This is a genomic window from Pseudoroseomonas cervicalis, from assembly GCF_030818485.1.
Lineage (GTDB): Bacteria > Pseudomonadota > Alphaproteobacteria > Acetobacterales > Acetobacteraceae > Pseudoroseomonas > Pseudoroseomonas cervicalis_A.
Genome location: NZ_JAUTAJ010000004.1, coordinates 2,746,631 through 2,800,542 on the forward strand (window position 1 = coordinate 2,746,631; position 53,912 = coordinate 2,800,542).

Annotated in this window: 53 protein-coding genes, 2 tRNA genes and 1 pseudogene (2 of these 56 running past the window's edge); 30 read left to right on the top strand and 26 right to left on the bottom strand. The window is 71.7% G+C overall.

The window, feature by feature from the left end; all coding sequences use genetic code 11:
• Positions 1–496: the 5' portion of a DUF6505 family protein gene (locus QE401_RS16695; RefSeq protein ID WP_307139270.1), read on the bottom strand. It extends 59 nt beyond the left edge of the window; only the first 496 of its 555 coding nucleotides appear in the window; the start codon lies at positions 494–496; its stop codon lies beyond the left edge, outside the window.
• Positions 493–1,188, bottom strand: a complete 696-nt coding sequence (locus tag QE401_RS16700; protein WP_307139271.1) for a biotin/lipoate--protein ligase family protein — start codon at positions 1,186–1,188, stop codon at positions 493–495. Before QE401_RS16700 ends, QE401_RS16695 begins: the two co-directional genes overlap by 4 nt.
• Positions 1,189–1,269: 81 nt before the next feature.
• Here QE401_RS16700 and QE401_RS16705 point away from each other — a divergent pair, with 81 nt between their 5' ends.
• Both QE401_RS16705 and QE401_RS16710 read left to right on the top strand, forming a co-directional pair.
• The gene (locus QE401_RS16705) at positions 1,270–3,270 is read left to right on the top strand and encodes a 4Fe-4S binding protein (RefSeq protein WP_307139272.1); all 2,001 of its coding nucleotides are present in this window, start codon (positions 1,270–1,272) and stop codon (positions 3,268–3,270) included.
• 115 nt (positions 3,271–3,385) lie between these two features.
• A complete protein-coding gene (locus QE401_RS16710) occupies positions 3,386–4,384 on the top strand; it encodes an NADP-dependent oxidoreductase (protein ID WP_307139273.1) in 999 nt (332 codons plus the stop codon).
• Positions 4,385–4,493: 109 nt separating this feature from the next.
• On the opposite strand, the gene guaD is transcribed toward QE401_RS16710, so the two are convergent.
• Positions 4,494–5,807 (bottom strand): guanine deaminase, encoded by a 1,314-nt coding sequence (gene guaD / locus QE401_RS16715; RefSeq protein WP_307139274.1) that lies wholly within the window; start codon positions 5,805–5,807, stop codon positions 4,494–4,496.
• A gap of 238 nt (positions 5,808–6,045) precedes the next feature.
• On the opposite strand from guaD, the gene QE401_RS16720 reads away from it, so the two are divergent.
• Complete coding sequence (locus tag QE401_RS16720) at positions 6,046–8,706, top strand: cation:proton antiporter (RefSeq protein ID WP_307139275.1); 2,661 nt, start codon at positions 6,046–6,048, stop codon at positions 8,704–8,706.
• 46 nt (positions 8,707–8,752) lie between these two features.
• On the opposite strand, the gene QE401_RS16725 is transcribed toward QE401_RS16720, so the two are convergent.
• Positions 8,753–9,892, bottom strand: coding sequence for an epoxide hydrolase family protein (locus tag QE401_RS16725; RefSeq protein WP_307139276.1), 1,140 nt, complete (start codon positions 9,890–9,892; stop codon positions 8,753–8,755).
• A 102-nt stretch (positions 9,893–9,994) separates the two neighbouring features.
• Between QE401_RS16725 and QE401_RS16730 the strand changes: the two are divergent.
• Together QE401_RS16730 and QE401_RS16735 are read left to right on the top strand one after the other, a co-directional pair.
• Positions 9,995–10,114: pseudogene (locus QE401_RS16730) on the top strand (IS630 family transposase); the annotation flags it as partial.
• Positions 10,115–10,163: 49 nt separating this feature from the next.
• The gene (locus QE401_RS16735) at positions 10,164–10,436 is read left to right on the top strand and encodes a hypothetical protein (RefSeq protein ID WP_307139277.1); all 273 of its coding nucleotides are present in this window, start codon (positions 10,164–10,166) and stop codon (positions 10,434–10,436) included.
• Positions 10,437–10,501: 65 nt separating this feature from the next.
• Here QE401_RS16735 and QE401_RS16740 read toward each other — a convergent pair whose 3' ends face one another.
• Together QE401_RS16740 and QE401_RS16745 are read right to left on the bottom strand one after the other, a co-directional pair.
• Positions 10,502–11,671, bottom strand: coding sequence for a zinc-dependent alcohol dehydrogenase (locus QE401_RS16740; protein WP_307139278.1), 1,170 nt, complete (start codon positions 11,669–11,671; stop codon positions 10,502–10,504).
• A 67-nt stretch (positions 11,672–11,738) separates the two neighbouring features.
• Positions 11,739–12,476: a pirin family protein gene (locus tag QE401_RS16745; RefSeq protein WP_307139279.1), complete on the bottom strand. Its 738-nt coding sequence runs from the start codon at positions 12,474–12,476 to the stop codon at positions 11,739–11,741.
• A 231-nt stretch (positions 12,477–12,707) separates the two neighbouring features.
• Here QE401_RS16745 and QE401_RS16750 point away from each other — a divergent pair.
• The 7 genes from QE401_RS16750 (at position 12,708) to hpf (ending at position 18,621) form a co-directional block, all read left to right on the top strand.
• Positions 12,708–12,791: transfer RNA gene (locus tag QE401_RS16750), tRNA-Leu, on the top strand.
• 73 nt (positions 12,792–12,864) lie between these two features.
• Positions 12,865–13,518, top strand: a complete 654-nt coding sequence (locus QE401_RS16755; RefSeq protein ID WP_307139280.1) for a ribonuclease D — start codon at positions 12,865–12,867, stop codon at positions 13,516–13,518.
• Between the two features lie 223 nt (positions 13,519–13,741).
• Positions 13,742–14,440, top strand: coding sequence for an LPS export ABC transporter periplasmic protein LptC (gene lptC, locus QE401_RS16760; protein ID WP_307139281.1), 699 nt, complete (start codon positions 13,742–13,744; stop codon positions 14,438–14,440).
• The gene (locus tag QE401_RS16765) at positions 14,440–15,477 is read left to right on the top strand and encodes an LptA/OstA family protein (RefSeq protein ID WP_307139282.1); all 1,038 of its coding nucleotides are present in this window, start codon (positions 14,440–14,442) and stop codon (positions 15,475–15,477) included. Before lptC ends, QE401_RS16765 begins: the two co-directional genes overlap by 1 nt.
• Positions 15,474–16,253: an LPS export ABC transporter ATP-binding protein gene (gene lptB / locus QE401_RS16770; protein ID WP_475638090.1), complete on the top strand. Its 780-nt coding sequence runs from the start codon at positions 15,474–15,476 to the stop codon at positions 16,251–16,253. The genes QE401_RS16765 and lptB overlap by 4 nt, the downstream gene beginning before the upstream one ends.
• A 60-nt stretch (positions 16,254–16,313) precedes the next feature.
• Complete coding sequence (locus tag QE401_RS16775) at positions 16,314–17,867, top strand: RNA polymerase factor sigma-54 (RefSeq protein WP_307139283.1); 1,554 nt, start codon at positions 16,314–16,316, stop codon at positions 17,865–17,867.
• An 82-nt stretch (positions 17,868–17,949) separates the two neighbouring features.
• Positions 17,950–18,621: a ribosome hibernation-promoting factor, HPF/YfiA family gene (gene hpf / locus QE401_RS16780; RefSeq protein ID WP_307139284.1), complete on the top strand. Its 672-nt coding sequence runs from the start codon at positions 17,950–17,952 to the stop codon at positions 18,619–18,621.
• 231 nt (positions 18,622–18,852) lie between these two features.
• Here hpf and QE401_RS16785 read toward each other — a convergent pair whose 3' ends face one another.
• The 3 genes from QE401_RS16785 to pdxH form a co-directional block, all read right to left on the bottom strand.
• Complete coding sequence (locus tag QE401_RS16785) at positions 18,853–19,728, bottom strand: universal stress protein (protein ID WP_307139285.1); 876 nt, start codon at positions 19,726–19,728, stop codon at positions 18,853–18,855.
• 230 nt (positions 19,729–19,958) lie between these two features.
• Positions 19,959–21,407 carry a bifunctional aminoglycoside phosphotransferase/ATP-binding protein gene (locus QE401_RS16790; RefSeq protein WP_307139286.1) on the bottom strand — a complete coding sequence of 483 codons (1,449 nt, stop codon included), beginning with the start codon at positions 21,405–21,407 and terminating at the stop codon, positions 19,959–19,961.
• On the bottom strand, positions 21,404–21,997 hold the full coding sequence (gene pdxH / locus QE401_RS16795; RefSeq protein WP_307139287.1) for a pyridoxamine 5'-phosphate oxidase: 594 nt from the start codon (positions 21,995–21,997) through the stop codon (positions 21,404–21,406). The genes QE401_RS16790 and pdxH overlap by 4 nt, the downstream gene beginning before the upstream one ends.
• A 107-nt stretch (positions 21,998–22,104) precedes the next feature.
• Between pdxH and fabI the strand changes: the two genes are divergently transcribed.
• From fabI to QE401_RS16825, 6 genes are all read left to right on the top strand, one after another.
• Positions 22,105–22,941 (top strand): enoyl-ACP reductase FabI, encoded by an 837-nt coding sequence (gene fabI / locus QE401_RS16800; protein WP_307139288.1) that lies wholly within the window; start codon positions 22,105–22,107, stop codon positions 22,939–22,941.
• Between the two features lie 86 nt (positions 22,942–23,027).
• Positions 23,028–23,237: a hypothetical protein gene (locus QE401_RS16805; RefSeq protein WP_307139289.1), complete on the top strand. Its 210-nt coding sequence runs from the start codon at positions 23,028–23,030 to the stop codon at positions 23,235–23,237.
• Between the two features lie 3 nt (positions 23,238–23,240).
• On the top strand, positions 23,241–23,429 hold the full coding sequence (locus QE401_RS16810) for a hypothetical protein (protein WP_307139290.1): 189 nt from the start codon (positions 23,241–23,243) through the stop codon (positions 23,427–23,429).
• Between the two features lie 146 nt (positions 23,430–23,575).
• Positions 23,576–24,682, top strand: coding sequence for a chorismate synthase (gene aroC / locus QE401_RS16815; protein WP_307139291.1), 1,107 nt, complete (start codon positions 23,576–23,578; stop codon positions 24,680–24,682).
• Positions 24,683–24,867: 185 nt separating this feature from the next.
• Positions 24,868–26,079: a hypothetical protein gene (locus QE401_RS16820; protein WP_307139292.1), complete on the top strand. Its 1,212-nt coding sequence runs from the start codon at positions 24,868–24,870 to the stop codon at positions 26,077–26,079.
• A 159-nt stretch (positions 26,080–26,238) separates the two neighbouring features.
• Positions 26,239–26,388 carry a peptide chain release factor 1 gene (locus tag QE401_RS16825; protein WP_271136772.1) on the top strand — a complete coding sequence of 50 codons (150 nt, stop codon included), beginning with the start codon at positions 26,239–26,241 and terminating at the stop codon, positions 26,386–26,388.
• A gap of 81 nt (positions 26,389–26,469) precedes the next feature.
• Here the strand turns inward: QE401_RS16825 and QE401_RS16830 are convergent, their stop codons facing one another.
• From QE401_RS16830 to QE401_RS16860, 7 genes are all read right to left on the bottom strand, one after another.
• Complete coding sequence (locus QE401_RS16830; protein ID WP_307139293.1) at positions 26,470–27,210, bottom strand: TlyA family RNA methyltransferase; 741 nt, start codon at positions 27,208–27,210, stop codon at positions 26,470–26,472.
• Positions 27,211–27,320: 110 nt separating this feature from the next.
• Positions 27,321–29,297 (bottom strand): 1-deoxy-D-xylulose-5-phosphate synthase, encoded by a 1,977-nt coding sequence (gene dxs / locus QE401_RS16835; RefSeq protein WP_307139294.1) that lies wholly within the window; start codon positions 29,295–29,297, stop codon positions 27,321–27,323.
• Complete coding sequence (locus QE401_RS16840) at positions 29,297–30,199, bottom strand: polyprenyl synthetase family protein (protein WP_307139295.1); 903 nt, start codon at positions 30,197–30,199, stop codon at positions 29,297–29,299. Before QE401_RS16840 ends, dxs begins: the two co-directional genes overlap by 1 nt.
• A gap of 5 nt (positions 30,200–30,204) precedes the next feature.
• Entirely contained in the window at positions 30,205–30,450 is a 246-nt protein-coding gene (locus tag QE401_RS16845; protein ID WP_007004944.1) for an exodeoxyribonuclease VII small subunit, read from the bottom strand.
• A gap of 41 nt (positions 30,451–30,491) precedes the next feature.
• Positions 30,492–31,421 carry a histone deacetylase family protein gene (locus tag QE401_RS16850; RefSeq protein ID WP_307139296.1) on the bottom strand — a complete coding sequence of 310 codons (930 nt, stop codon included), beginning with the start codon at positions 31,419–31,421 and terminating at the stop codon, positions 30,492–30,494.
• A complete protein-coding gene (locus QE401_RS16855; protein ID WP_307139297.1) occupies positions 31,418–31,678 on the bottom strand; it encodes a sulfurtransferase TusA family protein in 261 nt (86 codons plus the stop codon). Before QE401_RS16855 ends, QE401_RS16850 begins: the two co-directional genes overlap by 4 nt.
• A 52-nt stretch (positions 31,679–31,730) precedes the next feature.
• A complete protein-coding gene (locus tag QE401_RS16860; RefSeq protein WP_307139298.1) occupies positions 31,731–32,063 on the bottom strand; it encodes a DHCW motif cupin fold protein in 333 nt (110 codons plus the stop codon).
• Positions 32,064–32,158: 95 nt separating this feature from the next.
• Here QE401_RS16860 and QE401_RS16865 point away from each other — a divergent pair, with 95 nt between their 5' ends.
• Positions 32,159–33,073, top strand: a complete 915-nt coding sequence (locus tag QE401_RS16865; RefSeq protein WP_307139299.1) for an ROK family protein — start codon at positions 32,159–32,161, stop codon at positions 33,071–33,073.
• 41 nt (positions 33,074–33,114) lie between these two features.
• Positions 33,115–34,380 (top strand): DNA polymerase IV, encoded by a 1,266-nt coding sequence (locus tag QE401_RS16870; protein WP_307139300.1) that lies wholly within the window; start codon positions 33,115–33,117, stop codon positions 34,378–34,380.
• Position 34,381: 1 nt separating this feature from the next.
• On the opposite strand, the gene QE401_RS16875 is transcribed toward QE401_RS16870, so the two are convergent.
• Positions 34,382–35,038 (bottom strand): hypothetical protein, encoded by a 657-nt coding sequence (locus QE401_RS16875; protein WP_307139301.1) that lies wholly within the window; start codon positions 35,036–35,038, stop codon positions 34,382–34,384.
• A 325-nt stretch (positions 35,039–35,363) separates the two neighbouring features.
• On the opposite strand from QE401_RS16875, the gene kdgD reads away from it, so the two are divergent.
• Positions 35,364–36,296: a 5-dehydro-4-deoxyglucarate dehydratase gene (gene kdgD, locus QE401_RS16880; protein WP_307139302.1), complete on the top strand. Its 933-nt coding sequence runs from the start codon at positions 35,364–35,366 to the stop codon at positions 36,294–36,296.
• A 77-nt stretch (positions 36,297–36,373) separates the two neighbouring features.
• Here kdgD and QE401_RS16885 read toward each other — a convergent pair whose 3' ends face one another.
• Positions 36,374–37,132: an HpcH/HpaI aldolase family protein gene (locus QE401_RS16885; RefSeq protein WP_271136763.1), complete on the bottom strand. Its 759-nt coding sequence runs from the start codon at positions 37,130–37,132 to the stop codon at positions 36,374–36,376.
• 148 nt (positions 37,133–37,280) lie between these two features.
• On the opposite strand from QE401_RS16885, the gene QE401_RS16890 reads away from it, so the two are divergent.
• From QE401_RS16890 to QE401_RS16910, 5 genes are all read left to right on the top strand, one after another.
• Positions 37,281–38,198: a dimethylarginine dimethylaminohydrolase family protein gene (locus QE401_RS16890; RefSeq protein WP_307139303.1), complete on the top strand. Its 918-nt coding sequence runs from the start codon at positions 37,281–37,283 to the stop codon at positions 38,196–38,198.
• A complete protein-coding gene (locus QE401_RS16895) occupies positions 38,195–39,583 on the top strand; it encodes an FAD-binding oxidoreductase (RefSeq protein ID WP_307139304.1) in 1,389 nt (462 codons plus the stop codon). The genes QE401_RS16890 and QE401_RS16895 overlap by 4 nt, the downstream gene beginning before the upstream one ends.
• Positions 39,584–39,747: 164 nt before the next feature.
• Positions 39,748–40,875 carry a TRAP transporter substrate-binding protein gene (locus QE401_RS16900; RefSeq protein ID WP_307139305.1) on the top strand — a complete coding sequence of 376 codons (1,128 nt, stop codon included), beginning with the start codon at positions 39,748–39,750 and terminating at the stop codon, positions 40,873–40,875.
• 308 nt (positions 40,876–41,183) lie between these two features.
• Entirely contained in the window at positions 41,184–41,732 is a 549-nt protein-coding gene (locus tag QE401_RS16905; protein WP_307139306.1) for a TRAP transporter small permease subunit, read from the top strand.
• 31 nt (positions 41,733–41,763) lie between these two features.
• The gene (locus QE401_RS16910) at positions 41,764–43,176 is read left to right on the top strand and encodes a TRAP transporter large permease (RefSeq protein WP_307139307.1); all 1,413 of its coding nucleotides are present in this window, start codon (positions 41,764–41,766) and stop codon (positions 43,174–43,176) included.
• A 109-nt stretch (positions 43,177–43,285) separates the two neighbouring features.
• Here the strand turns inward: QE401_RS16910 and QE401_RS16915 are convergent, their stop codons facing one another.
• Positions 43,286–44,341 (bottom strand): TerC family protein, encoded by a 1,056-nt coding sequence (locus tag QE401_RS16915; protein WP_373461453.1) that lies wholly within the window; start codon positions 44,339–44,341, stop codon positions 43,286–43,288.
• A 255-nt stretch (positions 44,342–44,596) separates the two neighbouring features.
• Here QE401_RS16915 and QE401_RS16920 point away from each other — a divergent pair, with 255 nt between their 5' ends.
• Positions 44,597–45,895, top strand: coding sequence for an esterase-like activity of phytase family protein (locus QE401_RS16920; protein WP_307139308.1), 1,299 nt, complete (start codon positions 44,597–44,599; stop codon positions 45,893–45,895).
• Between the two features lie 6 nt (positions 45,896–45,901).
• Here the strand turns inward: QE401_RS16920 and QE401_RS16925 are convergent, their stop codons facing one another.
• Positions 45,902–46,960, bottom strand: a complete 1,059-nt coding sequence (locus QE401_RS16925; RefSeq protein ID WP_307139309.1) for an FAD-dependent oxidoreductase — start codon at positions 46,958–46,960, stop codon at positions 45,902–45,904.
• On the opposite strand from QE401_RS16925, the gene QE401_RS16930 reads away from it, so the two are divergent.
• Entirely contained in the window at positions 46,959–47,156 is a 198-nt protein-coding gene (locus QE401_RS16930) for a hypothetical protein (protein WP_307139310.1), read from the top strand. The two genes, QE401_RS16925 and QE401_RS16930, sit on opposite strands and share 2 nt — an antisense overlap.
• Here QE401_RS16930 and QE401_RS16935 read toward each other — a convergent pair.
• The 5 genes from QE401_RS16935 to QE401_RS16955 all read right to left on the bottom strand — a co-directional run bounded on the left by QE401_RS16935 (position 47,150) and on the right by QE401_RS16955 (position 51,845).
• Complete coding sequence (locus QE401_RS16935) at positions 47,150–47,995, bottom strand: aldose 1-epimerase (RefSeq protein WP_307139311.1); 846 nt, start codon at positions 47,993–47,995, stop codon at positions 47,150–47,152. The genes QE401_RS16930 and QE401_RS16935 overlap by 7 nt on opposite strands.
• Positions 47,996–47,997: 2 nt before the next feature.
• Entirely contained in the window at positions 47,998–48,840 is an 843-nt protein-coding gene (locus QE401_RS16940; RefSeq protein WP_307139312.1) for an NAD-dependent epimerase/dehydratase family protein, read from the bottom strand.
• 154 nt (positions 48,841–48,994) lie between these two features.
• Positions 48,995–50,275, bottom strand: a complete 1,281-nt coding sequence (locus QE401_RS16945; RefSeq protein ID WP_307139313.1) for a TRAP transporter large permease — start codon at positions 50,273–50,275, stop codon at positions 48,995–48,997.
• A 10-nt stretch (positions 50,276–50,285) separates the two neighbouring features.
• On the bottom strand, positions 50,286–50,849 hold the full coding sequence (locus QE401_RS16950) for a TRAP transporter small permease (protein ID WP_307139314.1): 564 nt from the start codon (positions 50,847–50,849) through the stop codon (positions 50,286–50,288).
• Positions 50,850–51,845, bottom strand: a complete 996-nt coding sequence (locus QE401_RS16955) for a TRAP transporter substrate-binding protein (protein ID WP_307139315.1) — start codon at positions 51,843–51,845, stop codon at positions 50,850–50,852.
• A 263-nt stretch (positions 51,846–52,108) separates the two neighbouring features.
• Between QE401_RS16955 and QE401_RS16960 the strand changes: the two genes are divergently transcribed.
• Together QE401_RS16960 and QE401_RS16965 are read left to right on the top strand one after the other, a co-directional pair.
• On the top strand, positions 52,109–53,464 hold the full coding sequence (locus QE401_RS16960) for an amidase (RefSeq protein WP_307139316.1): 1,356 nt from the start codon (positions 52,109–52,111) through the stop codon (positions 53,462–53,464).
• Positions 53,465–53,558: 94 nt separating this feature from the next.
• Positions 53,559–53,635: transfer RNA gene (locus tag QE401_RS16965), tRNA-Arg, on the top strand.
• A gap of 40 nt (positions 53,636–53,675) precedes the next feature.
• Here the strand turns inward: QE401_RS16965 and QE401_RS16970 are convergent.
• Positions 53,676–53,912: the 3' end of a nuclear transport factor 2 family protein gene (locus QE401_RS16970; RefSeq protein WP_307139317.1), read on the bottom strand. It continues 327 nt past the right edge of the window; 237 of the gene's 564 nt are visible here — the last part of the coding sequence; its start codon lies beyond the right edge, outside the window; it ends in the stop codon at positions 53,676–53,678.

Consider the following 53,912-nt stretch of genomic DNA (forward strand, 5'->3'; position numbering starts at 1 on the left):
CCCCCTCCACCGCGACGATGCCGAAGACCGGCAGGCTGCCGAAATCGCTGTGCGGGGTTTCGCGCCGGTGCAGGGTGCGGAAGCGTTCGCGCACCTGGCCGTCCTCGATGCTGCGGGCCAGGGCCAGGACGGTGCCGGGCGGATGGTCACAGAGGGATTCCGCGAAGCCGATTTCTTCGAGGGCGGCGGCGCGGGCGGCGGCCTCGTCCGGCGCGCCATAGGCGGCGCGGATATGGGCGGCCAGGGCCGCCACCGCGGCCTCGCGCTCGGCCGGGCTGGCCTCGGCCACCTCGACCAGAGTGGAGAAGCCGAAGCTCGACAGGCCGAGGAAGCCCGCGCGGAATTCCTGGCGGCGCTTGCCGGAGAGGCTGGCCGGGTCCTCGTCCCAGAAATCGAAGCCGCCGGGCACGGCCCATTCGCCGGGCGCCGCGGCGCGGGAGAAGACCACGGCGTCGGAGGGGTCGAGCCGCAGGGTGCGGGGCAGGCGGTGGGTCATGCGTCGGGCCCCGCGGGCAGGGGGTGGTGGGTGTCGGCGCCGTCGCGGCGCAGCACCAGGGCGCCGCTCTGCGGGTCCAGGCCGCGCTTGGCGCCTTCCATCCAGGGTTCGACCTCGAGGCGCGCCAGCACGCGGTCGGCCATGGCGCGGAAGCCGCGCGCCTGCCATTCCGACAGCCCGGCCATCAGATGCCGTGCCCAGGCGGCGACGATTTCTTCCGGTGGCACTTCCAGGAAGCCTTCCTCGGCCAGCACGGTGCGGCCGGGGGTGCTGCCGGGCTCGTGCCCGGGCGGATGGCGCCAGTCGAGGGAGAGCGCCACCACCAGCCAGTCCGGCACAGCATCTTCTGCCGTGCCGGGCGGCGCGCCGAGGGCGAGGTGGCCCACCGCCGCACCATTCAGCACCAGCGTGGCGGGCCAGCGCAGCGTCACCGGGATCTCGGGCGGGCCGAGCACCACCAGCGCGTCGGCCGCGGCGCTGGCGGCGGCCAGCAGGCCGGCGCGGGCCGCGCGCAGGCTTTCCTCCGGTTCCAGCACCAGGGCGGCCTGCAGCCGGGTCTCGGTCGCGTTCCAGGCCAGCAGGCCGCCGCCATGTTCCGGGGCCAGGGCGATGGCGTGGCGCCGCGCATCCTCGCCCGGCGGCAGGGCCAGGGGGGTGAACAGGCTGGGCAAAGGGGGCAGGCCGCCGCGCATATTTCGTGCGTTTCCCTCGTCATCACGCATTCGCGTGGATATATGCGCTAGGCCCCGCCGGCGCAGCGGGCCGGAGGAAACATGACCGAACCCCGCCGCACGATTTTTGCCTGCAGTTGCGAAGACAGCATGGTGCTGGACGAGGGCGCGCTGAAACGGGGCTGCGGCGGGCGGCTGGCGACGGCCGAACAGCTCTGCCGCGGGCAGCTGGACCGCTTCCTGGCGGCGCTCGGCCCCGGCGATGTCACGGTGGGCTGCACCCAGGAGGCCCCGCTGTTCCGCCAGGAGGCGGAGGCGGCCGGCCATCAGGGCCAGCTGCATTTCGCCAATGTGCGGGAACAGGCCGGCTGGTCGGATGAGGGCGCCGCCGCCGGGCCGAAAATGGCCGCGCTGCTGGCCGCCGCCGCCCTGCCGATGCCCGCCACCCCCCTGGTGCCGCTGGAAAGCCAGGGGGTGACGCTGATCCTGGGCCGCGACGAGGCGGCGCTGGAGCTGGCCGAGCTGCTGAAGGACCGGCTGGACCTCACCGTGCTGCTGACCGGGGAGGAGGACATCCCCCCCCGCCCGCAGGCGGAATATCCGGTGCTGCGCGGCCGCGCCCGCGGCGCCACCGGCTGGCTGGGCAACTTCAACGTGGTGGTGGATGGCTATGCCGCCGCCTCGCCCTCCTCCCGCGCCACCTATCGCTGGGGCACGCCGCGCGACGGCGCCGCCAGCCAGTGCGACATCCTGATCGACCTGACCGGGCGCGCGCCGCTCTTCCCGACGCATGAGGTGCGGCAGGGCTATTTCCGCGCCGATCCGGGCGATGCGGCGGCGCTCGCCCGCATCGCGCGCGAGGCGGGCGAGCTGGTCGGCCAGTTCGACAAGCCGCGCTTCATCCGCTTCGAGGCCGGGCTCTGCGCCCATGCCCGCAACAAGCGCACCGGCTGCACGCGCTGCCTGGATCTCTGCCCGACCGGCGCCATCACGCCGGGCAAGGAGAGCGTGCAGATCAGCGCCGAGATCTGCGCCGGCTGCGGCGCCTGCGCGGCGGTCTGCCCGACCGGCGCGGCGCAATATGATCTGCCGCCGACCGACGCGATGCTGCGCCGCATCCGCGCCCTGCTGCTGGCCTATCACTCCGCCGGCGGCCAGGCCCCCACCCTGCTGCTGCATGGCGAGGGCGGCGAGGCGATGCTCGACGCCCTCTCCCGCCACGGGCCCGGCCTGCCGGCGCATGTGCTGCCGGTGCGGCTGGGCGAGGTGACGGCGGCGGACCTCGCCATGCTGGTGGCGCCCTTCGCCTGGGGGGCGTCGGATGTGCAGCTGCTGCTGCCCGCCCGCCGCCCGCATGGCGCCGAGGGCGTGCTGCGCAACATCGATTATGCCGAGGCGATGCTGGCCGGGCTCGGCCTGCCGCACGCGCCGGGGGTGATCGAGACCGACGACCCCTTCACCCTGGGCGAGATGCTGCGCGCCGCCCCGCGCCCGGCGCCGGCGACCCGCGCCGAATTCCTGCCGCTGGGCGCGCCGCGCGAGATCCTGAAGACAGCACTCGCCGCGCTGCGCGACGCCGCAGCGCCCGCCACCGCCGTGATCCCGCTGCCGGCCGCCGCGCCCTTCGGCGAGGCCAGCGTGGCGGTCGATGGCTGCACCCTCTGCCTGGCCTGCACCATGGTCTGCCCGACCGGCGCCTTCGCCGCCAATCCGGACCGGCCGGAGCTGTCCTTCCTGGAGGATGCCTGCGTGCAGTGCGGCCTCTGCGCCACCACCTGCCCGGAGAAGGTCATCAGCCTGACACCACAGCTGAACCTGGCGCCCGAGGCCGCCACCCGCCGCGTGGTGAAGCAGGAGCAGCCGGCGATCTGCCCCTCCTGCGCCAAGGCCTTCGGCACCCGCGCCTCGATCGACCGGGTGAAGACGCGGCTGCGCGCCAGCGGGCACTGGATGTTCAGCGACGCGTCGAAGCTGGCGCTGCTCGACCTGTGCGAGGATTGCCGCGTCTCCGCCGCCACCAACGCTCAGGTCGACCCCTATGCGGGGCCGGCCCGGCCGCGGCCGATGACGACGGAGGACTACTTCCGGAAGCGGGAAGAGTAAGGCCGGGGTGGCAGGGCCACCCCGGACCCCGCCTTCCGTTGCAGCGCGCCCGGGCTTGGCATCCTCCCCCGGCGGACCAACACTCCTGCTGAGTCACAGGAGAGAGGACACCGCCATGGCCGAGAGCAATCGCCAGATCCTGCTGAAGGCCCGCCCCAGCGGCCGCCCCGGGCCCGAGCATTTCGAGCTGGTCGAGCGCCCCCTGCCCGAGCCCGGCCGGGGCGAGGTGCTGCTGCGCCACCGCGTGCTCTCCCTCGACCCCTATATGCGCGGGCGGATGGACGACACCCCCTCCTACGCCAAGCCGGTCGAGCTGGGCGGGGTGATGGAGGGCGAATGCGTGGCCGAGGTGCTGGCCAGCCACCACCCCGACTTCGCCCCCGGCGACTGGGTGCGCGGCGCCCGCGGCTGGCAGACCCATTCCGCCGCGCATGGCAGCACGCTGGTCAAGCTGCCCAGCACCGGCGGCGTGCCGCCCAGCGCCTATCTCGGCGTGCTCGGCATGCCTGGCACCACCGCCTGGGTCGGCGTCACCGAGATCGGCCGGCCCAAGCCGGGCGAGGTCTTTGTCGTCTCCGCCGCCTCGGGCGCTGTCGGCAGCGTCGCCGGGCAGATCGCCAAGAAGCTCGGCTGCCGCGTCATCGGCATCGCCGGCGGCGCCGAGAAATGCCGCTACGTGACCGAGGAGCTGGGCTTCGACGCCTGCCTCGACCATCGCGGCGATCTGGGCGCGGCGCTGGATGCGGCCTGCCCCGAGGGCATCGACGTCTATTTCGAGAATGTCGGCGGCGCGGTGCAGGAAGCCGTCTTCCCGCGCATGCGCACCTTCGGCCGCATCGCCTTCTGCGGCACGGTCGCCACCTACAATGTCCGGCCGCTGCCGCCCGGCCCCAATCTCGGCGCGCTGGTGAGGAAGAAGCTGCGCCTGCAGGGCTTCATCGTCAGTGACCACCCGCAGGCCTGGGTGGAGTGGCAGCGCATCGGCGGCGCCTGGGTGGCCGAGGGCAGCCTGCGCTGGCGCGAGGACCGCGCGAAGGGGCTGGAGAACGCGCCGGAGGCGTTCATCGGGCTTCTGGAAGGCAAGAATTTCGGAAAGCTGGTGGTGGAGATTTAAGAATCTTCTTTTTCTGAAGAAAAAGAAGCAAAAAGACTTTGCCAGTCTGGCGTCCCGCCTATGGCCATAAGCGGGACGCCAACTGACAAAAGTTTTTTGGTTCTTTTTTTCAAAAAAGAACCTCTTCCTCTCTGTCATACACTTTCCTGCCCGCGACATAGGTCGCGCGCACGCAGCGCTCATCCCCGAGCGTCATCAGCACGAAGAGCCGCTCCAGCAGATCCGCGCAGAGCCCCATGCGGAAGCCGAGCAGCGGCGTCGCCGCCAGATCCAGCACCACCAGATCGGCCTCCTGGCCCGGCTCCAGGCTGCCGATGCGCTTCTCCAGCGCCAGCGCCTCCGCCCCGCCGCGCGTGGCCATCCAGAAGGCCTGGGCGGCGGTGATCGGCTCGCCCGCCAGGCGGGACACCTTGTAGGCATCGCCCATGTTGCGCAGCGCGCAGAGGCTGGTCCCCGCCCCGATATCGGAGCCGAGGCCGAGCGCCACCTCCCGCGCCGCGCGCCGCGCCTGGCGGGCGCGGAACAGGCCGGAGCCGAGGAAGAGGTTGGAGCCGGGGCAATGCGCGATGGCGCTACCGCTGGCGTGGCAATGGCACAGCTCGCCCTCGGAGAGGTGGATGCCATGGCCGAAGATGGCGCGCCGCCCGGTCAGCCCGGCGCGGCGATAGACGTCGAGATAGTCCGACGCCTCGGGGAAAAGCTGCCGCACCCAATCCAGCTCCGCCGGGCTTTCGGAGAGATGCGTCTGCACATAGGTGCCAGGATGCTCGGCCCAGAGCCGGCCGGCGGCGGCGAGCTGCTCCGGGCTGGAAGTGGGCGCGAAGCGCGGGGTGATGGCGTAGAGCTGCCGCCCCGTTCCGTGCCAGCGGCGGATCAGCGCGGCGCTCTCCGCGATGCCGCCGCCGGGCGGGTCCAGCAGACCGGCCGGCGCGTTGCGGTCCATCAGCAGCTTGCCGGCGATCATGCGGGTGTTCAGCCGCGCCGATTCGGCGAAGAAGGCCTCGGCCGAGGCCGCGTGCACGGTGCCATAGACGGCGGCGCTGGTGGTGCCGGCGGCGAGCAGCTCGCGCAGGAACAGCCGCGCCACGCGGGCGGCGTGGTCGGCATCGGCGAAGGCGGCCTCGGCCGGGAAGGTGTAGCGGGCGAGCCAGCCCAGCAGCTCCTCGCCGGGGGCTGCGACCATCGGCAGCTGCGGGTAGTGCACATGCGCGTCGATGAAGCCGGGGCAGAGCAGCGCCTCCGGCCAGTGCTCGACTGCGAGGCCCGCGGGGGCCGCGCCGGGCCAGGGGGCGATGGAGGCGATCTCGCCCTCCTCGATCACCAGCAGCGCGTCCGGCCAGTGCTGCAGCGCCTGCTCCGCCGGCACGCGGAACGGGTCCGCCCGGAAGCTGATCGCCGCGCCGCGCAGCGCCCGTGCCGCCATGCCCGCCCCTCCTGTCCTCATCCTGCATCCTGCAACGCAGCTTAAATCTATGAAACAGCGGCAGCGTCGCCGGGCGGCTGCCCTATATCCGCCTTGAAGCCGCCGGATACCGGCGGTCCCCCGCCGGCGTTCCAGCAGGAGCCCCCGCCGCGGCGGGGAGGCGCCGCCGCCCGTCCTGGCCGGCGGCGCGCTGGTCTGCCCTGACGCCTCCCGGCGCCGCGGCCGTGGAAGTGAGCCGATGCTGCATTCCCTGCCCAACACCCTCCTGGCGCTGTCGGCGCTGCTGATCGTGGTCAGCGCCATCCAACCCCTGGCGCGACGGCTGATGCTGTCCAGCACCGTGCTGCTGGCGGTGGTGGGCGTGCTGCTCGGCGCCGGCGCCACCTTCGTGCTGAACAATGCCAGCCGGAACACCCCGCTGGACGAGGTGGCCAGCAGCCTGGTCCGCCTGCCGGTGAATGCCGAGGTGTTCCTCTTCCTGTTCCTGCCGCTGCTGGTGTTCCACGGCTCGCTGTCGATCGATGTGCGGCGCCTGGCGCGGGACTGGGCGCCGGTGCTGGTGATGGCGGTGGTCGCCGTGCTGGTCACCACCGCCGCCATCGGCTTCGCGCTGGCCCCGATCGCCGGCGTGTCGCTGACGGCCTGCCTGATGCTGGGCGCCATCGTGGCGACCACCGACCCCTCCGCCGTGGTCGGCATCTTCCGCGAGATCGGCGCCAACAGCCGGCTGACCCGGCTGGTGGAGGGCGAGAGCCTGCTGAACGATGCCGCCGCCATCTCGATCTTCACCATCTTCCTGGCGCAGCTGACCGGCGACCATCCGGCGGCGCCGCTGGAGGCGGCGGTGACCTTCCTCACCTCCTTCGCCGGCGGCATGGCGGTGGGCTTCGTGCTGGCGCGGCTGATGCTGGCCGGGCTGCCCTGGCTGGGCGGCAACCGCACGGCGGAGGTGACGCTGACGCTGGCGCTGCCCTATCTCGCCTACATCCTGTGCGACGAGGTGTTCGAATTCTCCGGCGTGGTCGCCGCCGCCGCGGCGGGGCTGACGGTCAGCGCCATCGGCCCCTCCACCTTCCGGCCGCGCTCCTGGCAGTTCCTGCAGGATATCTGGGACCAGCTCTCCTTCTGGGCGAGCTCGATGGTGTTCATCCTGGCCTCGATGCTGGTGCCGCGGCTGCTGCTGGGCATGGAGCAGCACGATCTGCTGCTGATCGGCGTGGTGATCCTGGCCGCCATGGTGGCGCGCGCGGCGGTGCTGTTCGGCGTCATGCCGCTGCTGCTGCTGGCGCGGCTGTCGCAGCGCGTGCCGGTGCCCTTCAAGGTGACCATCCTGTGGGGCGGGCTGCGCGGCGCCATCACCCTGGCCCTCGCCCTTGCGGTGACCGAGAACCGCGCCGTCCCGCGCGAGGTGCAGCAATTCGTGGCCATCGTGGCGACGGGCTATGTGCTCTCCACCCTGCTGGTGAACGGCACCACGCTGCGCTTCCTGGTCAGCGCGCTGAAGCTCGACCTTCTGTCCCCGGCCGACCAGGCGCTGCGCAACCAGGTGGTGGCGATCGGCCTCGGCGAGGTGCGCGACAAGCTGCGCAGCACGGCGCGCGATTACGGCTTCTCCGCCGCCACCACGGCGCATGTGGTCGAGCTCTACGACCACCGCGTGAAGGTGGAGACGGCGGCGAACACCTTCGACACCGCCATCTCCGACCGCGAGCGGGTGACGCTCGGCCTGATCACCTTCGCCAGCCAGGAGCGCTCGGTGCTGCTGGAGCTGTTCCAGGAGCAGGGCCTGCCGCGGCGGGTGATGGAGAACCTGCTGTGGAACGCCGAGAGCATGATCGACGGCGCCCGCACCGAAGGGCGGCTCGGCTACATCCAGGCGGCGCGGCGGCGGCTGCAGCCGGGGCTGCGCTTCCACATCGCGCAATGGCTGCACCGGCAGTTCCGCATCGACACGCCGCTGATGCATTGCATGGCCGAGCGCTTCGAGATGCTGCTGCTGACGCATCTGGTTTCCGTCGCCATGGCGCGCTTCGTGCGCCGGCGCATGGAGCCGGTGCTGGGCACGCGGGTGACCGAGGTGGTGGCCGATATCGTCGCCCGGCGGGAGGACCTGCTGGAGGACGCGATGGACACGCTGCGGCTGCAATATCCGGGCTATGCCGAGGCGCTGGAGACGCGGCTGCTGCGCCAGCTCGGCCTGCGGCTGGAGGCCGAGGAATACGCCACGCTGCGCCAGGAATCCCTGGTGGGCGAGGAGCTGCATGAGGAGCTGATGCGCGGGCTGGAGACGCTGCGCCGCCAGGTGACGCGGCCCTTGCAGTTCAACATCCAGTCGGGGCTGGACCAGCGCATCGCCGAATTCCCGCTGTTTGCCGGGCTGCAGGAGGCGCTGCGCCACGATCTGGCGATGAGCGTGACCAGCCGCTTCGTCGTGCCGGGCGAGACCATCCACCGCCCGCGCCGCCGCGCCCGCTCCGTCTACCTGATCAGCCGCGGCGAGGTGACGCTGACCCAGGATGGCCATGACACGCTGCTGAGCCATGGCGACATTTTCGGCGACCAGGAGGCGCTGAAGAATGGCCGCTATCGCGGCCGCGCCAAGGCCAACAGCTTCTGCCACCTGCTGGAGCTGAGCGCCGCCGATTTCCAGCGCCTGCTGGCCGAGGCGCCGGTGCTGGCCGGGCGGCTGCAGCGCCTGGCCGAGCGCCGGCAGGAATGGCTGGACAAGCCCGCCGCCCCCGACCGCGCCCCGCCGCCGATGCTCACCCTGGAGCCTGTCGGCGACCGGTCAGGGCCGGGACAGGGGCCGCGGGAGGCGCGGCCGGGCGCTCCGGCCCAGGGAGCAGCTGAGGGGGAGGGCCGCAAGGGGGAGGACGGCCCGACGGCCTCGGTCCCCTAGACCAGTTCCGCCACGCCAATTCCGCGGTCGCCGGGATTGCCGGACGTCACGCGCTTCTGCCGAGGACCAGGGCGACGAATGCCCGCAGGTCGCCCAGCATCAAATCCGGCTCCTCCCAGGCGGCGAAGTGGCCGCCCGACGGCATGTCGCTCCAATGCACGATGTCGTAGGTCTTCTGTGCGAAGGAGCGCGGCGGCGGGATGAAGACGGGGTCGGGGAAGGCGGCGACGCCGGTCGGCACCTTGATGCGCGCTCCAGCGGGAAACCTGTTCGATTTTTCGAGGCGCCGGCCCTGATAGATCCAGGTCGCGGTGACGACCGAGGAGGTCGCGACGTAGAGCATGATGTTGGTGAGCAGCTCTTCCTCGCGGAACCTGCTCCAGATGTCCGGGCTGCCATCGGGCGCCACCGGGAGATCGGCCCATTTGCCGATCTTCTCCAGCATCCAGCCGGCCGCGCCGACGGGGCTGTCGGCCAATGCCGCGCCGAGCGTCTGCGGGCGCGTCCCCTGCTGGTGACTGTAGCCGCCCTCCAGCTCCAGGAGTTCGTCCCGTCTGGCGACGAATGCCTTTTCCGCGTCGCTGGTCGGCGCGGCATCCTCCGCGTGGAGGTTGACCATGTTGAGGTGGAGGCCGAGCAGCGCGTCGGGCCGGTCATGCGCCATCCAGGCGGCGATGGCGTTGCCCCAATCCCCGCCCTGGACGATGAAGCGCTGGGCACCGTAAAGCTCGCCCATCAGCTCGTGCATCAGCGCCGCGGCCCGCCGCGGCCCGATCAGGCCGGTGATCGGCTTCGAGAAAGCGAAGCCGGGCAGCGAGGGGACGACGACGTCGTGACCGTCCGCCACCAGCGGCTGCAGCAGCGGCTCGAATTCGAGATACGAGCCTGGCCAGCCATGCAGGAGCAGAAGCGGCGGCTTCGAGCCGTCGCCCTTCACATGCAGGAAATGCAGGTGCTCGCCGTCGATCTGCGTCATGAAATTCGGCAGCCGATTGAGGCGCCGCTCGACGGCACGCCAGTCATAGACATCCCGCCAATAGGTGACGAGCCGCCGGAGGTCGGCGACCCCGACGCCCGATCGCCACCCTCCCGCGTCGGGAAGCTCGCTCCAGTCATAGGCGGTGACCTTGCGCGCGATGGTCGCCAGCCGGTCGTCGGAAATCTCGATCCTGTAGGGCGCCGCCATCGCCGTCTCCTCGCTCCGCAGCCGCAGCATCCGAATGCTTGCGGCCGCGTCGTCTCGCGTGACGCAAAGTCAACTCGTTTCACTACAGTGGAAAGGCGGCTGTTGAAAGCGTCGCTTCGGACCGTGGCAGCCTGCACCGAGCCAGATCCGCACGCCGCCATCCGGCAGGCCTTCACCCGCTTCACCTCTGACGGGTGCCGCAACCATCTCGCCGCCGCAGGCTGCGACGCCCATGACCCGACTGGATCGGAAACGGCTCTAGCTGGCGGACATGCCGGTGACATGGGCGCAGCTGAGCGCCACCCGCGCCTCTGGGCGGGGTGGTGGCGGTGTCCAGCACCAGGCCGGCCGCACCGCGCGGCTCGAAGCTGTGCCCGGCCACGCATTCCCCGCTCGGCATCGCATGGCCGGCGATGTCGGCGAGGCGGCTTTCCACCCGGCGCCGGTGTTCGACGAAATCCGAGCAGACCAGATGGATCTCGGCCAGCTGCGCGCCACCGCGATCGGGGAGGCCACACCCGCCCACCGGCCGCGCAGCCGGTGAGCCCCGCGTCCCGCCTCCCCACCCGACGGCGGCAGCCCGAAAGAAAAGCAGCCCGAAAGAAAAAATCAGGGGGAGAGGACGACCTTGATGCAGCCATCCTGCTTGTCGCGGAAGGTCTTGTAGGCTTCGGGACCGTCCTCCAGCGGGAGCCGGTGGGTGATGACGAAGGAGGGGTCGATCTGGCCTTCCTCGACCCGGCGCAGCAGATCCTCGATATAGCGGTTCACATGGGTCTGGCCCATGCGGAAGGTCAGGCCCTTCTGCATCGCGGCGCCCATCGGCACCTTGTCCAGCAGCCCGCCATAGACGCCGGGGATGGAGACGATGCCGCCCGGGCGGCAGGCCATGATCGCCTCGCGCAGCACATGCGGGCGGTCGGTCTCCAGCATCAGCGCCGCCTTGGCCTTGTCCATCATGGCGTCGAAACTGGCGGTGGCGTGCGATTCCATGCCGACCGCGTCGATGCATTTGTCCGGCCCGCGCCCGGCGGTCTTCTGCATCAGCTGGTCGATCACGCCGCCCTCGGCGAAGTCGATGGTCTCGGCGCCGCCGGCGCGCGCCATGGCGAGGCGCTCCGGCACGGTGTCGATGGCGATCACCTGTTTGGCGCCCAGCATCAGCGCGCTGCGGATGGTGAACTGGCCGACCGGGCCGCAGCCCCAGATGGCGACGCGATCCTCCGGCTGGATGTCGCAATGCACCGCCGCCTGCCAGCCCGTCGGGAAGATGTCCGTCAGGAACAGCAGCTGGTCGTCGCTGATGCCGCCCGGCACCTTCACCGGCGCCACATCGGCAAAGGGCACGCGCACATATTCCGCCTGCCCGCCCCAATAGCCGCCGGTCAGGTGCGAATAGCCGAACAGCCCGGCGGTCGGGTAGCCGAAGGCCTCACGCGCCAGCTCCGGCTTGCGGTTGCTGCGCTCGCAGACGGAGAAATTGCCGCGCCGGCACTGCTCGCATTCGCCGCAGCAGATGGTGAAGGGCACGACGACGCGGTCGCCCACCTTCAGCTTCTTGTTGCCGGAGCCGACCTCGACCACCTCGCCCATGAATTCATGACCGAGCACATCGCCCTTCTGCATCGCCGGGATGTAGCCATCCATCAGGTGGAGGTCGGAGCCGCAGATGGCGCAGCTGGAGACCTTGATGATGGCATCGCGTGGATCCTCGATGCCGGGGTCGGGCACGCTTTCGCAGCGGATGTCGCCCTTGCCGTGCCAACAGAGTGCCCGCATCGCCGCCTCCTGCCTGAGATGTCCAGGGGAGCAACCGGGGCGACGCGGGCAAGGTTCCCCGCCGGCCTCAGGCCGCCTCCGCCTCGGCGCAGGTGTCGACCAGCACCAGCTCGGCACCTTCCGGCCCGGCGGTGAGGTCGAGCAGCGCCTCGCCGGCGATCGCCGCGCCATCGCGCGGGCCGAGCCGCTGCTCCGCCCCCGCCGCGCCGCGCAGCGTGGCGCCGCCCTCGGCCGCCACCAGATAGGCGGCGCGGGCGGGGTCGAGTTCGAGCCGCACCCGCTCCCCCGGCGCCAGCCTCGCCGCCAGCACCGCGGCATCGGCGTTCAGCGGCAGGGCGCCTGCCCCGGCATCGCCCGCCCGCCCCGAGGCGATCACGGAAAACCCCCGGCCGGCGGCGGCGGGGAAGCGGCGGGTGCCCCAGGCGGGCTCGGCGCCATGGCGGTCGGGGCGGATCCAGATCTGGAACAGCCGGGTGGTCTCCGGCTCCAGATTGTACTCGGCATGCACGATGCCGCGCCCGGCCGACATCACCTGCACCTGCCCCGCCGCGGTGCGGCCCTGGTTGCCCAGGTCGTCGCGGTGGCTGATGGCGCCGGAGCGCACATAGGTGACGATCTCCATCTCCCGGTGCGGATGCGGGTCGAAGCCGGTGCCGGGGGCGATCTCATCGTCATTCCAGACGCGCAGCCGGCCCCAGCCCATGCGGTCGGCGTCGCGGTAATGGCCGAAGGAGAAATGGTGCCGGGCCTGCAGCCAGTCGAAGCGGGCCTGGCCCAGCTCGGCGAAGGGGCGGATCTCGATCATCGGGCGGGTCCTTGTCTGTGGTCCCGGAGGTAGGCCATCCGCCCCCCGCCGCGCGATGCAGCCGGCCGTATCGCCACCATCAGGGGTGGTGATGGCGCGCCGCGCCGGGCCCTCCGGCGCCGCTGTCACGCTGGCGTCGATGCGCTGTCGTTTTTTTGCAAGAACCCCCGTTGACGGCGCCCCGCGCCTCTCATAAAAGCCCGCTCACGCCAAACGGCGGTTCGCCTCCTTGCCCAGGTGGTGGAATTGGTAGACGCGCTGGCTTCAGGTGCCAGTGACCGCAAGGTCGTGAAGGTTCGAGTCCTTTCCTGGGCATATCCCCCTTGCAGTAATCAGGCAGTTCGGCCGCAAGGCGACGCCGCCGGGCCCAACGCCCGGAGATGGCGGCATGGGACACACCCTTTTCGCGCCGAATGCCATGATCAAGCTCCACAAGCATGATTTGCCCGACGGGATCGATTTCGGCCCGGTGGTCGCCATCGACACCGAGACGATGGGCCTCGACCCGCGCCGCGACCGGCTCTGCCTGGTGCAGCTCTCCGCCGGCGATGGCCATGCGCATTGCGTGCAGATCATCCCCGAGAGCCTGGGCGGCCGCGGCGCCGATTGCCCGAACCTGAAGGCGCTGCTGACGCGGCCCGATGTGGTGAAGCTGTTCCACTTCGCCCGCTTCGATGTCGCCATCCTGCGCGCGGCGCTCGGCATCGAATGCGCCCCCGTGCGCTGCACCAAGATCGCCGCCAAGCTGGTGCGCACCTTCACCGACCGGCACGGGCTGAAGGATCTCTGCCGCGAGCTGCTGGGCGTCGAGATCTCCAAGCAGCAGCAATCCTCCGACTGGGGCGCGCCGGAGCTGACGCCGGAGCAGCTGGCCTATGCCGCCTCCGACGTGCTGCACCTGCATGCGCTCTGGGCCAAGCTGGAAGGGCTGCTGCGGCGCGAGGGACGGCTGGAGCTGGCCGAGGCCTGCTTCCGCTTCCTGCCCGCCCGCGGCCAGCTGGACCTGCTGGGCTATGAGGATCCGGACATCTTCTCGCACTGAGGATGCTTCCGGAGCCATGGGCGGCACGCCGCGCTGGCATGCTTCTTGGTAGGCGAGGACCGGCCCGGGCGCTTCCTGCGTTGACCCGGCGGGGTCGGCGCACCATACAAGAGGCGTGAGGTCGTCTCCCCTTGCCGGCCCGCGTGACCCTGCCGCTCCCGCGGGCGCGGATGGGGCAAGGCGCGGCCAGAATGCAACGCCATCGGGCCAGCAAAGCCATCGCATGAACCCGCCTTCCCCCTCGCGCGACCGCCCGGCCGCGCCCCGCGCCGACCGTGGCGCCGGCAAGAGCCGGACGCTGCTGCCCTCGCGCGCGCGGCAGACGCTGGACGCCGCTGCCCTGGCGCGGCGGCGTTTCGCGGTGGCGATGGCCAAGTGGCTGCTGCCGGTGGGCGCGCTGGGCCTGCTGGCCGCCATCGCCCTCTGGCCCGAATTCGACCGGGCGGAGGAGCGCGGGCGGCTGGCCTTCCGCCGCGTGGCGCAGACCAGCGCCGAGGCGCTGCGCCTCTCCGCCGCCCGCTACCAGGGCGTCGACGAGCAGAACCGCCCCTACACCGTCACCGCCGCCACCGCCCTGCAGCAGGACCAGCAGGCGCCGATCGAGCTGGACCAGCCGCGCGCCGACATGGTCATGGGCAATGGCGCCTGGGTGCTGCTGGAGGCCCGCCAGGGCGAATACACCCGCGCCGCCAACAAGCTGGACCTCAACGGCGACGTGACCCTCTGGCATGATGATGGCAGCATGCTGCGGACCGAGATGGCACAGATCGACATCGCCGCCGGCGGCGCCACGGGCGACCGCCCCGTGGCCGCCCAGGGCCCCTTCGGCACGCTGGTGAGCCAGGGTTTCCGCCTGGAGAATCGCGGCCAGGTGGTGGTGTTCACCGGCCAGGCCCGCGCCGTGCTGGAGGGTGACCGCTGATGCGCCTCGCTTCGCTTCCCGCCGCCGCGCTGCTGGCGCTGCTGGCCGGGGCCGGCCTCTCCGGCGCCCTCCTGCCCGGCCAGGCCCGCGCCCAGGCGCTGGACCTGACCCAGGGCGGCCCGGTCGAGGTCACCGCCACCGACGGCATCGAATGGCGCCAGCAGGAGCAGGTGGTGATCGCCCGCGGCGGCCCTGGCGGCCCCGCCCGCGCCGTGCGCGGCGGCGTCACCCTGACCGCCGACCGGCTGATCGCCCGCTACCGGCCGCGCGCCGGCCAGCCCGCCCCGCAGGCCGCCGACGGCGCCGAGACGCCGATGTCCGGCAGCGAGATCTGGCGGCTGGAGGCGGAGGGCAATGTGCGCATCGACAGCGCCACCGACCATGCCGAGGGCGACCGCGCCATCTACGACATGGACCAGGCGGTGGTGGTGCTGACCGGGCGCGGCCTGAAGCTGACCACGCCGCAGAACACGCTGACCAGCCGCGACAGCATGGAATACTGGCCGGCCCGCCGCATGGCGGTGGCGCGCGGCGCCGCCGTGGTGGTGACGCAGGACCAGCGCCGCATCGCCGCCGACACGCTGGTGGGCTATTTCCGCGACCAGGGCGCGGCCCCCGCCCAGCCGGCGCGCAACACCTCTCCGGCCCGCCCCGGTGCCGCGGGGGGCAACCCGGCCGAGGGCAGCCAGCTCGACCGCGTCGAGGCCTTCGGCAATGTCGAGATCCGCACCACCGGCGAGGTGGTGCGCGGCGATCGCGGCGTCTATTCCGAGACCACCGGCATGTCCCGCCTGCTGGGCGGCGTGCGCATCACCCGCGGCGACAATCAGCTGAACGGGCAGGAAGCCATCGTCAACATGCGCAGCGGCGTGGCGCGGCTGGTGGCCGCACCCGGGCAGCGCGTGCAGGGGCTGATCATCCCGCAGCAGGGCCAGCAGGCGCTGCAGCCGAATGGCGGCGCCAATCAGGGCCAGAATCAGGGCCAACAGAACCCGGCCGTGCAACCCCAGAGCCAAGGCGGAGCCCGCCCCCGTTGAGCAGCACCAGCACGATCCCGCAGGCCAGCCCGCCCCTGAAGGTCATCGCCGGCGATGCCGGCCTGGTCGCGACCGGCCTCGGCAAGCGCTACAAGAAGCGGCCGGTGGTGCGCAACGTCTCGCTCAGCGTCAAGCGCGGCGAGGCGGTCGGCCTGCTCGGCCCCAACGGCGCCGGCAAGACCACCACCTTCTACATGATCACCGGCCTGGTCCGCCCCGACCAGGGCCAGGTCTTCATGGACGGGCACGACGTCACCACCCTGCCGATGTATCGCCGCGCCCGCATGGGGCTGGGCTACCTGCCGCAGGAGGCCTCGATCTTCCGCGGCCTGACGCTCGAGGACAATATCCGCGCGGCGCTGGAGGTGGTCGAGCCGGTGCGCGACCGGCGCGAGCAGATGCTCGATTCGCTGCTGGCCGAATTCGGCCTGACGCATCTGCGCCGCTCCCCCTCGCTCGCCCTGTCGGGCGGTGAGCGGCGGCGCTGCGAGATCGCCCGGGCGCTCGCCACCCACCCCGCCTATGTGCTGCTGGACGAGCCGCTGGCCGGCATCGACCCGATCGCGGTGGGCGAGATCCGCGACCTGGTGAAGCACCTGAAGAATCGCGGCATCGGCGTGCTGATCACCGACCACAATGTGCGCGAGACGCTGGAGATCATCGACCGCGCCTATATCCTGCATGACGGCCAGGTGCTGATGGAGGGCTCCCCGCAGGATATCGTGGCGCATGAGGGCGTGCGCCGCGTCTATCTGGGCGAGCGGTTCAGCCTGTAGCATGGGCCCGCTGCACCGGCTTCGTGCGGCATCCGCCCCGCTTCCGGAAGGCTGAGCGCCATGGCCGGCATCGGTCCGCGCCTCGATCTGAGGCAGAGCCAGTCGCTGGTGATGACGCCGCAGCTGCGGCAGGCGATCAAGCTGCTGCAATCCTCCAATCTGGAGGTCGGCGCCTTCGTCGAGGAGGAGCTGGAGCGCAACCCGCTGCTGGAGCGCGACGAGCGCCCCGAGCTGCCCTCCGGCCCCGCCGCGCCGGACGCCCCGCCGCCTTCCGACAGTTTCGAGGGCACCGCCGGCGCCACCCTGCCCACCGAAGCCGACGCGCCGCTCGACATCGCCGACTGGTCGAATGTCTATGATGGCGAGGCGGGCGAGGCCGGCTTCGCCGGTGGCCTGGCCGATGCCGGCTTCGGCGGCCGCGGCGGCCGGCTGGATTTCGGCGAGGATGCGCGCGGCATCGACGAGCTGGCGGCGGAACGGCCGCGCAGCCTGCGCGAGGAGCTGGGCAGCCAGATCCGCCTGGCCTTCGACGCCCCGTCCGACCGGCTGATCGCGGCCCAGCTGGTGGCGCTGCTCGACCCCTCCGGCCGGCTGCTGGCCGAGGATGCGGCGATCGCCGCGGCGCTGGGCTGCGAGATCGCCCGCATCGCCGCCATCCGCGCCCGCATGCAGCGCTTCGAGCCGGTCGGCATGTTCTGCCGCAGCCTGGCCGAATGCCTGGCCGTGCAGCTGGCCGAGCGCAACCGGCTGGACCCCGCCATGCAGGCGCTGCTCGACCATCTGGAGCTGCTGGCGCGGCGCGACATGCGCGGCCTGATGCGGCTCTGCGGCGTCGATGCCGAGGACCTGGCCGAGATGGTGGCCGAGGTGAAGCGCCTCGACCCCAAGCCCGGCGCCGATTACGACGCCGCCCCCGCGCCGCCGCTGCTGCCCGATGTGCTGATGCGCCGCGCCCCCATCACCCCCGCCCCGAACGGCCAGCCCGCCGCCTATCCCCCCGCCGCGGGCGAGGCCGGCGACTGGCTGCTGGAGCTGAACCCGGAGACGCTGCCCCGCGTGCTGGTCAATCGCGGCTTCCACGCCCGCGCCCTGGTCAGCGCCACGCGCGAGGAGCGCGCCTTCCTCTCGGAGAAGTTCCAGGCCGCCAACTGGCTGGTGAAAAGCCTGGAGCAGCGCGCCGGCACCATCCTGAAGGTCGCCGCCGAGATCGTCCGCCGCCAGGACGGCTTCTTCCGCCACGGCGTCGAATATCTGCGCCCGCTGATCCTGCGCGACGTGGCCGAGGCGGTGGAGATGCACGAATCGACCGTCAGCCGCGTCACCGCCAACAAATACATCGCCACGCCGCGCGGCCTGTTCGAGCTGAAATATTTCTTCACCACCGCCATCGGCGGCACCGCCGGCGAAACCTTCAGCGCCGAGGCCATCCGCCACCGCATCCGCAGCATGGTGGCCGCCGAGACGCCGGACGACATCCTCAGCGATGACGCCATCGTCGCAGCTTTGCGTCGGGAAGGAGTGGACATCGCCCGCCGAACGGTGGCCAAATACAGGGAAGCGCTGCGGATACCATCATCGGTGCAGCGCAAACGGGAGAAGGCCGTCCCGGCCTGACACCGGAGCGGGCGCGACCCGCCCGCTTCGCCGTCCCAGCGGGACGGCCCCTCCCCATTCAAGAAGGAGGGGTTACCCCGCCATGCACATCGTCGTCGCAGGGAAACAGGTCGAAACCGGCGAAGCCCTGAAGGTCCATGTGGCCGAGGGGCTCACCACGGTGACCAAGAAATACTTCGACCACGCCCTGGAAGCGTATGTCACCTTCTCCAAGAACCGCGCCTTCTTCGGCTGCACCATCGACATCCACGCCGGACGCGGGCTCAGCCTGCGCGGCGAGGGCGAGGGCGCCGACGCGCACCGGGCCTTCGACGAGGCCGCCTCGCACATCGCCAAAAGGCTGCGCCGCTACCGCCGCCGGATGAACGAGCATTCCCGCGGCCTGGCCGATGAGCGCCTGCCCGCCAGCGCCGAGACCGCACGCCAGGTGATCCTGGCCCAGCCGGTCGACGAGCCGGAGGAGCCGGTCGATGTCGACGCCCTGCTGGCCGACATCCGCGGCACCACCCCGGCCGACCGGCCCGACCCCGCCGTGGCGAATGGCCACGACCTCGCCGACAATGGCGAGCACGGCGCCATCATCGCCGAAACGCCGACCGAGATCGCCCGCCTCAGCGTCTCCGAGGCCGTCATGCGCCTCGATCTCGGCCAGATGCCGGTGATGATGTTCCGCAACCGCAGCAGCGGCCAGCTCAACGTCGTCTACCGCCGCCAGGACGGCCATATCGGCTGGATCGACCCCGCGGCTGCGTGACGGCACGGGAGGGCGCGGCCCTTCCCAAAACCCAGCCGACAAAAAATCCGGGAGGCGTCGCCCTCCCGGACCCGGCCGACAAAAAAAGCCGGGAGGGCGCCCCCCTCCCGGACCCAGCTGACAAAAAAGCCGGGAGGGCGCCGCCCTCCCGGACCCTCCGGCCGGGGTGGCAGGGCCACCCCGGACCCCGCCATCAATCCCGGCGCGGCGGTGCCGCGCCGGGCTGCGCCCTCAGCGGCACATCAGCACGGGGATGTCGGCATTCTCCAGCACATGCCGCGTCACCCCGCCCAGGATCAGCTGGCGCAGCCGCGAATGGCTGTAGGCGCCCATGCACAGCAGGTCGGCATTGAAGTCGCGCACCGCGCCCAGCAGCCCGGCACCGACCTCGCGCGTCATCGGCTTGAACGGCACCGCCTCGGCCTGGATGCCGTGCCAGCGCAGATAGGCCTGCAGCCCCTCCGCCCCCGGCCCGCGCCGCTGATAGTCGTCGCTGTAGAGGATGCGCACCGCCTCGGCATGGTGCAGCCAGGGCAGCGCCGCCGCCACCGCCGCCGCGCTCTCCGCCGTGCCGTTCCAGGCACAGCAGACGCGGCTGCCGATGGTGGCCGGCGATTCGCGCGGCGCGATCAGCACCGGACGCCCGGAATCGAACAGCACCGCATGCAGCGCGTCGGAGGAGGAGACATCCTCATCCGCCTCCGGATGCGGCACCACCGCCATGTCGTAGAGCCGCGACTGCTGGGCGACGATGTCCTCCTCCCGCCCGGCGATGGATTCGAAGGACAGCGTCGGCCCCTCGGTCTTCAGCGCGCTCTCGGCCGAGAGCGCGATGGTCACGTCGCGCCCCTGCACGAATTTCTCGAACAGGGCACGCACCCGGCCGGCGCGCTCGCCGCTCTCGCGCTCGGTCGCCGCCATCATCTCCTCGATCATGGCGCCCGACAGGCCCTCGCCCGCCAGCGGCGCCACGTCGCGCGCATCGACCCGCACATGCAGGCAATGCACATGCGCGTTCCAGGTCCGCGCCACCATCAGCGCGGTGTTGAGCGCCGCCTCGCCCGCGGCGGTTCCGGTCAGCGGCAGCAGCAGCCGGCGATAGGCCATGGGTCGGTCTCCTCTGATCTGCCCGGATTATGGCTGCGCCCGGGCCTGGCGCCAATGTAACCGCCAGGAGGCCGAGGTTAGGAGCCGCAGCCCGCCCCGACCCGTTAAAAAAACGGAAGCCAGCCCCCTCTCCACGCCAGGGCTCCGGCCGGAATCGCCTTGCACGAGAACAGCTTGGCCGCAAGGAACCGGTCACGCGCAAGCCTGCCGGGCGCTCCGGCCGAGGCGCCCTAGGGGGCGGTCTCCGGCATCGTCCCGGTGACGTCCAGCCGGCGCCATTCGATCGGCCCGGCCTCCGCCGCCGCCATGCTCTCCAGCACCGCCACCCCGGCATCCGAGGCATCGCCGCGCCGCGCCGCCACGCGCTGCCGCAGCAGCTCGAGCGGCGCCTCCAGCCAGACGCCCTGGAAGGGCAGGCCCAGCGCCGCCGCCACATCGGCGATGCGCTGCCGCAGAACAGGGTCGAGGAAGGCGGCATCGGCGATGACGCTGTGCCCGCCGCGCAGCGCCGCCTCGGCCAGCGCGAACAGCTCCGCATGCACGGCGGCGCTTTCGGCGGGCGCATAGGCCTCCGGCGGCAGGCGGGTCTCGGGCGCCAGGCCGTGCCGGCGCTTGCGGATCTCGTCGCTGCGCAGGATCAGCGCGCCGGGCACGGCGCCGAGCGCCGGCGCCCAGTGCCGGGCCCAATGGCTCTTGCCGGTGCCGGGCAGCCCGCCCACCGCCAGCAGCCGCGGCGGCGCCGGGCGCAAGGCGGCCTCGGCCGCCGCCAGCCAGGGCAGCCCGTCCTGGCCGATGCGCTGCAGGCAATGGGCGCGGATCAGGAAGCGCAGCGACAGCCAGAGCGGCAGCCCCCGCACCAGCTCCGCATCGCCGCTGCGCGCCACATAGCGGTTCAGCACCCGGTTGGCGGCGCCGGGGCCGACCCGCAGCATCAGATCGGCCAGCAGGAAGGCCAGGTCGTAGCCGGTGTCGATGGTGGCCAGCGCCTCGTCGAATTCCAGCGCGTCGAAGGGCACCGGCCGGCCCTCCCACAGCACCAGATTGGCCAGGTGCAGGTCGCCATGGCAGCGCCGCACCCGCCCCGCGGCGGCGCGGGCGGCCAGGAAGGGCGCCAGACGGACAATGGCCGCCTCCAGCGCCGTGGCCCAGGCCGCGATGCGGGCCTCGGGCAGGCCGGTGGCCAGGCCGGCATTGCGGCATTCGCGCGCCACGCGGCGCAACGCCGCCTCCGGCACCCAGCCCTCGACCGGGGCCAGCCGCGCATGCATGGCGGCCACCGCATCGCCCAGCGCATCCTGCAGCGGCGCGTCCAGCGCGCCGCGCGCCGCGACGGCATCGAGGAAATCGGCCGCCGGCAGCGGCGCCATCTCCAGCACGAATTCCTCGGCCGCGCCGTCGCCATCGAGCCGCAGCGCGCCATCCGGGCCGCGGCTCAGCGCATGCACGCCGCGATACAGGCCGGGGGCGGCGGGGGCGTTCAGCACCAGCTCGCGCCGGCAGAAATGCTCGCGCGCCGCCAGGCTGGTGAAGTCGAGGAATTCGAGCGCCACCGCCTTCTTCAGCTTCAGCACCCGGTCGCGGCCGACATAGACGGCGGAGATATGCGTCTCCACCGGCGCGGCCCCGGTCAGCCGGCCGAGCAGCGCGGCCGCCTCCGCCTGCCCGGCCGGGATGCTCACGGGTAGAGCGACTCGATCCGCCAGCCTTCGGGGGCGGCGTGGAAGACGCGGCGGTCATGCAGGCGGAAGGGCATGTCCTGCCAGAACTCGATGCGCGAGGGCAGCACGCGGTAGCCGCCCCAATGCGGCGGGCGCGGGATCTCCTCGCCCGGGTGGCGCGCCTCGGCCTCGGCCAGGGCGGCCTCCAGCTCGGCCCGGCCGGAGAGCGGGCGGGACTGGCGCGAGGCCCAGGCGCCCAGCCGCGACAGCCGCGGGCGGGTCGCGTAATAGGCGTCGGATTCGGCGTCGGTAACCTGCTCCACCGCGCCCTCGACGCGCACCTGGCGGCGCTGGGTCTTCCAGTGGAAGATCAGCGCGGCGCGCGGATTGGCGGCCAGCTCCCCGCCCTTGCGGCTCTGCCGGTTGGTGAAGAAGACGAAGCCGCGCTCATCCAGCCCCTTCAGCAGCACGATGCGGGCGGAGGGGAAGCCCTCCGGCGTCGTGGTCGCCAGCGTCATGGCGTTGGGGTCGTTCGGCTCGGAGGCCTCGGCCTCCTGCAGCCAGTCGCGGAACAGCGCGAAAGGTTCGGTGGCGGCGATCGGCGCGGTCATGCGGCTCCCCCTTGCCCAGGCGCCGGGGGTGTGCCACCACGACCCCACCCTTGCAACGGGGAAACACCCCGCACCCCCCCTCCCTGTAGAAGCGGTCCTGCCTGCCCATGGAAGCTGCCGATCCCCAAGCGAAGATCCCCACCGGCACGCTGATGGCCGGCAAGCGCGGCCTCATCATGGGTGTCGCCAATGACCGCTCCATCGCCTGGGGGATCGCCCGCGCCCTGGCCGCGCAGGGGGCCGAGATCGCCTTCACCTATCAGGGGGAGGCGCTGGAGAAGCGCGTCCGCCCGCTGGTGGAGAGCATCGGCGCCGATATCCTGCTGCCCTGCGACGTCACCGACGAGGCCAGCATCGACGCCGTCTTCGCCGCGCTGGAGCAGCGCTGGGGCAAGATGGACTTCCTGGTCCACGCCATCGGCTTCGCCGACAAGCAGTTCCTGCGCGGCCGCTATTTGGACACCCCGCGCGAGGCCTTCCTGCAGGCGCTCGACATCTCCTGCTTCTCCTTCGTCTCGGTCAGCCGCCGGGCGGCGGCGCTGATGCCGGAGGGCGGCTCGCTGCTGACCCTGTCCTATCTGGGGGCGGAGCGCGTCACGCCGCATTACAACGTCATGGGCGTGGCCAAGGCGGCGCTGGAGGCCAGCGTGCGCTACATGGCGGTCGATGTCGGCGGCCAGAACATCCGCGTCAACGCCATCAGCGCCGGCCCGATCAAGACGCTGGCGGCCAGCGGCATCGGCGATTTCCGCTACATCCTGAAGTGGAACCAGTACAATTCGCCGCTGAAGCGCAACGCCACCATCGAGGATGTCGGCGGCGCGGGGCTGTACCTGCTCTCCGATCTCGGCGCCGGCGTCACCGGCGAGGTGCACCATGTCGATTGCGGCTACCATGTCGTCGGCATGAAGGCGGTCGACGCGCCGGACATCTCGGTCGTCTGAACCTCCCGGCGGGGGGAGCATGCCTCCCCCCGGCAACCCCGCCCGCCTCCGGCGGTTGGTCCTCCACACCAGAGGAGGACCGAGGCATGTCGCACACCGACCGCCAGGGCGGCCCCGGCAGCAGCCACCAGAACCGCCAGGCCCCCGGGAAATCCGCCCCCACCGGGCACAAGCACGCGCAGCCGCCGCAGGGGCCGCGGCCGGGCGAGCCGACCAACCCCGATCGCAGCCGGGTCTCCGGCGGCGGGGGCGAGCGGGACCGCCACCACACCCATGACAGCCGCGAGAGGTCCTGAGCCATGCCTGAGGACCGCAAGCCCGAGCCCGCCCCGCTCGAGGAGGAGGGTCGCGCCACCGGCAGCATCGAGCAGCCGATCCCGCCCGGCGAGGTGCAGCCCGGCGAGATGAACGAGCTGGCCGCCACGCTGGGCGGCCCGATCGACGTCTTCCCCGGCCGCCGCCGCAAACCCGTGCAATCGGGCAACTGACGGCGGGGTCCCCAAAGGAACAACTGGGGGGACCCTGTCCCCCCAGCGGGAGGGTCCGGGAGGGCAGCGCCCTCCCGGCGGCTGGCGGAGCCAGCCATGATCCCGCATAACCGGCGCCCCAGATCTTTGCCGCCGGTGCCCTGCCCATGTCCCACAACAGTTTCGGCCATCTCTTCCGCGTCACCAGCTGGGGCGAGAGCCATGGTCCGGCGATTGGCGGCGTGGTGGATGGCTGCCCGGCCGGCATTCCGCTCACCGAGGCCGACATCCAGCCTTTCCTGGACCGCCGCCGCCCCGGCCAGAGCAAATTCGTCACCCAGCGGCAGGAGCCCGACCAGGTCCGCATCCTGTCCGGCGTGTTCGAGGGGCTGACCACCGGCACGCCGATCAGCCTGCTGATCGAGAACCAGGACCAGCGCAGCAAGGATTACGGGGAGATCAAGGACCGCTTCCGCCCCGGCCATGCCGACCTGGCCTATCACCTGAAATACGGCGTGCGGGATTATCGCGGCGGCGGCCGTTCCAGCGCGCGGGAGACGGCGGTGCGGGTCGCCGCCGGCGCCATTGCCCGCAAGCTGCTGGGGCCGGAGGTGGTGATCCGCGGCGCCATGGTGCAGATGGGCCCGCTCGGCATCGACCGCGCCCGCCTCGACTGGGCGGAAACCGACAGAAATCCCTTTTTCTGCCCCGATCCCGGCGCCGTCGCCGCCTGGGAGGAGAAGCTCGCCGCCACCCGCAAATCCGGCTCCTCGCTCGGCGCCGTCATCGAGCTGGTGGCGGAGGGCGTGCCGGTCGGCCTCGGCGCGCCGCTTTATGGCAAGCTGGATGCCGACCTCGCCGCCGCGCTGATGAGCATCAATGCGGTGAAGGGCGTCGAGATCGGCGAGGGCTTTGCGAGTGCCGCGCTGGATGGCGAGGCCAATGCCGATGAGATGCGCATGGGCGCCAATGGCGAGGTCGATTTCCTCTCCAACCATGCCGGCGGCATCCTGGGCGGCATCTCCACCGGCCAGCCGGTGGTGGCGCGTTTCGCGGTGAAGCCCACCTCCTCCATCCTGACGCCGCGCCGCTCGGTCGACCGCTTCGGCCAGGAGGTGGAGGTGCTGACCAAGGGCCGCCACGACCCCTGCGTCGGCATCCGCGCCGTGCCGGTGGGCGAGGCGATGCTGGCCTGCGTGCTGGCCGACCACCTGCTGCGCCACCGCGCGCAGAACCCGGACGCGCCGAGCCGCCCCCGCCTGCCGCGCAACTGACGCCGAAAAAAACCGCGGGAGCCCGCAACGAAACCGCCCAGGCGGCGTTTCCGTCGCGGCCTCCCGCCGGCCTTGCAACCCGGCGTGACCCGGGGCCGGCATGCCGCCGAATATCCGACCTCCGCACTTGACTATTCAGCCGGAGATTTGGATAGGAAGGGCGACAGACCTGCCGAGACACGACCATGCTCCAGGCCACCATCGCCGCCCCGGATGACGCCATCGATGCCTGCCACGGCCTGCTGGCCCTGGCCGGCGAAGCCGCCTGGCAGGCCCGCATGGCCGAGCTGGCGGCCCGTGCCCGCCCGCATTCCTGGGCCGGCCGCGCCGCCCAGCAGCGCCACGCCCTGGAATTGCTGCTGGCCCGCCTGGCCGATCCGCGCCAGACCCCGAAGCTGAACGCCGCCGAGCGCCGCGTGCTCTCCCTGGCGCGGGAGGCGGTGCAGCTCTCCGACACCCTGCCCGAGGCGCCGCGCGCCCGGCTGCGCGAGCGGCTGCTGCAGGGGCTGACCGGCGAGGCCACGCTGATCCCGCTCTTCCACCTGCTGCGCGAGGCCAGCCGCCAGCGCGCCCGCGGCTTCACCGTCCAGTTCACCGGCCTGACCGAGGGCACGCCCTACGATTTGCTGCTGGAGCGCGACGGGGTGCAGGCCGAGCAGGTCTGCCGCAGCGTCTCGGCCGAGGAAGGCCGCCACCTGCACCGCACCGATTGGTGCGCCCTGGTGGATGGCATCAACCCCGATCTGCAGACCTGGCTGGCCGCGCATCCCGGCCGCTATCTGCTGAAGATGACCCTGCCCGAGGGCATCCAGGACCCGGACGGCCTGGCCGGGCTGCAGCGCCAGGTCAGCGCCCTGCTGGCCACCGAGAAGCGCCAGGACGCCACCGCCGCCGCCGTGCTGAAGCTGGACCCGCTGATGCTGGCCGGCGTGCAGGCCGCCGGCCAGGGCCTGCCGCAGCGGCTGCGCGACCAGTTCGGCCCCGATGCCCATCTGGCCGTCACCGGCGATCCTTCGGGCGGCAGCGTCTTCGTCATGGCTGCCCGCGCCGGGCGGGAGAACGGCCTGGCCGCCGCCGTGGTGCGGCATCTGGGCCAGGCCGCCGAGGAATGCCTCAGCGGCACCCGCCCCGGCATCGTCTCCATCTTCCTCGACGATGTGGAGCGCGCCGAATGGCGCCATCTGCGCGACACGCTGGAGCTGGAGGGCGCGGTGCGCCGCTTCTTCACCACCGCCCCGGCCCGCCGCATCACCGCCGCCGCCTGCACCACGCGGCTGGAGATGTTCGGCGCCGCCCCGCCCCACGCCGCCGAGGAAGGCGAGCTGCGCTACCGCAACCAGGCCCATCCCGCGGCGCGCGACGCCGCCCTGCTGCCGGCCATCACCTCCTGCAGCTGAGGCCCCCGCGGCTGAAGCCCGCTAGGACAGCAACGCTGAACAAAACGTTACGGCGACTCTCCCCCGTCCTGGCAAAGTTTCGTCGCGGTGCTGCCACTTTTCCCTGCATGCTGCGTTGCAGTGAAATCCCGCAATTGCTGCCTCCCAGGAGGTGCCGCGATGTCCGAACGTGAGATGGAAGCCAAGCTGGTCGAGCTGGACCGGCTGCTGAACGACCCCGAGGTGCGGATGGACCCGCATCGCGTCTGGTCCCTGCTGCAAGAGATCTCCGGCGCCAGCCAGGCCGCCGCAACCCAGCGCGCCGCCTGAGGGCGGTCACGCCGCCGGCCCTGCGGGCACCACCACCCCGCCCGGCCCGCGCAGGTCCCTGAACGGTGCGGGAGGGTCCCCTCAGCCCTCCCGCCGCGCCGCGATCAGGAATTCGCGGTTGCCCTCGGGGCCCAGGATCGGGCTCGGCTCGATCCCCAGCACCACCCAGCCCGGCAGCGCGGACCACCAGGCCCGCACCCGCTCGCACACCTCCTCATGCACCGCCGGGTCGCGCACCACGCCGCCCTTGCCCACCTTCTCCGGCCCGGCCTCGAATTGCGGCTTGATCAGCGCCACCGCCCAGGCGCCCGGTGCGGCCAGGCCCAGCGCCGCCGGCAGCACGGTCGCCAGCCCGATGAAGCTGGCATCGCACACCACCACCCCCGGCGGCTCCGGGATCAGCGTGGCATCCAGGCGGCGGGCATTGGTCTTCTCCAGCACCACCACCCGCTCATCGCTGCGCAGCTTCCAGGCCAGCTGGCCATGGCCGACATCCACCGCATAGACCCTGGTGGCGCCGTGATGCAGCAGCACATCGGTGAAGCCGCCGGTGGAGGCGCCGACATCCACGCCCACCCGGCCGGCGGGATCCAGGCCGAAAAACTCCAGGGCGTGCGACAGCTTCATGCCGCCACGGCTGACCCAAGGGTGCTCCTGGCCCTTCACCTCCAGCGGCGTGTCCTCCGCCACCGGCTGGCCGGGCTTGTCGATCCGCTTCGTCTCGGAAAACACCTTGCCCGCCATGATCAGGGCCTGCGCCTTGGCGCGACTCTCCACCAGGCCGCGCTCCACCAGGGCGAGGTCGGCGCGTTGCTTGGGCATGGCGTAAGGCTTTCAAAACACAGGAAGAAATCTTCTTTTTCTGAAGAAAAAGAAGCAAAAAGACCTTTGTCAGTGGGCGTCCCGCCCACGGCCGCAGGCGGGACGCAGGCTCAGGCGCGGGCGGGCTGCGTCAGCGCGGCATCGCCCAGGGCGGCGCCGACCACCGCCACGATCGCCGCGGCGTCCAGCCCGGCCTCGGCATATTGCCGCTCCGGCTTGTCATGGTCGATATAGCGGTCCGGCAAGGCCATCGGGCGGAAGCGCAGGCCGTGGTCGAAGGCACCGCGCAGCGCCAGGTGGTGCATCACCAGGGCGCCGAACCCGCCGACCGAACCCTCCTCGATCGTCACCATCACCTCATGCTCGCGCGCCAGGCGCTCGACCAGCGCGGTGTCCAGCGGCTTGGCGAAGCGCGCATCGGCGACCGTGCAGGACAGGCCGCGCGCCGCCAGCTCCTCGGCCGCGCGCAGGCATTCCTGCAGGCGGGCGCCATAGCTCAGCAGCGCGACCTTCGTGCCCTCGCGCAGCACCCGGCCACGGCCGATCTCCAGCACCTCGCCCCGCGCCGGCACCGGCTGCAGGCCGAACCCCTCGCCGCGCGGGAAGCGGAAAGCGATCGGGCCCTCATCATAGGCCGCCGAGGTGGCGACCATATGCGCCAGCTCCACCTCATCCGACGGCGCCATCAGCACCATCTGCGGCAGGCAGCCCAGATAGGCGATGTCATAGGCCCCGGCATGCGTCGCCCCATCCGCGCCCACCAGCCCGGCGCGGTCCAGCGCGAAGCGCACCGGCAGGTTCTGCAGCGCCACATCATGCATCACCTGGTCATAGGCGCGCTGCAGGAAGGTCGAGTAGATGGCGACGAAGGGCTTGATGCCCTCGGTCGCGAGGCCTGCGGCGAAGGTCACCGCATGCTGCTCGGCGATGCCGACATCGAAGGTCCGCTTCGGGAAGCGCTTCTGGAACGCGTCCAGCCCGGTGCCGGAGGGCATGGCGGCGGTCACCGCCACGATGCGCGGATCCGCCTCCGCCTCGGCGATCAGCGCCTGGGAGAACACCTTGGTGTAGGTGGGCGGCCCCGGCGGCGCCTTGGCCTGGGTGCCGGTGACGACATTGAACTTCGCCACCGCGTGGTACTTGTCGGCGCTGGCCTCGGCCGGGGCATAGCCCTTGCCCTTCTGCGTCACGACATGCAGCAGCACCGGCGCGCCATCCTCGGCATCGCGCAGATTGCGCAGCACCGGCAGCAGATGGTCCAGGCTGTGCCCGTCGATCGGGCCGACATAGTAGAAGCCCAGCTCCTCGAACAGCGTGCCGCCGGTCAGCAGCCCGCGGGCATATTCATCCGCCCGGCGCGCGGCGCGCTCCAGCGGCGCCGGGAAGCGGCGCGCCAGCTTCGCCATCATCTCCCGCAGGGACAGGAAGGGGCGGGAGGAGATCAGCCGCGACAGATAGGCCGACATGGCGCCGACCGGCGGCGCGATCGACATGTCATTGTCGTTCAGCACCACGATCAGCCGGGAGCGCATGGCCCCCGCATTGTTCATCGCCTCATAGGCCATGCCGGCGCTCATCGCGCCATCGCCGATCACCGCGATCACGTTGCGGTCGTCGCGCGGCTCCCCCGGAATGGCGCGCTTCAGGTCGCGCGCCACCGCCATGCCGAGCCCGGCCGAGATCGAGGTCGAGGAATGCGCCGCCCCGAACGGGTCGTATTCGCTCTCGGAGCGGCGGGTGAAGCCCGAGAGGCCACCGCCTTGGCGCAGCGTGCGGATGCGCTCGCGCCGCCCGGTCAGGATCTTGTGCGGATAGGTCTGGTGGCCGACATCCCAGATCAGCCGGTCGCGCGGCGTGTCGAACACGGCATGGATGGCCACCGTCAGCTCGACCACGCCGAGGCTTGCCCCTAAATGCCCGCCGGTCTGGCTCACCGCATGCACCGTCTCGGCGCGCAGCTCGGCGGCCAGCTGCTTCAGCTGCTCGGCCGACAGGTTGCGCATGTCGGCGGGGATGCGGACGCGGTCCAGCAGCGGCGTCGCCGGCGGGGCATTGCCCCCCGCCGGTGCGTTCGGGGTGTTCGCCATCAGGACCTCCGGGCGATGGTGTAGTCGGCCAGCATCCGCAGGAGATCGGCACGCTCCCCGAAACTGTCGAGATGCGAACGCGCCTGGGCGGCCAATCGTTCCGCCTGGCTGCGCGCCCGCTCCAGCCCCAGCAGCCCGACCAGCGTCGCCTTGCCCGCCCCGGCATCCTTGCCGGTGGCCTTGCCGGTCTCCTCGGCGCTGGCCGTCGCATCCAGGATGTCGTCGGCGATCTGGAAGGCCGCGCCCAGCTCCCGCCCATAGGCGCAGAGCGCATGCCGCTGCGGCCCCGGCGCCTTGCCCAGCACCGCCCCCGCCTCGGCCGAGAACTCGATCAGCTTGCCGGTCTTCAGCAACTGCAGCCGGCCGATGGCGGATTCGGACAGCGCCTCGGCCGCCTCCTCGGCCAGCATGTCCAGCATCTGGCCGCCGCACATGCCGCGCGGCCCGGCGGCGAGCGCCAGGCGCAGGCACAGCTCGGCCCGCACGGCCGGGTCGGAATGCGTGTCCTCCCCCGCCAGCACGGCGAAGGCATGCGCCTGCAGCGCGTCGCCGGCCAGGATGGCGGTCGCCTCGCCATAGGCGCGGTGGGTGGTGGGCTTGCCGCGGCGCAGCTCGTCATTGTCCATCGCCGGCAGATCGTCATGCACCAGCGAATAGGCGTGCAGCATCTCGATGGCGGCGGCCACCCGCAGCGCCGAGACGCGGGAGACGCCGAACTGCGCCGCCCCCTCCAGCACCAGGAAGCCGCGCAGCCTTTTGCCGCCGCCCAGCACGGAATAGCGCATGGCGGCGTAGAGCTTCGCCTCCGGCCCTTCCTCCTGCGGCAGCAGCATGTCCAGCATGTGCTCGATCTCGGACGCGGCCTCGCGCAGCGCGGCGGGGAGCGGGGTGTCCTCGGCCATGGCGCTCAGCCCAGCTCGCGCAGGCCGGTGGCGCTGCCATCCGGCCCGGCGACGATGGCCTGCACCTTCTGCTCCGCCTCGGCCAGCTTGGCCTCGCAATGGCGGCGCAGCGCCGCGCCGCGCTCGTAATCGGCGATGGCGTCCTCCAGCTTCGCCTGGCCGCCTTCCAGCTTCTTCACGATCGTGTCGAGCTCGGCCAGGGCGGCCTCGAAGGACAGGGCGGCGACGTCCTGGTGGGGCGTCTCGGGCATGGGAACTCCGTCAGCAGGGAACGGGGCAGGGAAGGCAGGCCTCAGGCCCGCATCAGCGCCCGCACATGGCAGGCGGCCGAGGCGGCCAGCGCCTCCAGATCATAGCCGCCTTCGAGCGTCGAGACGACCCGCCCGCCACAGAGCCGGTCGGCGATGCGGCAGATTTCCGTGGTCAGCCAGCCGAAATCCGCCTCCCGCACCCGCAGCTGCGCCAGCGGGTCGCGCGCATGCGCGTCGAACCCGGCCGAGATCACCACCAGCCCGGGGCGGAACGCCTCCAGCGCCGGCAGCAGCCGGTCGGCCCAGGCGCGGCGGAAGGCCTCGCCATCGGCGCCGGGCGGCAGGGTGGCATTGACCACATTGCCCAGCCCCGTCTCGCTCTCCAGCCCCGTGCCCGGATAGCAGGGCGATTGGTGCGAGGAGAGGAACAGGATCGAGGGATCCTCGGCCACCGCCGCCTGGGTGCCATTGCCGTGATGCACGTCGAAATCCAGCACCGCCACGCGGGCGATGCCATGCGCCGCCTGGGCATGCCGGGCCGCCACCACCGCATTGGCAAACAGACAAAAGCCCATGGGCGTGGCGGGCTCGGCATGGTGGCCGGGCGGGCGCACGGCGCAGAAGGCGCGCCGCACCTCGCCCCGGCACACCGCATCCACCGCGGCGATGCCGGCGCCGGCGGCGCGCAGCGCGGCCTCGGCGCTGCCGGCGCTCATCGCCGTGTCGCCATCCAGGGAGACCAGCTCGCCCTCCGCCGGGCGAACCGAAAGAATGCCCTGGATGTAATGCGCCGGATGGGCGCGCCGCAGCTGCTCCTCGCTGGCCTCGGGCGCCTGCTCCTGGATCAGGTCGGAGAATTCCTCCGCCTCCAGCGCGGTCAGCACGGCGCGCAGCCGGTCGGGGCATTCGGGGTGCTCGGGCCCGTTGGAATGGCCGAGGCAGGCGCGGTGCGTGACCAGCAGCACGCTCAAGCGGGCGGCTCCGCCACGGCGTCCTTCGCCTCCTCCCGCTTGCGCAGGGTGAAGCGGTACAGCCCGGCCGATTCGCTGAAGCCGACCAGGGCATGCCCGGTCTCCCGGCTATAGGCCTGGAAATCCTTGACGCTGGCCGGGTCGGTGGCCAGCACCACCAGCTTGGCGCCCGGCGGCAGCGACCGCAGCGCCTTGTTGGCCTTCAGCACGGGCAAGGGGCAGGTCAGGCCCTGCACGTCCAGCGTGGTCTCGCTCATGGGCGGCATGATGGACGGCGCGGCGGCGGCGGCGCAAGGCCGCCCCCCCTCTTCAATCGACGATGAACAGCTTCGCGCCGGTCGCGGTGGAGGAACGGTGCGCCGCATCGCCGAAATCGGAGACCTGGTAGCTCATGCCCGGGCGCAGGGTGAAGCGGCGGCCATCCTTCAGCTCGGTCTCCAGCACACCCTCCAGCACGAACAGCACATGGCCGCGGTCGCACCAATGATCGGCCAGATAGCCGGGGGAGTATTCGACCAGCCGCACCCGCAGATCGCCCACGGTGAAGCTGCGCCACAGCGCCTCGCCAGTCTCGCCGGGGTGGCGCGTCGGCGTGACCTGGGACCAGTCGGTGACGGTGAAGGGAAGGGCCGGGATCTGCATGGGCCAAGGCTTAGCAGCGCGGCGCCGGATGGCGAAGGCCCCTCCCTTGCCGCCTCCCTTGCCCGGGCGCCGCGGCGCGGGCATCGTCCGCCGCCATGAGCTTGCGCATCGGCATCGACCTCGGCGGCACCAAGACGGAGATCGCCGCCCTCGGCCCGGCGGGGGAGGTGCTGTTGCGGCAGCGCGCCGCCACGCCGGGCGATTATGACGGCATCATCGCCACCCTGGCCGGGCTGGTGGAGGCGGCGGAGGCCCGGCTCGGCGCCCGCGCCACCCGCCTCGGCATGGGCATCCCCGGCAGCCTCAGCCCGGCCAGCGGCCTGGTGCGCAACGCCAACACCCAATGCCTGAATGGCCGTGCCCTGGACCGCGACCTGGCGGCGCGGCTCGGCCGGCCGGTGCGGGTCTCCAACGACGCCAATTGCCTGGCGCTCAGCGAGGCCGCCGATGGCGCCGGGGCGGGGCATGATGTGGTGTTCGCCGTTATCCTCGGCACCGGGGTCGGCGGCGGGGTGGTGGTGCGCGGCCGGGTGCTGGAGGGACGCAACCGCGTCGCCGGCGAATGGGGCCACACCCCCCTGCCCTGGGCCGCGCCGCAGGAGCATCCCGGCCCGCGCTGCTGGTGCGGCCAGCAGGGCTGCCTGGAGACGATGCTGTGCGGCCCGGCGCTGGCCGCCGCGTGGAAGGGCGCGGGCGCGCGCGATGCCGGCGGCATCGAGGCGGCGGCGGCATCCGGCGACAAGGCGGCCCAGGCGGCGCTGGAGCTTCATGCCAGCCGGCTGGCCCGGGCGCTGGCCGCCATGGTGAACCTGCTGGACCCGGACGCCATCGTGCTGGGCGGCGGGTTGTCCAATCTCGGCATCCTGTATGAGCGGGTGCCGGCGCTGATGGCGCCCTACATCTTCGGCGATGTCGCCGGGGTGCGGCTGCTGCGCGCGCAGCATGGCGATTCCTCCGGCGTGTTCGGCGCCGCGCGGCTGTGGGATGGGGAGCCGGAGCCGGCCGGCTGACGCTGGAACATGCCGCGAACATCGGCTAAACTGAAAAAAGAATGCCCGCGCTCTGCCGCGACTGCCTCCGCCTGTTCGAGGATGGCCCGCGCTGCCCGGCCTGCCAGGGCCGGCGGCTGGTGCGACATGCCGAGCTGGCGCGGCTCTCCATCGCCCATATCGATTGCGACGCCTTCTTCGCCAGTGTCGAGAAGCGCGACCGGCCGGAGCTGCGCAGCAAGCCGGTGATCGTCGGCGGCGGCCGGCGCGGCGTGGTCGCCGCCTGCTGCTACCTGGCGCGGATCCGCGGCGTGCGCTCGGCCATGCCGATGTTCAAGGCGCTGCCGCTCTGCCCCGATGCGGTGGTGATCCCCCCCGACCACGCCAAATACAGCGCCGTCGGCCGGCAGATCCGCGCCATGATGGAAGACCTGACGCCGCTGGTGCAGCCGCTGTCGATCGACGAGGCGGTGCTGGACCTCTCGGGCACCGAGGCGCTGCACAGGGCGCCCCCCGCCGCCGTGCTGGCCGGGCTGGCGCTGCGGGTGGAGCGAGAGCTGGGGGTGACCGTCTCGGTCGGGCTGGCGCCGAACCGGCTGCTGGCCAAGCTGGCGGTGGAGCGCGACAAGCCGCGCGGCTTCGCCGTGATCGGCGCGGAGGAAGCGGCGTCGCTGCTGGCGCCGGAGCCCGTCACCGTGCTGCCCGGCGTCGGCCCGGTGCTGGCGCGGCGGCTGCAGGCCGCCGGCTTCGTCACCCTCGGCCAGCTGCAGGGGCTGACCCCGCGCGAGGCGGCGACGCGCCTGGGCGAGGACGGCCCGGCGCTGGCCGCCCGCGCCCGCGGCGAGGATAGCCGCCCGGTCTCCCCGGGGCGGGAGACCAAATCGGTCAGCGCCGAGACCACGTTTGAGACCGACCTCTCCAGCCTGGCCGCGCTGGAACAGCCGCTGTGGCGGCTGGCGGAAAAACTGTCGCGCCGGCTGGCGGAGAAGGGGCTGGCGGCGGGCGGGGTGGTGCTGAAGCTGAAGACGGCGGGCTTCGCCCTGCGCACCCGCCATGCCCGGCTGCCGGCGCCGAGCCGCCTGCCCGACACGCTGTTCGCCGCCGCCCGCCCGCTGCTGGCGCGGGAGGCGGATGGCACGGCCTTCCGGCTGATCGGCATCGGCGCGCAGCCGCTGCTGCCGGGCAGCGCCGCCGATCAGGGCGATCTGGTGGACCCGGAGGCGCCGCGCCGCGCCGCGCGCTGGGCGGCGGAGGAGGCGCTGCGCGCCCGTTTCGGCGCCCAGGCGGTGATGCGCGGCCGCGCCCTGCCGCCGCGCCCGAAGGGCTGAGCTACCACTCCGCCGCGTTGCGCGGGCGGAAGAAGGGCGGCGAGGTCAGCACCAGCCGCAGCTCCAGCACCACGCCAAGATCGGTCACCTTCAGGCTTTTCGCCGCCTGGGCCGGCACCGGAATGCCGGTGCCGATGCAATAGGCGATCAGCGTGGCGCCAAGGCCCGGGGCGGTCACCACCGCCTCGCCCGAGCGGCCCTGCGGGCCGAAGCGGAAGCGCACCGACTGGGCATCCGGCAGCAGCTCGGCCGCGGTGACCTCCTCGGGCGGCAGGCGCATATGGTTGCGCCCGGCATGGTGCAGGGCGGCGCAGAGCAGCGCCGGGGAGAAGGTGAGGATGCGGTGGTCGCGCAGCAGCACCGGCGGGGCGGGGGCGATGCCGGGGCCGGCGGCCGGGCCGGCCGGCGCGGGCGAGCGGGCGGCGGCGGCGGGCGCGGCGGCCGGCATGGCCGGGGGGGAGGCGGACGGCGCGGCAGCGGCCAGGGCGACGGCCGCGCCCGGACCAGCCGGGCGCGGCGACGCCAGGCCGGGGCCGACCGGCGCCTCGGCAGCGGGGGCGGCGGCTTCGGCGGCGGGTGGCGGCGGCGCGGTGGGGTCGGCCCCGGGCGGCGGGGCCGGCGGCGCGGCGGCGTAGGCGGCGCCCCAGGGGCTGGACATGGCGCCGCTCGCGCCGCCGGGGGCCGGCGCCGCGGGCAGGCCGGCGGGCGCCGTCCCCGGGGCAGGGGCGGCGGGGGAGAGGAGATCGGCGGCGGGCGCGGCGGCGCCGGTGGCACCCCAGCGCCGGATCCGGCCTCCACCGGGTGGGGAGGGAGGAAGGTCGCTCACGGCTGGCGGAAGCTCCGCCGCGTCTGTGAATGCTTTGTTAACGCAAACCGCCGCCCCGCCGGTGGGTGGTTGCCGCCCCGTCACTTCCGCGATAGACGGGGGGCCGGCAAGATGTATGATGACCGTACATCATGACAGAGTAGGGAAGGACCAGCACATGCCCATGACCCCCTCCGCGATGGCGCAGCAGATCGGCAGCGGCCTGCTCTCCTTCCCGGTGACGCATTTCCGGCAGGATCTGAGCTTCGACGAGGCGCCGTATCGCGCGCATGTCGCCTGGCTGCTGGAGCATGACCCGGCCGGGCTGTTCGCCGCCGGCGGCACGGGCGAGTTCTTCTCCCTCTCCCCGGCCGAGGTCGCGACGGTGGTGCGCGCCGCGGTGGCCGAGACGGCCGGCCGCGTGCCGGTGATCGCGCCCTGCGGCATGGCGACGCCGATCGCGCAGGAGCTGGCGCGCTCGGCCGAGAAGGAGGGCGCCGACGGTCTGCTGCTGCTGCCGAACTACCTGGTCAATTCCGAGCAGGCCGGCCTCGCCGCGCATATCGAGGCGGTGTGCCGCAGCACCGGCCTCGGCGTCATCGTCTACAACCGCGACAATGCGATCCTGAACGAGGACACGCTGGCGCGGCTGTGCGAGCGCAACCCGAACCTGGTCGGCTTCAAGGACGGCGTCGGCGATATCGAGCTGATGACGCGGGTCTATGCCAGGATGGGCGACCGGCTGACCTATGTCGGCGGGCTGCCGACGGCCGAGACCTTCGCCCTGCCCTATCTCGAGATGGGCGTGACGACCTATTCCTCGGCGATCTTCAACTTCGTCCCCGCCTTCGCGCAGGATTTCTACGCCGCGGTGCGCCGCCGCGACCGCGAGGCGGTGTTCCAGGGCCTGCGCGATTTCGTGCTGCCCTACATCGCCATCCGCAACCGCAAGAAGGGCTATGCGGTCTCCATCGTGAAGGCGGGTTGCGCGGCGGTGGGCCGTCCTGCCGGCCCGGTGCGGGCGCCGCTGACCGATCTGGAGCCGGCCGAGATGGCCTCGCTGACCGCGCTGATCGAGGCGCTGCCCGCCCAGCTGGCCAAGGCCGCCTGACTGACGGCGGGGTCCGGGGTGGCCCTGCCACCCCGGCGGTGGGGGGTTCGGGGGAGGCAGCGCCTCCCCCGTCTGTTTCAGCCCTTGGCCGTCGCCACCGCCGCGCGGGCGGCCTGCAGCAGGATGCCGCTGTCGTTCATGATGGTGACCAGCTTGAAGCCCATGCCGATCATGCGCTTGGCATAGGCGGCGGTGCCGTTGTGCAGGCCGACGGCGAGGTTGCGCTTGCCGCATTCCGACAGCAGCCGCTCATAGATCTTCAGGATCTCCGGCTCCTCGCGGTCCAGCTTCGGCGGCAGGCCGAGGGAGAGGCCGAGATCGGAGGGGCCGACATAGATGCCGTCGACGCCCGGCGTGTCGAGGATGGCTTCCAGATTGTCGAGCGCCTGCTTGGTCTCGATCATCGGGATCACCGCGATGTCGCGGTTGGCCGTGTCGAAATAGCTGTTGGCCTCGCCATAGATGCCGGCGCGGATCGGGCCGAAGCTGCGCGTGCCCTCGGGCGGGTAGCGGCAGGCGGAGACGAGCGCCGCGGCCTGCTCGGCGGTGTTCACCATCGGGCAGATGACGCCCATGGCGCCGGCGTCCAGCACCTTGCCGACGATGCCGGGCTCGTTCCAGGGCACCCGCACCATCGGCGTCACCGGGTGCGGCTGCATGCCCTGGAAGCAGGCGACGGTGGAGAGGTAGTCCTGCACCCCGTGCTGCATGTCCACGGTCAGGCTGTCGAAGCCGGCCTGGGCCATGGTCTCCGCGCTGAAGGCGCTGGGGATGGCCAGCCAGCCATTGACCACGGCGCGACCTTGCGCCCAGGCCTCTTTCACCTTGTTCGCCATTGTTATTCCATTTCCTCCGGGACGGCGGGATTGAAACGCTAGGACTCGCGCCGGGGGGCGTCAACGCGTCCGCCGCGCGAAAGCGCGGCAGGGGCGCGCCGATCGGCGCTCTTTCCGGCCGCCCGCGCCGGGCGTAGCCTGCGCGCCCATGCCGAGCCCGCTTCCCCCCTCGCCCGCCGCCGCCGAGGCGCCGGTCCCCACGCCCTGGCGCGTCGCCTCCGAGACCGCGCCGCTCCGGGACGTTCTGGTCTGCCCGCCGGATCATTACCGCTGGCTGCCGACCAACAGCATCGCCCGCCGCACCCTGGCCGAGTCCCGCCAGGGGCCGGCGCTGCCGCATCTGCAGGCGCAGCATGCGGAGCTGGTGGCGGCGCTGGAACAGGGCGGCGCCCGGGTGCACCTTCTGCGGCCGGAGCCGCATCTGCCCTACATGGTCTATACGCGCGACAGCGTGGTGGTGACGCATCGGGGCCCGGTGCTGTGCCAGCTGGAACGCCCGCAACGCCGCGGCGAATACTTTTTTCTGATCGACTGGCATCGGAAGCAGGGCAGCGCGTTCTGGAAGATGTCCAATGCCGGGACGCTGGAGGGGGGCGATATCCACATCCTCCGCCCGGGCCTGGCCGTCATCGGCCATTCCGGCGGCCGCACCGATGAGGCGGGGGCGGAGCAGCTGGCGGGCTGGCTGCGCGCCGAGGGCTGGGAGGTCCGGCTGCAGCCTTTCGAGGAGCATTTCCTGCATCTCGACGTGCTGTTCTGCATGGCAGCCCCCGGCCTGGCCGTCGCCTGCGAGGAGGTGCTGGACAGTGACTTCCTCGCCTGGCTGCGCGGCCATGGCATCCGCACCATCCCGGTCGGCTATCGCGACGCCATGCAGCTCGGCTGCAACATCCTGGCACTTGGCGGCGACCGGGTGATCTCGGCGCGCGGCAGCACGGCGCTGAACGCCGCCCTGCGCGCCGAGGGGCTCTCCGTGCTGGACCCCGAGCTTTCGCTGTTCACCCTGGGGGGCGGCGGCCCCCATTGCCTGACCTGCCCGCTCGCGCGGGAGGAGGAAACTGCATGACCATCGACACCAACCCGCTCGACACCGTGCTGGCGGCGGCCCGCGCCTTCCTGGGCGAGCGGCTTTCCACCAATGCCTCGATCCGCGAGCAGCATTCCAAGGGCGAGGATTCCAACCCGCCGGTGCTGCCCGACGCCGTCGCCTTCGTCGAGACGACCGAGGAGGTTTCTCGTCTTCTGGCGCTGTGCCACGCGCATGGCGTGCCGGTGACGCCCTTCGGCGCCGGCACCAGCCTGGAGGGGCATGTGGTGCCGGTGCAGCGCGGCCTCAGCCTCGACCTGTCGCGCATGACGGCGATCCTGGAAGTGAATGCCGAGGATATGGACTGCCTGGTGGAGCCGGGCGTCACCCGCCACCAGCTGAACGACTTCCTGCGCGACCAGGGGCTGTTCTTCCCGGTCGATCCCGGCAGCCATTGCACGCTGGGCGGCATGGTGGCGACGCGCGCCAGCGGCACCAACGCCGTGCGCTACGGCACGATGCGCGAGGCAACGCTGGGCCTCGAGGTGGTGCTGGCCGATGGCCGCATCATCCAGACCGGTGGGCGCACCCGCAAATCCGCCAATGGCTATGATCTGACGCGGCTGTTCATCGGCTCCGAGGGCACGCTCGGCGTGGTGACGAAGATCCGCCTGCGGCTGCACGGCATCCCGGAGGCGACGACCGCCGCGGTCTGCCAGTTCGACAGCCTCTCCGCCGCGGTGGAGACGGTCATCATGACCATGCAGGCGGGCATTCCGGTGGCGCGCATCGAGCTGGCGGATGCCGACCAGATGCGCGCCTCCATCGCCTATTCCAAGCTGCCCTACGCGGCCCTGCCGACGCTGTTCCTGGAATTCCATGGCAGCCCGGCAGGGGTGCGCGAGCAGGCCGAGGCGGTGGAGGCGATCGCCGCCGAGATGGGCGGCCAGGGCTTCGCCTGGGCCGAGGATGCCGAGAGCCGCAACCGGCTGTGGAAGGCCCGCCACGATGCCTGGTGGGCGGCCAATGCGCTGTATCCGGGCTGCCGCGGCATCACCACCGATGTCTGCGTGCCGATCTCCCGCCTGGCGGAGGCGATCATCGGCGCCAAGGAGGCGGCGGTGGCGATGGGCCAGAACACCTGCATCGTCGGCCATGTGGGCGACGGCAATTTCCACTGCGTCATCCTCTTCCCGGCCGACGATCCGGAGGGGCTGCAGAAGGCGTGGGAGCTGGACCGCCGCATCGTGGCGCAGGGGCTGGCGCTGGGCGGCACCTGCTCGGGCGAGCACGGCATCGGCCTCGGCAAGCGGGAATTCCTGGTGCAGGAGCATGGGCCCGAAGTGCTGGCGGTGATGCGCGGGCTGAAGACCAGCCTGGACCCGAAGGGCATCCTGAACCCCGGCAAGCTGTTCCTGAACTGAGCGGCGGCCCCCCGGCCCGCCCGGCCGGGGGGCGCCCTGAAAAAAAGTCACGCCTGCTGACCCGTCCAGGGACCGGTCCGTGGATGACAAGGCGAAAGGAATCCCTGAAACTGAGCCCCGTTCCGGCGCCACGCCGCCGGATGTCCAAGGGAGCCTCAAAGCCAATGATCCGTCGTCAATTGCTGGCAGGCGGTGCCGTGATCGGCGCCTCCGCCCTGGCGGCCCCGGCCATCGCGCAGACCCATCCGGAAATCCGCTGGCGCCTGGCCAGCTCCTTCCCCCGCTCCCTGGACACCATCTGGGGCGCCGGCGAGCATGTGGCGAAGCGGGTCGCGGCGCTGACCGACAACAAGTTCCAGATCCGCGCCTTCCCCGCCGGCGAGCTGGTGCCGGGGCTGCAGGTGGCGGATGCCGTGCAGAACGGCACGGTGGAGTGCGCCCACACCGCCTCCTACTATTTCGTCGGCAAGGACCCGACCTTCGCCTTCGACGGCGCGGTGCCCTTCGGCCTGAACATGCGCCAGACCAATGCCTGGCTGCAGCAGGGCGGCGGGCGCGACGTGATGAAGGACTTCTTCGCCAAGTACAACATCGTCTCGATCCCGGCCGGCAACACCGGCGCCCAGATGGGCGGCTGGTTCCGCCGCGAGATCCGCACCGTCCAGGACCTGAACGGGCTGAAATTCCGTATCGGCGGCTTCGCCGGCAATGTGCTGCAGAAGCTCGGCGTGGTGCCGCAGCAGATCGCCGGCGGCGACATCTACCCGGCGCTGGAGAAGGGCACGGTGGACGCGGCCGAGTGGATCGGCCCCTATGACGACGAGAAGCTCGGCTTCAACCGCGTCGCCCAGTTCTACTACTTCCCCGGCTGGTGGGAGGGGTGCCTGAACCTCTCCATGTACATCAACAAGGCGAAGTATGAGGAGCTGCCGCAGCTCTACAAGGACGTGCTGGAAAGCGCCTGCCGCGACTCGACCATCGAGACCATGGCGAAATACGACGTGCAGAACCCGGCGGCGCTGAAGCGGCTGATCGCCTCCGGCACCCAGCTGCGCGCCTTCCCGCGCGAGGTGATGCAGGCCTGCTACCGCGCCGCCTTCGAGCTGTATGACGAGACCGCCGCCCGCAACGAGAATTTCCGGACGGTCTACGAGCATTGGAAGACCTTCCGCGAGAGCCAGTATGGCTGGTTCCGCGTCGCCGAGAACAGCTTCGACCAGTTCGTCTACGCCATGTACGGGCAGGAGGCGCAGTCCCAGGCGCAGCCCGCCGCCGGCCAGCCGCGGCGCTGAGCGCCGGGGCCGGGCGCCCAGCCGGGGCCGCCGGCCCCGTCATGAACCTGCCCCGGGGCCGCCGGCCCCGGGCGCCCGCCGGCCCCCGGGCGGCGCCGCGGCGCATGATCCGGAAGGCCGAACCTCTGCCGGCCGAAATGTTCCGTCTGCCGGGGACGGAATTTTCACGCTAGTGGAAAGCCGGGCCCGCCGGCCCGCCCAGCGGGGCCGCCCTTCGGGGCCACCCCTGGGCGGGCCGGCGGCCGCCCCTCTCGCTCCGGTGCCGTCATGGCGCCGGATCTCGTCGTGTTCTTGGGAGGAACCCCTGGATGGGTGCCCTGCTTGGCTTCAGTCGGGCCATGGACAAGGTCAGTAACGGCTTCGGCGTCATCGCCTCCTGGCTGGTGCTGCTGGCCTGCGTGGTCAGCGCCGGCAATGCCGTGGTGCGCTATGGCGTCAACTACTCCTCCAATGCCTGGCTGGAGGTGCAGTGGTACTTCTTCGCCGGCATCGTCATGCTCGGCGCCTCGCAGACCCTGCTGCGCAACGAGCATGTGCGCGTCGACCTGGTGTTCGGCAACCTGTCCGAGCGCGCCCGGCTCTGGGTCGACATCCTCGGCATCATCTTCTTCCTGCTGCCCGCCATGGCGCTGCTGGCCTGGATGACCTGGCCCTTCTTCCTCGACAGCTATCTGCGGGCCGAGGAATCCTCGAATGCCGGCGGGCTGATCCGCTGGCCGGTGAAGCTGCTGCTGCCGGTGGGCTTCGCCCTGCTCACGCTGCAGGGCCTGTCGGAGCTGATCAAGCGCATCGCCCTGCTGCGCGGCATCAGGCCGGAGACGGAGGTGGTGGTCGACTACCACCGTCCGGAGCAATGACCCCGCAACCGAAATCCGGAACCCTCCTGCGATGCTGACCCTCGAGATGATGCCGCCGCTGATGTTCGGCGGCCTCGTCGTGTTCCTGCTGATCGGCTTTCCGGTGGCCTTCTCGCTGGCCGCGGTCGGGCTGTTCTTCGGCTTCCTGTCGATCGAGCTGGGCTTCTTCACCCCGGCCTATCTGGGCAATCTGCCCTTCCGGGTGTTCGGCATCATGTCGAACGACCTGCTGCTCTCGATCCCCTTCTTCACCCTGATGGGGGCGATCCTGGAGCGATGCGGCCTGGCCGAGGATCTGCTGGAGGGCACCGGCCAGCTCTTCGGCAAGATCCCGGGCGGCCTCGCCTATGCCGTCATCCTGGTGGGCGCGGTGCTGGGGGCCATCACCGGCACCGTCGCCGCCTCGGTCATCGCCATGGGCATGATCTCGCTGCCGGTGATGATGCGCTACGGCTATGACATGCGCATCGCCACCGGCGTCATCGCGGCGTCGGGCACCATCACCCAGGTGATCCCGCCCTCGCTGGTGCTGATCATCCTGGGCGACCAGCTCGGCAAGAGCGTGGGCGACATGTATGCAGGCGCCATCGGGCCGTCCTTCCTGCAGGTCGCGCTGTTCCTGCTGTTCATCGCCGGCGTGTCGATCTTCCAGCCGCACAAGGTGCCGGCCCTGCCGCCCGAGGCGCTGCACCAGCGCGGCTGGCCGCTGATCTGGCGCGTGCTGAAGGGCATGGTGCCCTCGATCGTGCTGATCTTCCTGGTGCTCGGCACGATCTTCATGGGCCTCGCCACGCCGACCGAGGCGGGGGCGATGGGCGCGGTGGGCGCCGTCGTGCTCGCCGCCATCAACCGCCGCCTCACCTGGACGCTGATCCGCCAGGCGATGGACAACACCATGCGCATCACCTGCATGGTCATCTTCATCCTGGTGGGCTCGACCGTCTTCAGCCTGGTGTTCCAGGGCGTCGATGGCGGCCTGTGGATCGAGCACCTGCTGTCCCACCTGCCGGGCGGGCAGACGGGCTTCCTGATCTTCGTCAACATCTTCGTCTTCTTCCTGGCGTTCTTCCTCGACTTCTTCGAGATCGCCTTCATCGTGGTGCCGCTGCTGGCCCCGGTCGCCGCCAAGCTCGACATCAACCTGGTCTGGTTCGGCGTGCTGCTCTGCGTGAACATGCAGACCAGCTTCATGCACCCGCCCTTCGGCTTCGCGCTGTTCTACCTGCGCGGCATCGCGCCCAAGGAAGTGCGCTCGCGCGACATCTACTGGGGCGCCGTGCCCTGGCTGTGCCTGCAGCTGGTGCTGGTGGCCATCATCATCTTCTGGCCGGAAAGCGTGACCTACTGGCTGGAGGACGGGCCGAGCATCGACCCGAGCACGGTGCGCATCGACGTGCCGATGCCGGACATGCCGGCCGACGACGCGCCGATCATCTTCAAGTGACGCGGGCGGGGGCCGCATGGCCCCCGCGCCCCGGATGGCAGACCCGCGCCGGGCGACCGGCGCGGGTTTTTTTCGGGCCCGCCGCGGCGGGCTGCTGCCGGCGCCCGGGTCAGGCCCGCTCCCCGGCGCCGCCGCGGGTCTTCCACAGCGACCAGAGGATGCCCACCGCCAGGATGGCGAAGGTGATGCCGAGCGAGACAGCGGGCGGCACCTTGCCGGTCGCGGGGAAGAGCAGATCGGCCAGGAAGATCTTCGAGCCGATGAACACCAGCAGCACCGACAGCGCGTATTTCAGGTAGTGGAAGCGGTGCACCATCGCCGCCAGCGCGAAATACAGCGCGCGCAGGCCGAGGATGGCGAAGATGTTCGAGGTGTAGACGATGAAGGGGTCGGTGGTGATGGCGAAGATCGCCGGCACCGAATCCACCGCGAAGATGACATCCGCCACCTCCACCAGGATCAGCGCCAGGAAGAGCGGCGTCATGAACCAGGCGGCGCGGCCGGTCCTGGGGTCCGGCTGGCGGATGAAGAAACGCTCGCCCTGCAGTTCCTCCGTCACCCGGAAGCGGCGGCGGATGAAGCGGAGCAGCGGATTGCCCGCGATATCCGGCCTGGCATCGGCCATGCGCCACATCTTGATGCCGGTGAAGATCAGGAAAGCGGCGAAGAGGTAGAGCACCCAGCCGAATTGCTGGACGATGCTGGCGCCGAGCCCGATCATCAGCGCGCGCAGCACGATGACGCCGAGGATGCCCCAGAACAGCACCCGGTGCTGGTACAGGCGCGGAATGGCGAAATAGCCGAAGATCATGGCGATGACGAAGACATTGTCCATCGCCAGCGTCTTCTCGACGATGAAGCCGGTCCAGTAGAGCTGGGCGGCGGTGGCACCGTCGAGCGCGCCGTCCAGCGGCGGCCGCAGATGGTCGAAGGAATACCAGACCCAGCCGCCGAACAGCAGGCCGAGGCCGATATAGACCGCCGAGAGCATCAGGCTCTCGCGCGCGCCGATCTCCCGCGTCTCGCGGTGCAGGACCCCGAGGTCGAGCACGAGGAGCAGGATGACGAGGCCCATGAAGGCCAGCCACATCCAGACGGGCGTGGCCAGGAAGCTGGCTGTGAGGAATTCCAATTGCGGCTCCGGCATGGTCGGGTTCCCAGGCATGGGAACGGGATCAAGGCGATGCGTCCGACATCGCAGGCGCAAAGAGATGCGCTGCCAGAGGGAACCGGACGGTAAAGGACATGGTCGCGGCGGGGGGCGCCATCAAGCGCCGCGTCCCGGGGCGCGGCGGATTTTCCGCCGGCAGGCCGGCCGCCCTGCGCGCCCGCCCGGCGCAGGGTGTCATGGAAAGGTCACGCGGCGGCGCGCCGGGCCGGGGCTAGGGTCCGCGCCACCTTCCAACACGCGGATCGACCCATGCGACGCCTGCTGCTCGCCACCTGCCTGGCCCTGCCCAGCCTGCTCTCCGGCCCGGCCTGGGCGGCCCCCGAGATCACCATGCTGGAGAGCGACGACCCGGCGCTGCGCCTCGGCCGCTACACCTTTCCCGGCGGGCGGGTGGCGGAGTTCACGGTGGGCATCGGCAGCGCCGCGCATCACCGCCCCGGTGACCCGGCCGACATCGTCTACACCCTGTCCGATCGCGGCCCGAACATCGCCTGCGCCGATGCGGAGGAATTCACCGGGCAGGCACCGGCCGCGATCTGCGCCGCCGATCCGCGCGGCCGGCTCTACCCGGTGCCGCATTATTCCCCGACCCTCTATGGCGTGCAGCTGCTGCCCGGGCAGCGCCGCTTCCGGGTGTTCGAGGCGATCGCGCTGAAGCGCCCGGACGGAAGCCCGATCACTGGCCTGACCAACCCGCTGCCCGGCCGCACCGAGCAGCCGCTGGACGGCCAGGGCCAGCGCCTGGCCTTCGACCCCGCCGCCATCGATGCCGAGGGGCTGCTGCGCCTGCCGGATGGCCGCTTCTGGGTGGGCGAGGAGAATGGTCCCTCCCTGGTCGAGGTGGCGCCCGATGGCCGCATCCTGCGCCGCATCGTGCCGGCCGGCACGGAGGGCGAGTTCGCCGCCTCCGGCTACCGCATCGAGCCCGGCCTGCCCGCCATCCTGGCGCGGCGCCAGTCCAACCGCGGCATCGAGAGCATGGCCGGCACGCCGGATGGCGCCACGCTCTACGCCATCCTGCAGAACCCGCTGGCCAACCCCGACACCGCCGCCTATCGCCAGGCCAGCAACACGCGGCTGATCCGCTTCGACCCCGCCGCCGGCCGCGTCACCGGGGAGTGGGTCTACCAGCTCGACGATCCGCGCAGCTTCCGCAACGACCCGTCGGAGCGGCAGAACGACCCGCGCATCTCCGAGCTCGCCTGGCTCGGCCCCGACCGGCTGCTGGTGCTGGAGCGGACGGAGAAGACCACCAAGCTCTACGAGGTGCGCCTCGACCAGGGTGCCACCGACATCGCCGGCAGCGCCTGGGATGATGGCAACACCCGCCCCAGCCTGGAGCAGCTGCGCGACCTCTCCGGCAGCGGCGTGGTGCCGGTGCAGAAGCGCCTGGTGCTGGACAGCGCCGACCATCCCGAGCTGCCCGGCAAGATCGAGGGCATCGCCCTGCTGCCCGGCAACACGCTGATGCTGATCAACGACGATGATTTCGGCATTGGCGGCGAGCGCACGCGCATCGCCCTGGTGCGCGGCGCGCTGGAGTGGTGAAGGGGCTCAGCCGCGCCCGGCCGCCCATCCGGTGCGGCTGGCGCGGTCCTCCGCCGCCACCGCCAGGCCGAGCAGCGGGCCGAATTTGAAGCCATGGCCGGAGAAGCCGCTCATCAGCATGGTCCGCTCGCCGAGCGGCTCCAGCAGGAAGCGCTCCTCCGGCTGCACATCGTAGTAGCAGGCGCGGGCGCCGAGCACGCGATAGGCGCCCGCGTCGCGCAGCCGCGGGCGGGCCAGGTCCAGGATCGCCTCGGCCTCCGCCGCGCTGGCCTCGCGCGGATCGGCCTCGGCGTCGCCCTGGCAGGAGAAGCGGTGGTCGCCGATCTTCAGCGCCGTGCCGGCCACCGGCGGCACCGCGTAGAAGCCGCCCTGCGCCGAGAGGTCCAGCAGCATCGGCGCCCGCACCCAGGCCTCGCGCTGCGCCGCCGGCGGCTCCAGATAGACGACGATCTGGCGGGAGGCGGTGACCCGCCCGGCCAGCCCCGGCAGGAAGCGCGGCGCCCAGGGGCCGGCGGCCAGCACCAGCAGATCGGCCTCCAGCACCGCGCCATCCTCCAGGCGCAGCCGGGCGCGGGCCGGGTCGGCCTCGCCCGCGCGGCCCTGGCGGAAGGTCACGCCGCGCCGGCGCAGCAGCGCCGCCAGGGCGGCGACGATGCGGCGTGCCAGCAGCACGCCACCGGTCTCCATGTGGAAGGCGTCGCCCACGCCGGCGGCGCGCAGCATGGGGAAGCGCGCCTCCAGCGCCGCCGGGTCGAGATCGGCATAGGCATGGCCGTCCCCGGCCAGGGCGGCGCGGCTTTCCGCCAGCCAGCCGCCCGCGGCATCGCCCAGCGCCAGCACGCCGGTCGGCACATAGGGGCGCTCGCCCAGCTCGGCCCAGAGCAGGTCCCAGGCGGCATAGGCCTCATCGACCATGCGCATATAGCCGCGCTCCGCCCCATAGGCGTGGCGGATCAGCCGGTGCTCGTCGACGCTGGCGCCGCGCGGGTTGGGGATGTCGTCCTGCTCGACGATCGTGACGGACCAGCCGGCCCGGGTGAGCCCCCAGGCGGCGGAAAGGCCCATGATCCCGGCCCCGAGGACAAGCGCGTTCGGCATGGCGGGGAGGATGGCAAAAAGCGGAAGCCAGGCAAGGGGTTCTTTTTTAGAAAAAAAGAACCAAAAAACTTTTTTCAGTTTGGCGTCCCGCCTGGACGGGAGACGGCGGCAGCCTGAAGAAAGTCTTTTTGCTTCTTTTTCTTCAGAAAAAGAAGATCACTGAATTTCCGTGAATTTCACTTCAATCTCCCCCGTCATCCCCTCCCCCGGCGCCAGCACCCGCATCGCCCCCCAGGGCGCCAGCGCTGGCCGGTTGATCACCGCCGGCACATGGCTCACCGGCTCCAGGCAGAGCAGCGGCAGATGGGCGGGGGCGTAGAATTGCAGGTTCCGCGCCCAGTCGCCGCGCGCGCGCAGCGTCACCCGGCCATCGGGGCGCTGCAGCGCGGCCACCCCGTCCCAGCCGGCGAATTGCGCGTCGAGGCCCAGCCATTCGGCCTCGCCCTGCGACAGGCCGGGGCTGGGCTCAGGCGGCAAGGGCAGCTTGCGGTCGTCGGTCGGGAAACGATGGGTGGCGGCGAAGCGCACCGCGCAGCCCTCGGGCCGGGCGAACCAGGGGTGCCAGCCGAAGCCCATCGGGCAGGGCGCGTCGCCGGCATTCTCCAGCGCGAGCGAGAGGCGCAGCCCGGCGGCGGAGAGCGCGACAGCAAGCCGGGCGCGCCAGTGGAACGGCCCGCCCTCCCCCTGCTGGGTCAGGCTGGCGGAATCCGGCGTGGCGGCGTCCACCTGCCAGGGTCGGGTGCGGGCCAGGCCGTGCAGCGCATTGCCTTCCGCCGGATGGGTGATGGGGAAGTGGTGTACCGCGCCGGCCCAGGGGAAGGCGCCGCCCTCCAGCCGGTTGGTCCAGGGCAGCATCCAGAAGGCGCCGGCCATGCCGGTGTTGGGGTCGGCGCCGTCGGGCAGCGGCGCCAGCAGGTCGCGCCCCTGCCAGCGCAGCGCGGCGAAGGCGGCGCCGCGGTCGGGAAGCAGCGTGGCGTCCCAGCCCGCGGCAGCCAGACGCACGCTCAATCCTCCAGGCTGAAGGCGTCGCGCGGGCTGAAGCCCTGCCGGCTGTAGTCATTGGCGCAATAGGCGCCGCCCTGGTAGCGCTCGGTCACCGGGTTGCCGGAGAAGATCTCGCCCACCTTGGCGCGGAAGGGCTCGGCGCTGTCCTGCGGCGCCCAGCCGATGCGCTCGCGATGGTCGGTGCCCCAGAAGCTGGCCGGGTTGTCGCTGGCGCCCCAGACCACGGCATGGCCGACCTTCGGCGCCTCGACGAAGGCGATGCAGAGGCGGGAGAGATCATCGAAGGACAGCCAGGTGGAGAGCATGCGGGCATCGACCGGCTCGGGGAAGGAGCTGCCGATGCGCACATTCAGGTTCTCGACGCCGTGCTTGTCCCAGTAGAGCCGGCCCATCAGCTCGCCATAGGCCTTGGACAGGCCGTAGAAGCTGTCGGGGCGGAAGGCGCAATCATGGTCGAGCTTCGGCTCGCCCGGACCGGGGCGGTTGTGGAAGCCGATGGCGTGGTTGGAGCTGGCGAACAGCACCCGGGCGCCGGAGCGGCGCGCCGCCTCATAGATCAGGTAGAGGCCGCGGATATTGGGGTCCAGCACCTCCTCGAAGGGCCGGTCGATGGAGACGCCGCCAAAATGCAGGATGGCGTCGCAGCCATCGGCGATGTGGCGCATCGCCGCCTCGTCGCCCAGATCGGCGATCTCGAAGCGCGCCTGGCCGGGCAGGTCATCGGGGAAGGGCTTGATGTCGGTCAGGCGCAGCGCGTAGCCGCGATCGGCCAGGGCACGGGTCAGCACGCGGCCGAGATTGCCGGAGGCACCGGTGATCAGGACGGTTTTCGGGGCGGTCATCGAAGCGAGGCTCCTGGCGATTCGGGCTCGGCCCTGGGAAGGGCCCACGGGATGGCGGAGGGTTCACGAAAAAACGGCGCCTGGCCAGGGGCGCCGGTGGCCTGTCCGGGCCGGGAGGGGCGCGCCCCGCGCAAGGCGGGGCGCGCGCGCCAGTTCAGTGGAACAGGCTGGGCAGCCAGAGCGAGACCGCCGGCACATAGGTGACCACCAGCAGCACCGCGAAGGCGGCGGTGTAGAAGGGCAGGCTGGTCTTGGTGGCGTCCCACATCGACACCTTGCCGACGGCGCAGGCGACGAACAGCACCGGGCCGACCGGCGGCGTGATCAGCCCGATGCCGAGATTGAGGATCAGCACCACGCCGAACTGCACCGGGTCCATGCCGAGCTTCATGGCCAGCGGCAGGAAGATCGGCGTGCCGATCATGATCAGCGGCGCCATGTCCATGAAGGTGCCGAGCAGCAGCAGGATCACGTTGATCAGCAGCAGCATCAGCAGCGGGTTGTCGGTGATGCCCTGCATCAGCTCGACCGTCATGGCCGGCACCTGCAGCAGCGCCATCAGCCAGCCGAAGGCGCTGGCGCAGCCGATGATCAGCATCACCATGCCGGTGGTGCGGGCGCCACCCAGCACGGCGTGGATGAAGCCGCTCCAGCTCAGGCTGCGATAGACGAACAGCGTGACCAGCAGCGCGTAGAGCACGGCGACCACGGCGCTTTCGGTGGCGGTAAAGATGCCGCTGCGCACGCCGGCGAAGATGATGACGATCAGCATCAGCCCCGGCAGGGCGGCCGCCGTCAGCCGGGCCAGCGCCCACCAGCCGGGGAAGGTCTCGCGCGGGTAGCCGCGCTTCACCGCCACCGCCCAGGCGGTGAACATCAGCACCGCCATCAGCAGCATGCCGGGCAGGATGCCGGCGGTGAACAGATCCGCCACGCTGATCGCGCCGCCGGCGGCGATGACGTAGAGGATCATGTTGTGGCTGGGCGGGATCAGCAGGTCGATCAGCGCCGCATTGGCGGTGACGTTGACGGCGTAGTCCGGCGCGTAGCCGCGGGCGCGCATTTGCGGGATCATGACGCCGCCGACGGCGGAGGCATCGGCGACGGCCGAGCCGGAGACGCCGCCGAACAGCGTCGCCGCCACGACATTCACCTGGCCGAGCCCGCCGCGCATATGCCCGACCAGCGCCGCCGCCAGGCCCACCAGCCGGTCGGCGATCTGGCCGCGCAGCATCAGGTCGCCGGCGAAGACGAAGAAGGGGATGGCGAGCATGGAGAAGACGTTCATGCCCGAGGAGAGCTGCTGGAACACGACCAGCGGCGGCAGGTCCATCCAGAGCACGGTGGCGAGCGAGGCGGCGCCGAGCGCGAAGGCAACCGGCGTGCCGATCAGCAGCAGCAGCGTGAAGCTGCCGAGCAGAATGGTGATTTCCATGGTCCGGGCCTCAGGCGTCGCTGACCAGGGGGGTGACCATCGCCTCGGCCGGGGCGTCCTCGCCTGCCAGATGCGCGGCCAGCCGCTCCAGCCCGAACAGCGTGATCATGACGCCGCCGAGCACCAGCGGCAGGTATTCCACCGTGCCGGGCAGGCCGATGGCGGGCAGGGTGGCGTCCCAGACATCGAGGGCGAGCTCGCCGCCGAACCAGGCCATGCCGGCGCCGAACAGGGTGACGACGAGGTCGGAGAGCACGTCGCAGAAGCGCGACAGCGGGGTGGGCAGCAGGGCCTTCAGCGTGTCGAAGCCCATATGGAAGCCCTCGCGCACACCGGCCGCGGCGGCGCCGAGGATGACCCAGCCCATCAGCAGCAGGGCCGCCGATTCGGCCCAGGCGGGGGTGTCGTTCAGCACGAAGCGGCCGAACACGCCCCAGGAGACGATGCCGGTCATCGCCACCAGGGCGAGACCGGCGATACCGAGGCAGAGGCTGCAACACCGGTCGAGGGCGAGGCCGAAGCCCCGCGCCCAGGCCCGCGCCGTGCCGCCCCCGTGCTGGCGGGCGGCCGCCATTCAGGCGGTCTCCCGGATGCGCCGCACCATCGCCTTCAGCCGCTCGTCGCGCACGAACTGGTCATAGACCGGGGCCATGGCCTGCTCGAAGGGGGCCTTGTCGACGGTGTTGATGACGGTGCCGCCGGCGACGACGTCGCGGCGCGCCGTCTCGCTGCGGGCGACCCAGAGCTTGCGCATCTCGGGCACGCTGTCGCGGGCGCTCTCGCGCAGCACCGTCTGCATCTCGCGCGGCAGGCGGTCATAGCTGCGCTTCGACATCACCAGGATCTCGGGCGACATCGAATGCTCGGTGATGGAGTAGAACTTCGCCACCTCGAAATGCCGCTGCGACTGGTAGGTGGGGTAGTTGTTCTCGGCGCCGTCGATGACGCCGGTCTGCAGCGCCGAATAGACCTCGCCGGTCGGCAGCGGCGTCGCATTGGCGCCCAGCGCCCGCATCATCGCCAGCCAGAGATCCGATTGCTGCACACGGATCTTCATGCCGCGCATGTCGGAGAGCTGGTTGATCGGCCGCAGCCGGTTGTACATGGAGCGCGCGCCGCTGTCGTAGCAGCACAGCCCGACCAGCCCGTGGCGCTCGGCACCGGCCAGGATCTCCTGGCCGATCTGCCCGTCCATGACGGTGTGCATATGCGCCTCGTCGCGGAACAGGAAGGGCAGGCCCGGGATCACCGTCTCCGGCACCAGGTTGTTCAGCCCCGCGAAATTGGTGCGGTTCATGTCGATGACGCCGAACCGCGTCTGCTCCAGCGTGTCCTTCTCCTCGCCCAGCTGGCGGGAGTGGAAGACCTGGATGTTGATGCGGCCGTTGGAACGCTCCTTGGCCAGCTTCGCCAGGATCTTGACGCCTTCGACGGTGGGGTAGCCATCCGGGTGGATGTCGGCAGAGCGCAGATTGATGGCCTGGGCGCTGGCCTTGAAGCCGATCAGCGTCGGCGCGGCGAGAGCCGGAAGCGCGAGCAGGGCGCGGCGGCGCGAAAGCGGGAAAGTCATGGACGTCTCCTGGTCTGAGCCTGCAGGCTCGTTCGGCAGCCCGGCGATTCTTGTCGTTCTGGGGTATGACGTCCTGTCATCATACAACAGAGCGGGGCAATCTTTCAGCGGAATTTGGAACGGGAGCGTTCCGCTGTCAACGCCGCTGAAGCCGGTCCCGCCACGCGCCGCCGTCTTGCCCGGCGCGGCCCGGGGACGCAGTCTTCGGCGCGCCGCCCGGGCCGTCCCGGGCGGCGGATGACCGCCGATCGCAAGGACGCCGCATGAGCCAGCCCGCCTCCCTCGCCGCCGCCGCCGCCGACCTCGCCGCCGGCCGCACCACCGCGCTGGCGCTGACCGAGGCGGCGCTGGCGCGCATCGCCGACCCCGCCGGCGAGGGCGCCCGCGCCTTCGTCGCCGTGCAGGCCGAGGCCGCCCGCGCCACCGCCCGCGCCATGGACGCGCTGCGCGGCGCCGGCCGCGCCCCCTCCCCCTGGGCCGGCATCCCGATCTCGGTGAAGGACCTGTTCGACCAGGAGGGCGTGCCCACCCGCGCCGGCGCCGCCGTGCTGGCCGGGGCCCCGCCCGCCACCGGCACCGCCCCCGCCGTGGCGCGGCTGCAGCGCGCCGGCTTCGTCGTGCTGGGGCGCACCAACATGGTGGAATTCGCCTTCAGCGGGCTCGGCGTGAACCCGCATTTCGGCACCCCCCTCTCCCCCTATGACCGGGCCACCGGCCGGCTGCCGGGCGGCTCCTCCTCCGGCGCCGCGGTCGCGGTCGCCGATGGCATGGGCTTCGGCGCGCTGGGCTCGGACACCGGCGGCTCCTGCCGCGTGCCGGCGGCGCTCTGCGGCATCGTCGGCTACAAGCCGACCGCGCGGCTGGTGCCGCTCTCGGGCGTGCTGCCGCTCTCCCCCAGCCTCGACAGCATCGGGCCGCTGGCCAACACGGTGGGCTGCTGCGCCGTGCTGCACGCGCTGATGGCGGGTGCCGAGCAGGCCGCGCCGCCGGCGCCGCGCCCGGTGGCCGGGCTGCGCCTCGGCATCCCCGAGGGCACCTTCCTGTTCGACGGGCTGGAGCCGGCCGTCGCCGCCGCCTTCGAGCGCGCCGTGGCGCGGCTGCAGGCGGCCGGCGCCTTCATCGAGCGCTTCGCCCTGCCGGAGCTGGGCGACATCCCGGTCGCCAATGCGGCCGGCGGCTTCGCCGCGGCGGAATCCTATGCCTGGCATCGCGGGCTGATCGAGCAGGCGGGCGAGGGCTACGATCCGCGCATCCTGTCGCGCATCCGCCGGGGCGCGGCGATCAGCGCCGCCGACTACCAGGCGCTGGTGCAGGCCCGCGCCCGCATCATCGCCGCCGCCGCGCCGCGCCTCGCCCCCTATGACGCGGTGCTCTGCCCGACCGCGGCACTGACCCCGCCGCCGGTGGCGGCGGTGGCCGAGGAGGCGGAGTACAACCGCATCAACCTGCTGCTGCTGCGCAACACGGCGGCCTTCAACTTCCTCGATGGCTGCAGCATCAGCCTGCCCTGCCACGCCCCGGGCGAGGCGCCGGTCGGGCTGATGCTGAGCCGCATGGGCGGCGGCGACGAGGCGCTGTTCGCCGCTTCGGCCGCGGTGGAGGCGGCGCTGGCCGGCTGATCGGGCCTCCAGGCGTCCCTGGGCGGCGATCGGGGCGCCCGCGATCGCGGGGCTTCCCATCGCCGCCACATCCCGCTAAACAGGCCCGCGGCGAGGACCCGTAGCTCAGCTGGATAGAGCGTTGCCCTCCGAAGGCAAAGGTCGTACGTTCGAATCGTATCGGGTCCGCCACTTCCCCGCCTGACCGACCTTCGCCCCGGATGACCGGCGCTCAGCGCTGGCGCGGCGCGTTGTTCTCCACCACCTGCTGATAGGCGATGAGATCGAGGAACGCCTCGGCCTCGACCACGGCGCCGTCCTGCATGCGGAAGATCCACAGGAACTGGTTGCGGTAGGGCGCGCCCGAGGTGGTGGTGGACGCGCCGTCGAAACGGATGATCACCCGGTCCTCCACCGCCCAGAGATGGTGCACCACCGGACGGATCGGCCCGGTCAGCCGGCTTACCAG

What these genes read in the sequence shown, in the direction of transcription:
- QE401_RS16700 (WP_307139271.1), bottom strand. Translation starts at nt 1,188, where the DNA reads ATGCGCGGCGGCCTGCCCCCTTTGCCCAGCCTGTTCACCCCCCTGGCC.
- QE401_RS16705 (WP_307139272.1), top strand. Translation starts at nt 1,270, where the DNA reads ATGACCGAACCCCGCCGCACGATTTTTGCCTGCAGTTGCGAAGACAGC.
- QE401_RS16710 (WP_307139273.1), top strand. Translation starts at nt 3,386, where the DNA reads ATGGCCGAGAGCAATCGCCAGATCCTGCTGAAGGCCCGCCCCAGCGGC.
- guaD (WP_307139274.1), bottom strand. Translation starts at nt 5,807, where the DNA reads ATGGCGGCACGGGCGCTGCGCGGCGCGGCGATCAGCTTCCGGGCGGAC.
- QE401_RS16720 (WP_307139275.1), top strand. Translation starts at nt 6,046, where the DNA reads ATGCTGCATTCCCTGCCCAACACCCTCCTGGCGCTGTCGGCGCTGCTG.
- QE401_RS16725 (WP_307139276.1), bottom strand. Translation starts at nt 9,892, where the DNA reads ATGGCGGCGCCCTACAGGATCGAGATTTCCGACGACCGGCTGGCGACC.
- QE401_RS16735 (WP_307139277.1), top strand. Translation starts at nt 10,164, where the DNA reads ATGCCGGTGACATGGGCGCAGCTGAGCGCCACCCGCGCCTCTGGGCGG.
- QE401_RS16740 (WP_307139278.1), bottom strand. Translation starts at nt 11,671, where the DNA reads ATGCGGGCACTCTGTTGGCACGGCAAGGGCGACATCCGCTGCGAAAGC.
- QE401_RS16745 (WP_307139279.1), bottom strand. Translation starts at nt 12,476, where the DNA reads ATGATCGAGATCCGCCCCTTCGCCGAGCTGGGCCAGGCCCGCTTCGAC.
- QE401_RS16755 (WP_307139280.1), top strand. Translation starts at nt 12,865, where the DNA reads ATGGGACACACCCTTTTCGCGCCGAATGCCATGATCAAGCTCCACAAG.
- lptC (WP_307139281.1), top strand. Translation starts at nt 13,742, where the DNA reads ATGAACCCGCCTTCCCCCTCGCGCGACCGCCCGGCCGCGCCCCGCGCC.
- QE401_RS16765 (WP_307139282.1), top strand. Translation starts at nt 14,440, where the DNA reads ATGCGCCTCGCTTCGCTTCCCGCCGCCGCGCTGCTGGCGCTGCTGGCC.
- QE401_RS16775 (WP_307139283.1), top strand. Translation starts at nt 16,314, where the DNA reads ATGGCCGGCATCGGTCCGCGCCTCGATCTGAGGCAGAGCCAGTCGCTG.
- hpf (WP_307139284.1), top strand. Translation starts at nt 17,950, where the DNA reads ATGCACATCGTCGTCGCAGGGAAACAGGTCGAAACCGGCGAAGCCCTG.
- QE401_RS16785 (WP_307139285.1), bottom strand. Translation starts at nt 19,728, where the DNA reads ATGGCCTATCGCCGGCTGCTGCTGCCGCTGACCGGAACCGCCGCGGGC.
- pdxH (WP_307139287.1), bottom strand. Translation starts at nt 21,997, where the DNA reads ATGACCGCGCCGATCGCCGCCACCGAACCTTTCGCGCTGTTCCGCGAC.
- fabI (WP_307139288.1), top strand. Translation starts at nt 22,105, where the DNA reads ATGGAAGCTGCCGATCCCCAAGCGAAGATCCCCACCGGCACGCTGATG.
- QE401_RS16805 (WP_307139289.1), top strand. Translation starts at nt 23,028, where the DNA reads ATGTCGCACACCGACCGCCAGGGCGGCCCCGGCAGCAGCCACCAGAAC.
- QE401_RS16810 (WP_307139290.1), top strand. Translation starts at nt 23,241, where the DNA reads ATGCCTGAGGACCGCAAGCCCGAGCCCGCCCCGCTCGAGGAGGAGGGT.
- aroC (WP_307139291.1), top strand. Translation starts at nt 23,576, where the DNA reads ATGTCCCACAACAGTTTCGGCCATCTCTTCCGCGTCACCAGCTGGGGC.
- QE401_RS16820 (WP_307139292.1), top strand. Translation starts at nt 24,868, where the DNA reads ATGCTCCAGGCCACCATCGCCGCCCCGGATGACGCCATCGATGCCTGC.
- QE401_RS16825 (WP_271136772.1), top strand. Translation starts at nt 26,239, where the DNA reads ATGTCCGAACGTGAGATGGAAGCCAAGCTGGTCGAGCTGGACCGGCTG.
- QE401_RS16830 (WP_307139293.1), bottom strand. Translation starts at nt 27,210, where the DNA reads ATGCCCAAGCAACGCGCCGACCTCGCCCTGGTGGAGCGCGGCCTGGTG.
- dxs (WP_307139294.1), bottom strand. Translation starts at nt 29,297, where the DNA reads ATGGCGAACACCCCGAACGCACCGGCGGGGGGCAATGCCCCGCCGGCG.
- QE401_RS16840 (WP_307139295.1), bottom strand. Translation starts at nt 30,199, where the DNA reads ATGGCCGAGGACACCCCGCTCCCCGCCGCGCTGCGCGAGGCCGCGTCC.
- QE401_RS16845 (WP_007004944.1), bottom strand. Translation starts at nt 30,450, where the DNA reads ATGCCCGAGACGCCCCACCAGGACGTCGCCGCCCTGTCCTTCGAGGCC.
- QE401_RS16855 (WP_307139297.1), bottom strand. Translation starts at nt 31,678, where the DNA reads ATGAGCGAGACCACGCTGGACGTGCAGGGCCTGACCTGCCCCTTGCCC.
- QE401_RS16860 (WP_307139298.1), bottom strand. Translation starts at nt 32,063, where the DNA reads ATGCAGATCCCGGCCCTTCCCTTCACCGTCACCGACTGGTCCCAGGTC.
- QE401_RS16865 (WP_307139299.1), top strand. Translation starts at nt 32,159, where the DNA reads ATGAGCTTGCGCATCGGCATCGACCTCGGCGGCACCAAGACGGAGATC.
- QE401_RS16870 (WP_307139300.1), top strand. Translation starts at nt 33,115, where the DNA reads ATGCCCGCGCTCTGCCGCGACTGCCTCCGCCTGTTCGAGGATGGCCCG.
- QE401_RS16875 (WP_307139301.1), bottom strand. Translation starts at nt 35,038, where the DNA reads ATGTCCAGCCCCTGGGGCGCCGCCTACGCCGCCGCGCCGCCGGCCCCG.
- kdgD (WP_307139302.1), top strand. Translation starts at nt 35,364, where the DNA reads ATGCCCATGACCCCCTCCGCGATGGCGCAGCAGATCGGCAGCGGCCTG.
- QE401_RS16885 (WP_271136763.1), bottom strand. Translation starts at nt 37,132, where the DNA reads ATGGCGAACAAGGTGAAAGAGGCCTGGGCGCAAGGTCGCGCCGTGGTC.
- QE401_RS16890 (WP_307139303.1), top strand. Translation starts at nt 37,281, where the DNA reads ATGCCGAGCCCGCTTCCCCCCTCGCCCGCCGCCGCCGAGGCGCCGGTC.
- QE401_RS16895 (WP_307139304.1), top strand. Translation starts at nt 38,195, where the DNA reads ATGACCATCGACACCAACCCGCTCGACACCGTGCTGGCGGCGGCCCGC.
- QE401_RS16900 (WP_307139305.1), top strand. Translation starts at nt 39,748, where the DNA reads ATGATCCGTCGTCAATTGCTGGCAGGCGGTGCCGTGATCGGCGCCTCC.
- QE401_RS16905 (WP_307139306.1), top strand. Translation starts at nt 41,184, where the DNA reads ATGGGTGCCCTGCTTGGCTTCAGTCGGGCCATGGACAAGGTCAGTAAC.
- QE401_RS16910 (WP_307139307.1), top strand. Translation starts at nt 41,764, where the DNA reads ATGCTGACCCTCGAGATGATGCCGCCGCTGATGTTCGGCGGCCTCGTC.
- QE401_RS16915 (WP_373461453.1), bottom strand. Translation starts at nt 44,341, where the DNA reads ATGCCTGGGAACCCGACCATGCCGGAGCCGCAATTGGAATTCCTCACA.
- QE401_RS16920 (WP_307139308.1), top strand. Translation starts at nt 44,597, where the DNA reads ATGCGACGCCTGCTGCTCGCCACCTGCCTGGCCCTGCCCAGCCTGCTC.
- QE401_RS16930 (WP_307139310.1), top strand. Translation starts at nt 46,959, where the DNA reads ATGATCCCGGCCCCGAGGACAAGCGCGTTCGGCATGGCGGGGAGGATG.
- QE401_RS16925 (WP_307139309.1), bottom strand. Translation starts at nt 46,960, where the DNA reads ATGGGCCTTTCCGCCGCCTGGGGGCTCACCCGGGCCGGCTGGTCCGTC.
- QE401_RS16940 (WP_307139312.1), bottom strand. Translation starts at nt 48,840, where the DNA reads ATGACCGCCCCGAAAACCGTCCTGATCACCGGTGCCTCCGGCAATCTC.
- QE401_RS16945 (WP_307139313.1), bottom strand. Translation starts at nt 50,275, where the DNA reads ATGGAAATCACCATTCTGCTCGGCAGCTTCACGCTGCTGCTGCTGATC.
- QE401_RS16950 (WP_307139314.1), bottom strand. Translation starts at nt 50,849, where the DNA reads ATGGCGGCCGCCCGCCAGCACGGGGGCGGCACGGCGCGGGCCTGGGCG.
- QE401_RS16955 (WP_307139315.1), bottom strand. Translation starts at nt 51,845, where the DNA reads ATGACTTTCCCGCTTTCGCGCCGCCGCGCCCTGCTCGCGCTTCCGGCT.
- QE401_RS16960 (WP_307139316.1), top strand. Translation starts at nt 52,109, where the DNA reads ATGAGCCAGCCCGCCTCCCTCGCCGCCGCCGCCGCCGACCTCGCCGCC.